Here is a 57,671-nt window from a genome sequence, read left to right on the forward strand (position 1 = left end):
AGCGTTTTCAGAGCTGACAGATCAGGTTCTACTTCTTTCGCAGGAGCCGAGTTATCTGAACTTGACGTCGAAGAAGCTGTAGTATTTGAAGTTGAGCCACCAGCAGAATCAGAAGGCGCAGCGCTCGCTGTTTCTTCTGTATTACCTAGGCCTAAGAACTCATCTAAATCGATGTTCGGGCTATGAAGAGAAAAACGAACCTTTGGTATTTCAGATAAAGTGATGTCCGCTTTACCGTCTAGTGCGATAGCGTTAGCTTGCAGCTTCTCTAGCACAAAGCTCAAGTGACTCTTCGTTAGATCAAAGCTTAAGTCAGACAGCATATCCACTTTCATTGGTGATTGAGGAAGCGTTTCACCTTTGAATGTTGAGTCTAATGTTAACTTGTTCAGTGTAACTTTTGAGATCGCGCTATCGACAGTTAAGTCACCGCCACCTTTAAGATCAAGGTCAAGACCAGCAGCATTACCAATCACCGCATAAGTCAGTTGGTTAACCTTATCGAACTCAAACGTATTTAAGCCAATCTTCGCTGACTCGATCGACGTTGCTGGATCATTGAACTTCGCATTAAGGTCAATATTTCGTAATGCGTAGCTTGCAAAGCCTTCCGCTAATTTGAATTCAGCACTGCCATTTGCAGAGAACTTCTGTTGGTTGTTTTCACCAGAAGCCGCAAATGTCGCGGTCGTCCATGTATCAACGGCAAACTCAGAAAGACTCAAAGACACATCGTATAGCTTAGTGAATGAACCTGCTTGCTTGTCGTCCATCTCAAACAATGCGTTTGAGACTGTTACACCTGCAAGATTGATCGTCCAGCCAGATGTGTCTGTAGAAGTTTGCTCTTGAGGCGCCGGTGTTGCTTCAGAACTTGTATCCGCTGCAGGTTCAGACTCCTTAGGAGCAGACGCTTGTGTGAGCGCATCGATGTTCTTGCGACCATCTTTAAGCGTTTCTAAATAAAATTCTGCACCATCTAGAGTGATATTGCCGATCTCTAGTTGATTGCTAAATAGCGGAGTAACCGAAACATCAACGCCAACCGTATCAACCTTAAACAGGTTTGGTTGAGTGAACCCTTCAGGGTTACGTAATTCAGTTTGACCAAGTTCGAAGCCAATAGATGGGAAGAATTGCCAACTGATATCACCCTCGATCACGAGCTCTAGGCCTGTGTGTTTTTGGGCTTGTTCGACAATTAATGGCTTAAATTGGTTGGGATTCACTAACAGCACTAGTGCCAGAATTGCTGCAACGACAACAAACACTGGTACAGCTATGAAAATGAGTAGTTTCTTCATCCGCATATTCCTTGCTTAGATTCCAAAAGAAAGTGGCACTATAAAAGTGCCACTGATTCGGTAAAAAATAAAGCTAAGTGAGTCACTTAGGCAACATTTTATTCGATTAAGACTTCAACAACTTCGCAATATGCGCTTTTAGCACATCAATCGCAATACGGTTTTTACCACCACGAGGAACGATGATGTCTGCATGTTGTTTTGAAGGCTCGATAAACTGCATGAACATTGGGCGTACTGTTTCTTGGTATTGTTTAAGTACCGTATCCATTGTTCGACCACGCTCTTCTACATCACGCTTAACACGACGTAGTAGACAGATGTCCAACGGTGTATCCATAAATACGCTTGCGTGCATTAGTTTACGAAGACGCGGGTCTGTCAGAAGCAGAATACCTTCTAAAATGATCACTTTCTTAGGAGTAAGTGTAGTCGTTTCAGAAGTGCGTGTATGTTCTGTGTAGCTGTATTCTGGAACTTCTACGGCATTGCCACTCATTAGCTGCTGTAGATGTTCGCATAAAAGGTCATGATCTAGTGCATTTGGGTGGTCGTAGTTAGTTTTAACTCGCTCTTCCATACTCAAGTGACTTTGGTCGCTGTAATAGCAATCTTCCGTGATAACACCAATTTGATGGTCGCCTACTTTTTCGCGCAGCTCATTATAAATCGTACTCGCGATCAGGCTTTTTCCTGAAGCTGAAGCGCCAGCGATACCTACGATGACACATTGATTATTATCAGACATTAATTTGCACCCGATATGGTTTGGTGGTGGGAAGAGATAAACCGCCTGATTATAGGGGCTAAAGCATATAGATTCTAGTCGCGATGTTAGCTAATTGCAGTCAAATTGATGATCTCAATACATTTACTTAAAACAATCGTTTGCTTTCAAATAACTTAAATACAACTATATGCACACCCCCTATGGCTATCCACCTAATCCAACCGTTGTTTATCTCACCCAAACATGATTTACACACCTTTGTGATCAGCCATTGCTATTCAACCATCGAGAAGTTAATCGCCTCTGGTCTCGCCTTACCAGTCCAGAACATCTTCGCAGCCACGTTCTCAGCAAGCTCTAAGTAATGACGCGTGTGTTCACTGTCTGGACGACGTATAACGGTTGGGCAACCTGCATCAATATCTTCCCGTACATCAATGTGCAGCGGAATTTGCGCTAAGATATCGAGGTAAAACTCTTCTGACATGGCTTCCGCGCCACCAGCGCCAAAGATATGCTCTTTCTCGCCACAGTGGCTACAGATATGGTAGCTCATGTTTTCCACTAAGCCTGCCACTGGCACGCTCACTTTATCAAACATCGCCACACCTTTACGCGCATCGGCTAATGCCAAATCTTGAGGGGTGGTCACCACAACCGCGCCCGTCACTGGGATCTGCTGCGAAAGCGTTAGCTGAATATCACCCGTACCCGGTGGCATGTCGATAACAAGGTAATCCAATTCTGGCCATACGGTTTCATTCACGAGCTGACCTAAAGCCTTCGCTGCCATTGGGCCACGCCAGATTGCAGCATCATCTTTCGACACAAGATAGCCAATAGAATGCGTAAAAATGCCGTGCGCCTCGATTGGCATCATCCATTTGTTGTTCTGCACTTCTGGCTTTGCATCCAGTTGACCGAGCATCATCGGCACAGATGGACCATAGATATCCGCATCCAACAAGCCCACTTTTGAACCTGACTTAGATAACGCAAGCGCAAGGTTTACCGAAGTTGTCGATTTACCCACCCCACCCTTTGCCGACGTCACGGCGATAATGTTCTTAACGCCCTTCAAAGGTGTCGCGACTGTTGTTTCTAGCGCAGACGGCTTCACTTTTACTTCAAACTGAAAAGCGCTAACAAGTTGCTGTTCAATCTGGGAGTGGATCCACTGTTCCAGTTCAACCGCGAGCTGATTGGCAGCAAAAGGCAAGGTAATAACAAATGACCCACGCGGATCAACCGATACAATATTTTGGTGTAGCGCCCACTCTGGGATGAGGATTGGTGACTCGAACTCATTCAACCATGAACAGAAATCTTGCTTAGAAGTAAAGTTACGCATTGGGGCTCCTTTTTTTATTTATGCTATCACCCACGAGATGAAGACTGAACCCCTAAAAAACTAGGGGAATCCTTTGTCTGATACCTTGGCGTATCACACGTTATAAAGTAGTATTACCTCTCAAAATTTATACCTATCAAAAAAGCGAATTATTAAGTATGGCAACTGATCCAAGACAACTTTTGGTAACTTGTGCGCTTCCGTACGCTAACGGCTCTATTCACCTTGGCCATATGCTTGAGCATATCCAAGCTGATATCTGGGTTCGATACCAGCGTCTACGTGGCAACACTGTAAACTTCATCTGTGCTGACGATGCTCACGGCACGCCAATTATGCTTAAAGCTCAACAGATGGGTATCACGCCAGAAGAGATGATCGCTGCTGTTAGTGAAGAGCACCAAAAAGACTTCGCTGGCTTTGATATCAGCTTTGATAACTACCACAGCACACATAGCGAAGAGAACCGTGAACTGGCTTCTCACATCTATCTAGAACTTAAAAAGAACGGCTTCATTTCTAGCCGTACTATTTCTCAGCTTTTCGACCCTGAGAAAGAGATGTTCCTACCAGACCGCTTCGTAAAAGGTACTTGCCCTAAGTGTAAGTCAGAAGACCAGTATGGTGATAACTGTGATAACTGTGGTGAGACATACAGCCCAACTGAGCTAATTAACCCTAAATCAGCGGTTTCTGGCGCAACTCCAGTAATGAAAGATTCTGAGCACTTCTTCTTCGACCTACCTCAGTTCGAAAGCATGCTTAAAGAGTGGACTCGTTCTGGTTCTCTACAGAATGAAACTGCAAACAAAATGCAGGAATGGTTCGAGTCTGGCCTGCAACAGTGGGATATCTCACGTGATGCACCTTACTTCGGTTTCGAAATCCCAGGCGAGAAAAACAAATTTTTCTACGTTTGGCTAGACGCTCCTGTTGGCTACATGGCTTCTTTCAAGAACCTATGTGACAAGCGCGACGATCTCAACTTTGACGAATACTGGAAGAAAGACAGCACAACTGAGCTTTACCACTTCATCGGTAAAGACATCGTTTACTTCCACAGCCTATTCTGGCCTGCAATGCTAGAAGGCGCTGGTTTCCGTAAGCCAAACAACGTATTCGTACACGGCTACGTAACGGTGAACGGTGCGAAAATGTCTAAGTCGAAAGGCACATTCATCAAAGCAAGTACGTACTTAAATCACCTAGACCCTGAGTGTCTTCGCTACTACTACGCTGCTAAGCTAAACAGCCGTATCGATGACCTTGACCTTAACCTTGAAGACTTCACTCAACGTGTAAACGCTGACGTGGTAAACAAGATTGTTAACTTAGCGTCTCGTAACGCTGGCTTCATCACTAAGCGTTTCGAAGGCAAGCTTTCTGCTGAATTTGCAGAACCAGAGCTTTACAACGAATTCGTTGCTGCTGCAGAGCGTATCGGTCAGCTGTACGAAACTCGTGAGTTCAGCCGCGCTATCCGTGAAATTACTGCACTAGCTGATAAAGCTAACCAGTACATCGACGAAAAAGCACCTTGGGTTCTTGCAAAAGAAGAAGGTAAAGAGAAAGAGCTTCAAGAAGTTTCTTCTGTGGGTATTAACCTATTCCGCGTGCTAATGGCTTACCTGAAACCCGTTATGCCAGAGCTTGCGGCTCGCACTGAAGCTTTCCTAAACGAAGAGCTAACGTGGGAAGCGATTGCTACACCGCTAACTGATCACGAAATCACTAAGTTCAAAGCGCTGTTTAGCCGTATTGATCCGAAGAAAGTGGAAGCAATGATCGAGTCTTCTAAAGAAGATGCAGCCGCTGAAGCAGCAGCAAAAGAAAAAGCAGAAGCTGAAAAAGAGCAAGCAAGCCAAACTGAGCTAGACAAAGAGCCAATCGCAGACGAGATTGAATTCGATGCCTTTGCAGCAGTCGATATGCGTATTGCTCGTATTATCTCATGTGAAGAAGTACCAAAAGCGAACAAGCTACTGAAGTTCCAACTGGACATCGGTGGTGAAACTCGCCAAGTATTCTCTGGTATCAAGTCAGCGTACAAACCTGAAGAGTTAGAAGGCAAACTAACTGTCATGGTAGCAAACCTTAAACCTCGTAAGATGAAGTTTGGTATGTCTGAAGGCATGATCCTAGCTGCTGGTCCTGGTGGCAGTGACTTGTGGATCCTTGAACCACACGAAGGTGCTCAACCTGGCATGCGTGTAATGTAGCTCTGGCTTCAGTCAGATAACAAGCACTCATAGCGAAATCCCTAATGCACTTTTAACTTGAATGAGTTGATAAGCATTGGGGATTTTTTATATCTACCGAAAATAAGCGTTCTCTGTTAGAGTCGCCGTCAACTATGCTATGTAGAGTAGAAATTTGTTTGCCGACAATAACGGGCTAACCAACACCTCTTTACTCTTCAAACCCTTTTTAGGAATCCCCAGTGACTAACAACGAAATCTTGCGTCGTATTCAACACGCGCTAAACCTTAAAAATGCACAGATCATTAAAGCTATCGAGCAAGCTGATGTGACCGTTGCTCATGACCAAGTGATTAATTGGCTAAAAGACGACAACGACAAGTCATGCTCTAAGATGAAAGATAAAGAGTTAGCGGTATTCCTAAATGGTTTTATCAATCTTAAGCGTGGCAAAAAAGAAGGTGTTCAACCTAAACCTGAAGTAGCTCTGACTAACAACATGATTTTCATGAAGCTGCGTATTGCGTTGAACATGAAAGCAGAAGATGTATTAGATATATTAGAAGTGGTAGGCATCAGCCTAAGTAAGTACGAGATTGGTGCCTACTTCCGTAAGCCAGAGAACAAGAACTACAAAGTATGTGAAGACCAACTACTTTGCGATTTTCTAAATGGCGTGCAATTTACTAACCGTCCAGACTCAGAAGAGTTTGCAGGGTAAGTTACTGCCTATTGATACGTTCTCACCAACTATCAATAAATAAAAAGCGGCGAGATAATTTGATTATCTCGCCGCTTTTTCGTTTTCTTTACGTCGTTTACTCAATAAGTAAAACAACCGAACAGTAGTTTAATGAAAAGACTTAGCTGTCGTCTTCAGTAAAGTTTGTCGGTAACGTTGTCTTCATCTCGTTCCAAATCTGTGCGCTTGCGATACCGTAGTTACGAATCACAAGTGGCAAATTCTCACGCTCACCGCTTTCACAAATAACAAACAAGTTTTTGTAGAACTCCATGGCTAAACGACGAGCTTCTGGGTTAGAGAAGTAGTAGCTACCAACACGGTCGTACAATTTTCGAACACCATTAAAGATCAGGCCATAAATTTGGTTACCTGAATGGAATGCTAAACGTTGGAAAAGCATGTAATCGTAGAAGTTAAAAGTTTTAGCAATTAAGATCGTTTGACGCTTCGCTTCATCTTTTTCTACGTCTTCTTTCACCGATTGTTTGATCTTGTCAGCATATGGCGACGATTCTAAGAATTCATCCCAAGTAGGTGCCGCAAGTAAAGATTCACAAGATTCAATTACGTTAGTAATCGTACGCTCTGAAGCCTCTTTATTTGCTTTGAATGCATAACGCATAAAGATAGGGCTGATATTAGTACGAGCAGCAAGCAGGTCTTCTACCATTTTACTTGCGTTATCAACGTCCAACGTCATTAATGTATCAAGGATATGAAGACCTGACGTTTCCATAAACTGATTAACTTTAGTTGGCTTACCGTGTTGGATTGTCAACCAACCATCACGAGCAAGACGCTGAAGTACTTCACGAAGCGTAGTACGTGTAACACCAATCAGCTCAGAAAGCTCACGCTCTGCGGGCAAGATAGAACCTGGAGCGAAACGGCCATTCCAAATACTTTCAATGATATACTTTTCTGCAAATCCTGCCGGGCTCTTTGCCTTAATGACCATCTACACTTCAATCCAATTTAATTATTTTGTTCTAATTTACTCATCATACCACTAGTTAACACCCTGCGGAAATACCCCCAAAAAATTTTACGCACTCAAAACCCAAGTAGAGTTAAAACTCTAAAGTTCAGCACACGTTTGCACTCAAGGTTTGGATAGCAAGCGACTACAAATCATCATTTAAACAAACCATTAACACAACAAATTCTTTTTAAAATCAATGAGATTGGTCATATTTTTAAATCTATTAATTTGCAATGTTAAGTTGTAATAATCATATATAAGCCGTCGTTATTCTGTAAATTTTAATCATTTCGCTGAAATATTGATTCTAGTCGGTTTTTATCACATTTTAAGTGGTATGCTTGCGCTACTTTGATCGCGTTTCTCAACAAAAAAGAGGTATTTTTAGTGCTACAGGGGTTTTCCTGTTGACTAAATGTTATCTAAGAGTAGAGTTGCGCTCAAAAATAAGCAGTGCTTGAGTTTCTAAGGGAGTGACTTGGCAAGACCACAGAACATTACATGGAATGTAGTTTTTCTAAGTCACTGTTAGTTATAGGTTTTAACTAAACCTACAGCTCGATTCTCAAAATGTTGTATTGCTTGTCTATTCATAATCAACATAAAAGAGTATTAACATGCCGATGTCTCTCGGAAACGCTTTTATCAAAAACTTCCTTGGTAAAGCTCCTGATTGGTATAAACTTGCCATCATTTCCTTTTTAATCATCAACCCGTTTGTTTTTTTCCTAGTTGACCCATTTGTTGCGGGCTGGCTATTAGTGGTTGAGTTTATTTTCACTCTAGCTATGGCTCTAAAGTGCTACCCTCTCCAACCCGGTGGCTTATTGGCAATTCAAGCCGTCGCCATTGGCATGACTAAACCAGAAATGGTTTATCATGAGCTACAAGCAAACCTACCAGTATTACTCTTACTCGTATTCATGGTTGCTGGCATCTACTTCATGAAAGAACTACTTCTGTTCATTTTTACGAAGATCCTGCTCGGTATCCAATCCAAAATTCTACTCTCTGTCGCTTTCTGTGTCGCCGCAGCATTCTTGTCTGCCTTCCTAGATGCGCTGACAGTAATCGCCGTAGTCATTAGCGTTGCAGTGGGCTTCTACTCTATCTACCACAAGGTTGCATCAGGTAAGGGCACAACGTCTGCGCACGATCATACTCATGATGAAGAGATCTCTGAGCTAACACGTGATGACCTTGAAAACTACCGCGCATTCTTACGTTCACTACTTATGCACGCCGGTGTTGGTACTGCTCTGGGTGGTGTAATGACCATGGTAGGTGAACCACAAAACTTAGTAATTGCTAAGCAAGCGGGTTGGGAGTTCGGTGAATTTATCATCCGCATGCTGCCAGTAACACTGCCTGTTTTCTTCTGTGGTATTTTAACTTGTGCACTTGTCGAGAAATTCAAAGTGTTTGGCTACGGTGCAGAGCTGCCAAATAACGTTCGCCAAATCTTAGTTGAATTTGACAACAAAGAACGCGCAAATCGTACAAAACAAGATGTAGCTAAACTATGGGTTCAGAGTGCAATCGCAGTTTGGCTTATTGTTGGTCTTGCGCTTCACGTCGCTGAAGTCGGTTTGATTGGTCTTTCAGTGATCATCTTAGCTACAGCGTTTACAGGTGTAATTGAAGAACACTCGATGGGTAAAGCCTTTGAAGAAGCACTGCCATTTACTGCACTTCTTGCCGTCTTTTTCGCGGTTGTTGCTGTAATCATCGACCAGGCTCTATTTAAGCCAGTAATCGATGCCGTACTTCACGTTGAAGATAAAGGCGCACAGCTCGCACTCTTCTACGTAGCCAACGGTATTTTGTCGATGGTTTCAGACAACGTATTCGTCGGTACGGTTTACATCAACGAAGTTAAAACAGCTCTGGTTGAAGGCGTCATCACTCGTGACCAATTTGATCTGCTTGCTGTTGCTATCAACACAGGTACCAACCTACCTTCTGTTGCTACGCCAAACGGCCAAGCTGCATTCCTATTCCTATTAACGTCAGCACTTGCTCCGTTAATTCGACTGTCTTACGGCCGCATGGTAATCATGGCTTTGCCATATACTCTCGTATTAGCACTTGTTGGCCTTGCCGGTATTGTGTTCTTCGTAGAACCGATGACAGCATGGTTCTATGATGCAGGTTGGATCATTCACCGTACGGGTGAAGTGGTAGCTCCAGTTATCTCCGGTGGCCACTAACCCGGATTTCTATCGCTAAACACAATAGGTGCATCTAACTAATCAAAAATATTAGTTGATTAGGAAACTTATCCAAGATAAAAAGCTCTGAGTAATCAGGGCTTTTTTATTTTATTGACAGGATTAAATTCGTGAACTTTTTTGCAATGCTCAAAGACTTCTCTAAGGGACGTTTATCTTGGCTTTTACTGCTGGCTTTTATTGTCTTTTTTGAAGCATGTGCTCTTTTCTTTCAGCACGTGATGATGCTTGGCCCTTGCGTAATGTGTATCTACGAGCGCGTTGCTATGCTCGCTATCGGCATCGCAGCAATGATTGGTGCTATTGCCCCGCATAATCCGATATCACGTTGGCTAGGTCTAGTTGGTTGGGGGTTAGGTGCGTATAAAGGGTTGATGCTTGCTTTAGAGCACGTTGACTACCAGTTTAACCCGTCTCCTTTCGCTACCTGTGACCTGTTCGTGACCTTCCCTAGCTGGGCACCTCTAAACCAATGGGCTCCGTGGATGTTTGAGGCCTACGGCGACTGCAGCAAGGTAGTATGGCAGTTCTTAGAACTTTCAATGCCTCAATGGCTAGTGATTATCTTCGCGGGTAACTTGGTTGCTTTCGGTTTTGTAGTGATTTCTCAATTCGTTAAATCGAAGAATGACTAACAATTAGCACATAATGTTCAGAAACGAAAAAGTCGACCACGAGGTCGACTTTTTATTATCTATTAACAATGCAATTAAGCTTTTTTACCACAGCACTGTTTAAACTTTTTACCACTTTCACACGGGCAAACATCATTTCGGCCGATGCCCTTAAACGGATTCACACTTTGAGATTTATTTCCGAGCATCGCTTCATCCGCTGCTAGCGCAACTTCTGTCACCATCAAATCGACTTGCCCGACGAGATCATTCAAAGTTGGCGGGGTTTCTAATCCAGCCGCTTTCATTTGCTCGATTGTCTGTTCTTCATCAATCGCCAGCATGAATGTTGTTAACATTGCTTGTAGCATGCGTAATGTGCCATCTGCGATTGACGTTTCCTGCCACTGTTCTTCAATCGTCGGCCAGACCATCATAAAACCTTCAGAAAAATCGGCTAGCTGTTCAGCAAAATTATCTGCATCAAGCACTTCTGTAAGCAAATATTCACTTCGCTGAATGAGGTTATGTTGGCGATTAATTTGCTCGGTGACTTGAGGAACGAAGTCCTGACCAGTTTCAGGAATAGCTATAGGTAACCAAGCCTCTGGATCAAGAGGTTTAGTTGCAAGGTTAGATGCAAATATAGCACCTTCTACAAACTGGGCTGTTACGTCGTTAATTGAGTCAGGAAGACTCAATAATTGATACTTCATATTACTTCACTAGTCGGTCAATTCTGTTGTCTCCATTATACCCACAAGGCTAACAATTAGTAATTATTCGTATAGCTCTATGATTAATTACACCTACCAGTAGCCACGCAAACATTATCTTTAGTTCCATTCAGCAAACTAAACTTATTTCATTTTGAAAATTTAAGTTTGAAGTGTAAAAGAGTCACTGAAATATTTAGTTACATATAGAATACATTATGAAACAACACCAAAATGGTTTTACTTTGATAGAGCTGGTCTCTGTCGTCGTTATTTTAGGCATACTTGCCGTTACCGCAGCTCCTCGCTTTCTAAATTACCAACGCGATAGCCATGAAGCTATAGCTCAAGGTGCTTTTTCTTCTTTTCGAACTGCGGTTAACCTTTACCACTCACAGTGGCTTGTTGATGGAGAGCCTGATTTTAATCAAGATGTCGATTATGGTGAAGGCAGCGTTTATCCTTCATCGACTGGTTTTCCAATCGCTGTTGATCAACTACCGATTAATTCGGGGACTGCAATTAGAGGGAGTGACTGCGCAAGGCTTTGGCGGGCGCTCATGAATACTGACCTCACCGTTAGAGATCACGGTAGCTCAGTATTCCCTTCAGAAGAACCGATCGTTGCTTGGTATACATCAGATCCAAGCTGCTATTACTACTACACTGATGGTTACTCGCTAGGCGAAGATTTACCAAGGCTCAACTACTTCCCTCTAACCGGTGAAATAACTGTTACGTCAGATTCACCTAGCTCATAGTGACAAGCTTTTAACTTGCCCGTACAATCACGCGTCTTAATTTTCGATCCATTCAGTTTCGGTAAAGCAAATGCGAGTAATACTTGGCCCTATGGAGGGCGTTTTAGACCATCTAATGCGTGAAATTCTCACAGAGATCAATGATTACGATCTCTGTGTGACGGAATTTGTGCGCGTAGTTGATCAACTTCTTCCTCCGCATGTTTTTCACCGTATTTGCCCTGAATTGCATCAAGGCTCTCAAACCATGGCTGGTGTTCCAATCCATCTCCAGCTTCTAGGACAACACCCAAATTGGATGGCCGAGAATGCTTTTCAAGCTGCTAGTTTAGGCGCTAAAGGCATTGATCTTAATTTTGGTTGCCCTGCAAAAGCGGTAAACAAAAGTAATGGCGGTGCGTCACTGCTAAAAGAACCTGAACTCATCTATCAAGTGGTGAAGTCTTGTCGAGATGCGGTGCCAGCACACATTCCCGTATCTGCGAAAATTCGATTGGGTTGGGAACGCCCGGAAGAGTGCTTTGAAATTGTCGACGCTATCGAACAAGCAAAGGCAGACGAACTCACTGTGCATGCAAGAACCAAAGCTGGCGGCTATAAAGCCAGCGAAATTAAATGGGATTACATCAATCAAATAAGAGAAAAAACGTCTCTACCTTTGATTGCTAATGGGGAAATCTGGAACTATCAAGATGGTCAAGATTGCATAGAAGCCACTGGCGTCGATTCATTGATGGTCTGCCGTGGAGCTTTCAACATTCCAAATCTTGGCAACGTCGTTAAGCACAACCACCCAAAAATGCCGTGGAATAAAGTCATCGAACTTTTGCTACGCTATTCAGAGTTTCAAATAAAAGGGGACAAAGGCATGTACTACCCCAATAGAGTGAAGCAGTGGTTTGTTTATCTAAGTAAAGGCTACCCTGAAGCGAACGAACTTTTTAAAGAAATTCGTACTTTCAAGAAAGCGCCACCTATTGTGGAGCGCCTTCAGCGTTATCAAGAAGAACATCGCCAAACTGTGTGAACTAGTTTCTCTTCTTCTCTAGCATAGAAGTTCAATAGCGTGGTTAAAATACGATGCGGTCTTTACCTGTCGTCTTAGCCACGTACAACTTTTCATCCGCGTGTTTGAATATCTCTTCAAAGCTTAGGTTGTTATGCTCAGCTTCAGTAATACAAACACCACCAGAGACAGTAAAACCATTAGGTACAATGTTAGCTGAGTTCGCACAGACAGCATTTTTAACACGCTCTAATGTCCTCATTAACGTTTCACGATCATCACCTTTTAGATAAACGACAAACTCTTCACCACCAAACCTTGCTGCGACATCACTACTTCGAATGCTATTACTTATCTGGCGGGACATGTAGCGAATAACATCATCCCCTTTGTCATGCCCAAAGGTATCATTAATCAACTTGAAATTATCAATGTCAAATACAGTCAAGGCGAATAACTGGTCATGCTCCACACTGCGCCAAAAAGCTTCCAGTCCCCTACGATTTAGCAGCCCGGTCATCGGATCTTTAGCTGCTAGCTCTTTGAAGTAACCACGTTCAATATTGGAGTTAACGAAGAAAAAGAGCGTTACAGAGAATAGATATACGATGATAGCGACAATCAGACTGTCTTTCTCGTAGACAAAAAAGTGCTCCACCTCTTTGGCAAAATCTAATTCGTAGTACATCGCGTGATGAGAGGTGACTCCTTCCAGTTGTATCGCGTGATAGAAAGTAGCGCTATCAACCGGATTAACCAAGGTGGTATCAATAATATCGATTCTACCGGCTAAGTGCTCATTCGAACTCGCAAGCAATTTACTGGCGTCAATCTCAACAGAAAGCATTCCTTGATGTATCCCCTTATGAAACACCGGAATCGTCATGCTTATCATACGGTCAAGAGAGTCAAATCGATACGCAGGACCCGTTAAAGTCAATTGTTCTGGATTGTTGGCGGTTCTTTGCCAATACGGGCGGCTTTTTATGGTCGAAAGTAGTTCTTTCCCTAGCTCTTTAGCAAAGTCTTCTGGCGAAGAGATCACATACCCACGAGTATCAATAAAGTGTACGCCGTTGTGATATTCATCAAGTTGGGACAAAAATGAAAGAATTGGCGCGAGAGCAATTTTTTCTGACGCACTTTTATAACTATCACTGGTTTCATTACAAAGGGATTCTTGACCAACCAACATATAGTCGATATCGACAGAGGGGATATCTGCGGTTTTTCCGTCAGCAAGAAGTAATACGTCAATGGGCCAAATTCGGCAAAGACCATCAACCACTTGCTTATTGTGATCAAGGAAAAGAGGGTTTCCTGATTTGTAGTAATTAGAGAAGCTGTAATCTAGAGCGGTAACAATTTTGGTCGTTCGTTTAAACACTTCTTCAATACGCTGAAACTCACTGCTGATGTCTTTTTCAACCGCATCAAAATGATTTTTTCCTATCAGCCCAAGTAACATGGTCGCGATCACAGCGGGAAAGCCGAAGACAAAGGTAAGGCTAAAGTGCCTATTTACTTTCATAGAATGTGCTCTTAGCGCTCAGTTATTTTCATTAGTTCCATTAATATTATGACATTAATCGACAGCCCTCTCGATGTAAAATAATGTAAGTTGGTATTAACGATGCACCTATCGGGGAAATAACTACTTAAAAATGAATAAAATAGATCGCAGCTAATGGTGAGAGTCGACTAATGTTGTTCATTATGATGGTTTAAATTCCTGTTAACAAAATGACTTATTGAGCATTGTTTTTTTGATGTCAATACCAATCAACGGCTGACTATCGCACGATCAACCACAGACTTAGGTAGCGTCAAACCAAGCTCACGAGCGGCATCTAGGTTAACTACCAACTGTGAGCTTTGAGCCGTTTTAACACTCAACTTCCCTGGTTTTTGTCCGTTCAAAATAGCGGCCACATAATCAGCGGTCTGCACCCCGACGTCATAGTAATCTAGACCTAATCCAGCGATTGCTCCCTTGCCAACATAAGACGTTGCTCCTGCAACCACGGGTGTGCCAGCTTGGTTTGCAGCATTTATAAGTCCTTTGATACCGCTTGCCACCGTGTTATCAGTTAGTGCGTAGATAACATCAGATTTCTTAGCCACAGATGCTGTTTTTTCTTCTACATCATCGATGGTCAACGCTTTTTCAGTATGCAAAGTAAAGCCAAAGTCTCGTGTTGCCTGCTTTAACAGCCCTACTAAAGCAACAGCATTTGCCTCTGCTGGGTTATAAACCACACCGACTGAAACTGCATTGGGGAGTAGCTCTTTAATAAGAGATACATGTTGGGAAATAGGTGATAAGTCAGAAAGGCCCGTGACATTTCGTCCCGGCTGCTCCAATTGTTTAACAAGTCTTGCTCCGATAGGGTCTGTCACCGCGGTGAACACAATCGGGATCGTTCGAGTCGCTGAAACCAACGCTTGAGAGGTCGGTGTCGCGATGCCAACTAATACATGAGGGTTCTCACTAACTAACTCTCTGGCTATTTTTGCTGCCTGAACGGGATTGCCACCAGCCATTTCATAAGAAAACTCTAAATTTTTACCCGGTTCGTAACCTTTTGCTCTCAATCCTTCAAGAAGTCCTAGACGTGTTGCATTCAGATCTGGATGGTCAACAACTTGTGAAACCGAAACTTTGGCAACGTTCGCCATTACATTGCTTGTCCATAGCAACAGCAGACAACTTACGACCGCTGCCAATACCTTTTTTACAGAACTCATTATCGCTCCCTGAATCAAGCTCTACTAATTATTGCTCGCTCAAAGAGAACAACATCACTATTGATATTATTACCAGTAACCATTGATGACTTGTAGTTATATTTAACAAAAACACAACAAGGCTCGGAAAATGCGTGAAATAGTGAAAGGCAGAATTTGAAAAGTAAGAAACTACATGAGTAGTAAGAGAAAAAAGGAATGAGGGGGAGATAGGTGAATAAAAGCGAAGCGAAAATAATAAAAATCAAACCTGAGAACAAACCATCAATGATGAATAGTTGCTCTCAGACAAGAGGGAGAGTTGAAACTCATTAGAACCAACGTTCCATTGAGGATTTATCTAGCTGACGAAATGCGCGATTTAAAATGATCGCCAATTCTTTATAACGAGGGCGCGACTTCATTGGCTCTAACGCAAAACCCGTTTCAGTGATCTTCTCATGAAGTTCGCGATACCACGAGACAAGTGCAGGTGGAAGTTGTGTGTTTGAGCGATTACCTAACCACCACATGCCTTGAAGCGGTAAGCTGATTGCAAACAAAGCCATGACCACAGCTTGTGGCATCGCTTGATAATTATTAAAGACCATTTGTGTAAGAACACTAATAGCAGCTATCGCTGGCATCACTTTCACGCCAAAACGCGTCGCTTTGATAATGCGCTGCTCAGGGAAGATCGAGTTTAACTCTTTGCGGACGGGCCAGAGATCCATGTACTTTTGGCCATCTTTTAAACTACTCGCTAAACCAACTCTATTGCTCATATGAGTCTCCCATTAAAAAAAAGTTGAAACCATCAACTAAAAACACAAAAATTTGACGAAAAATAATATTCTTTCAAATTTTTTTGTTATATTTGCACAATATCGCTATTATTTGCAGACCTCAATCTCATTGTTGCCCTTATTTACAATTTAAGCAACTTTGAGAAGACTTCTGCAAGGAATGCACAAGCCTCTTTTTGATAAAGAGTGCTTTCACTTTATACGGAAATTAACGTTTTTTTGACCAAGGTTAGTACGCAAGCCCATGTGCTTCGACTATTCTTGAGATTAATTTTCATCCTTAACTGATTTCGATCAGAAAAATAAACAGGTAGTCATTAATGTCTAAGCTAGTTTTAGTTTTAAACTGTGGTAGTTCTTCTCTTAAATTCGCTGTTGTTGATGCAGAATCAGGTGCAGAGCACCTAACTGGTCTTGCTGAGTGTCTAGGTCTTCCAGAAGCACGTATGAAATGGAAACTTGATGGCAAGCATGAAGCACAACTTGGCGCGGGCGCAGCTCACGTAGAAGCACTGTCTTTCATGGTAGAAACTATTCTTGCTTCTAAGCCTGAGCTTAAAGCTAACCTTGGCGCTATCGGTCACCGTATCGTACACGGCGGCGAGCAGTTCACTTCTTCTGCTCTTATCACTGATGAAGTTCTTAAGGGTATTCAAGACGCTGCGACTTTTGCACCTCTTCACAACCCTGCTCACCTTATCGGTATCGAAGCGGCTCAAAAGAACTTCCCTGGTCTACAAAACGTTGCTGTATTTGACACTGCGTTCCACCAAACAATGCCTTCTGAGTCTTACCTATACGCTCTACCGTACAACCTGTACAAAGAGCACGGCATCCGTCGTTACGGCATGCACGGTACTTCTCACCTATTCATCACTCGTGAAGTTGCAGGCCTACTAAACAAGCCAGTTGAAGAAGTTAACATCATCAACTGTCACCTAGGTAACGGCGCTTCTGTATGTGCAATCAAGAACGGTCAATCTGTAGATACTTCTATGGGTCTTACTCCTCTTGAAGGTCTTGTAATGGGTACACGTTGTGGTGACCTAGATCCTGCAATCATCTTCCACCTACACGACGCTCTTGGTTACTCTGTTGAAGAAATCAACAACATGCTAACTAAAGAATCTGGTCTTGCTGGTCTAACTGAAGTGACTTCTGACTGTCGTTTCGTTGAAGACAACTACGGCGAGAAAGAAGAAGCAACTCGTGCAATGGACGTGTTCTGTCACCGTCTAGCTAAGTACGTTGCTGGTTACACTGCAACTCTAGAAGGTCGTCTAGACGCAATCACTTTCACTGGCGGCATCGGCGAGAACTCTGGCCCAATCCGTGAAATGGTTCTTAACCGCCTAGGCATCTTCGGCATCGAAGTTGACGGTGAAGCTAACCTTAAAGCTCGTTTCGGCGGCGAAGGTACTATCACTACAGCTAACAGCCGTATCCCTGCAATGGTTATCTCGACTAACGAAGAGCTAGTAATTGCTGAAGACACTGCGAAACTAGCAGGTCTTTAATTGATTTTCCTGACTAGCTTCACTCGAAGCTAGTCAGTTTTTCATATCAAGAAAATGGGGCTCAACTTCTATTCCTACCCCAATATGTTTATCGGTGGGAATAGCGGTTGAGCTTTTTTATTTCCAATAGTCAAAGGTGTTCGTCAATGTCACGTACTATTATGCTTATCCCTACAAGCGCTGGTGTTGGTCTTACTAGTGTTAGCATGGGTGTTCTTCGCGCTATGGAGCGTAAGGGCGTAAGTGTTTCTTTCTACAAGCCAATCGCTCAACCTCGTAGCGGTGGTAACCAGCCAGATTTAACCTCTACTATCATCAGCGCGAACAGCGACATTAAGATTGGTGAGCCAATCGCAATGACAAAAGCTGAAGCTTTGATCGGTAGCGAGAAAACGGATGAGCTTCTTGAATCTGTTGTTGAGCAATACAACAAAATCAACAAAGACGCTGAAGTAACGCTAATCGAAGGCCTAGTCCCTACTCGTAAGCACCCGTTTGCAAACCAAGTGAACGCAGAAATCGCGAAAACGCTTGGGGCAGAGATCGTATTCGTTGCGACTCCTGGTACTGACAACCCTACGCAACTTAAAGAGCGTATCGAAGTAGCATGTTCTAACTTCGGCGGTACTAAGAACAAGAATATCAAAGGCGTAATCATCAACAAGCTTAACGCTCCTGTTGATGAAGCTGGTCGTACTCGCCCTGACCTATCTGAAATCTTTGATGATGCAGACAGCGCTCAGCAAGCGAACCTTGAAGTAATGCAAATCTTCAATTCTAGCCCTATCCGTGTTCTTGGCTGTGTGCCATGGAGCATCGACCTAATCGCAACTCGTGCGGTTGATATGGCTAAGCACCTTAACGCTGAAATCGTTAACGAAGGTGAAATCTCAACTCGTCGTATTAAGAGCATCACTTTCTGTGCACGTTCTCTACCGCACATGATTGAGCACTTCAAGCCAGGTTCACTGCTAGTAACTTCTGCAGACCGTCCTGACGTTATCGTTGCTGCGGCTCTTGCTGCGAAAAACGGTGTTGAGATTGGCGCAATCCTACTGACTGGCGGTTACGACATTCCAGAAAGTATTGCTAACCTTTGTGCACCAGCATTCGCTTCAGGTCTACCGATCTTCAAAGCTCAAGGTAACACTTGGCAGACGTCTCTAAACCTACAGAGCTTCAACCTAGAAGTTCCTGCTGACGATAAAGAGCGTATCGAGTTCGTTAACGATCACGTTGCAAGCCACATTGATGGCCCTTGGATTGATTCTCTATCTGAAGGCACTCAAGGTATTCGCCGTCTAAGCCCACCAGCATTCCGTTACCAGTTAACAGAATTCGCTCGTAAAGCGGCTAAGCGCATCGTTCTTCCTGAAGGTGATGAGCCACGTACTGTTAAAGCTGCATCTATCTGTGCTGAACGCGGTATCGCAACATGTGTACTTCTTGGTAACCCTGAAGAAATCCGTCGCGTTGCTGCACAGCAAGGTGTTGAGCTAGGCGCTGGCGTTGAGATCATCGATTCTGCTTCAGTTCGCGAAAACTACGTAGCTCGTCTAGTAGAACTTCGTGGCGCTAAGGGTATGACTGAAGTTGTTGCTCGTGAGAAGCTAGAAGATTCAGTATTCCTAGGCACTATGATGCTTGAAGCTGGTGAAGTTGACGGCCTAGTTTCTGGTGCTGTTCACACAACGGCGAACACAATCGTTCCTCCGTTCCAGATCATCAAGACTGCTCCTGATGCTTCTATCGTATCTTCAATCTTCTTCATGCTTCTGCCTGATCAAGTGCTTGTATACGGTGACTGTGCGATCAACCCAGATCCAACAGCTGAACAGCTTGCTGAAATCGCTATCCAATCTGCAGATTCTGCTGCGGCATTCGGTATCGACCCACGTGTTGCTATGATCTCTTACTCTACTGGTGAATCTGGTAAAGGTGCAGACGTAGATAAAGTACGTGAAGCAACCAAACTTGCTCAAGCGAAACGTCCTGATCTTGTGATCGACGGTCCTCTTCAGTACGACGCTGCAATCATGGAAAACGTAGCCGCTTCTAAAGCGCCAAACTCTCCAGTTGCAGGTAAAGCGACAGTATTCGTATTCCCAGACCTAAACACAGGTAACACGACTTACAAAGCGGTACAGCGTTCAGCAGATCTAGTGTCTATCGGTCCAATGCTTCAAGGTATGCGCAAGCCAGTAAATGACTTGTCACGTGGCGCTCTAGTAGACGATATCGTTTACACTGTTGCTCTAACGGCTATCCAAGCAGACCAAGCAGCTCAAGCAGCTCAAGCTGAAGAAAAAGTAATTAACTAATTACATTTTCTCGTTCTTAAATGCTTTAAAAGTATCAAAGCCTATGCAATTGCATGGGCTTTTTATCATTGAAAATTGGTCGAAATGACAAACCTCGCTCTATTCGTACGCCACCCAATAGCTTTATTTTCACTTTTAGCTAAACCACTGATTTATCAAGTTGTCTTTTTCTTTCCTTTCTATTATTAACCTACCGTACGTTTATCTGAAAAGTGCGATCTTTGACGTTTTTATTCTTCGCAATGATGATTTGTTTTGTTATATTATTTTACATAATAAATAAACTTCTTTGTATTTCATAACACTATGACGTCAGATACTCGGCTGATCACGTTGATCAAATGGCTCCCAGTTAGCTTTATCGCACTTTTTTCACTCGTACTAATTTCTTCATTTCTGTACAACTCACACCTGTCTAACCAAAAACAATTAGTTAGAGCTGAGCAACTATTTAAAGATCAGCACAAACAATTGCTTAAAAGCCAAGTCGACGTAGCAAAAAGCCAAGTTCTCTATTTAAAATCAACCACCGAGTCAGAACTAAAACAAGTCGTAAAAGAACGATTAGAAGAAGCACATCGAATCTCTACTCGTCTCTACGAAGACAACAGATCACAGCCAAGAGAAATAATCGAATCCATCATTAAAAGTGCGTTAAAAGACATTCGCTTCAATAGTGATCGTGGTTACCTTTTTATTGTTGATCGCCAAGCTAAAGGCATCATGCACCCATTCTGGCCCCACCTCGAAGGACAGGACCTTTCCACGCTTAAAGATACGCGAGGCACTCCCATAGTCACAGAAATGGTCAAACTGTCACTAGAGAAGAAAACAAGCTTTTATAGGTGGTGGTTTCACAAACCAGGTGACAACAAGACAGAGTACGAAAAAATTGGATATTCTGTCTACTTTGAACCACTAGACTGGGTTATAAGCTCCGGTGATTATGTCGTTGATGTTGAAAGTGACCTAAAACAACAATCATTAAATTGGCTGAAAAACTTAACGCTTCCTGGTTCTGATCAGCTTTTCGTACTCGACAAGCAAGGCGTATTTTTGGCGCACGAGTCGCAAGAACTCATTGGGTCAAAACATCCTACATTTCAGTTAATTATTCAAAGTCAAAACTCAACTAATTCACTCCAAGAACGATTTATCAGCCTCGATAACGGGTTGGCTAACAATCGTTCGCAAGACACCATTAACTATGTAGCAAAAATTCCAGACTGGGAGTGGTATATCGTTGGTAGTGCTTATACCCAAGCCATTGAACAATACTCTATCGCACACAAACTGGTCACCGAAGAATCACTAAAGCACGATACGATTGAACTCATCATTTATAGTGCAGCAAGCTTCCTAACTTTGCTGGTCATTAGTTTCTATATGGGTAATGCCATCGCACGACGTTTTACTACCTTCCAAAACAGAATTAAACATGACTTCCATAAACTAGAGCAGAACCGTAAAGAACTCTCTTACTTGGCTCACCACGACTCACTCACCGGTCTTTACAACCGAACAGCATTAAAAGAGAACTTTGAGGCGATCCAAATAAAAAATACGCAAAATGGTACTAAAATCGCCATACTTTTCATTGATCTTGATGATTTTAAAAATATCAATGACGCTCATGGTCATGGCTATGGGGATCAACTGCTCAAAAACATTGCTCAAACTCTACAACATTTAACTGAGCCGAATGAAATGTATTTCCGTTTTGGCGGTGATGAGTTTATTGCGATTATAGACAATCTACCGACAGCTGAATCTTTGACACCAATTCTTAACAAGATTAAGCAGGCAATCGAACGCTCATACAATATTAAAGGGGAAAGCCTATCAATTAAGACAAGCATCGGCGTATCCTTATCCCCCGATCATGCTGACAATATAGAAATGTTAATCTCTAAAGCTGATATGGCACTCTATTTCGCGAAACGTACAAGCAAAGGCATTATTCAATTATTTAACGAGTCTATTTCTGATGATATCCACAGTAAACTCGAGATTGAGAACGCGCTTAATTCTGCTTTAAATAACGAAGAACTGTACGTTCACTATCAACCTCAAGTCGACGTACATTCAGGTGTAGTGTTAGGGGTAGAAGCGCTCTGTCGTTGGCAAAACAAAAAGTTAGGATTTATTCCACCTGACGTATTTATCAGCATGGCGGAAAAAACGAATCTAATTAATGACATTACGTTCTTTGTCGCTGAAACTAGCATGCGCCATATTAGCAATATCAATAGTAAGCAGGGGGTCTCTCTATCGTTGTCTATCAACCTATCTCCAGCAGTGTTTACTCAGCATAACTTGGTTGAACGCTTCTCAGAGCTTGCTGCCAAATACGCATTTACACCAGCCAAGATCAAAATTGAGATTACAGAAAGTGTACTAGTTGAAGATTTGCAAGCCGTCACGCGGGTAATGAACCGCTTCCAAGCACTAGGTATGCAAGTTTCCATCGACGATTTCGGTACGGGTTATTCATCATTAAGCTATATTGCCTCCCTGCCTATCAATGAGATCAAGATAGATAAATCATTTATAGATACTATTGATACCGATGAGAGGCAATTTGCACTGGTTGAAGCGATTACTTCTCTAGCAAGTATTTTCAATTTCGACTTGGTCGTGGAAGGTATTGAGACTCAAGCACAGTTGCAGTCTATTAAGCAATTGTACTGTAGCGCAGTTCAGGGCTACTACTACTCACGTCCGGTAAGCGCAACAGACCTCGTTAAGTATCTAGAGCTACAAAATCAAAGAGAAGCCTTTGAAGTGTAATTCGATATCAGCCTGACCCTATGTTCCGGTAAGTTAAATTAAATAACTGCGTTTATGGGGTGACTCTAAATCAAGGTAAGGCCCTTTGGGGACAACTTGAGTCGGATTAATGCCTGTATGGCTGTAATAATAGTGGCGCTTGATGTGATAAAAATCGGTCGTCTCTTTAATGCCTTCGACCTGGTAGAGCTCTTTTAAGTAGCCCTGAATATGGACGTAGTCTGAAATTCGCTGCTTATTACACTTAAAGTGCCCAACATAAACGGCATCAAATCGAACCAGAGTGGTAAACAAGCGCCAATCCGCTTCTGTAATCTCGTTACCCGCTAAATAGCGATGTTCGCTAAGGTGAGCGTCTACTTTGTCTAAGGCTTCAAATAACGCATCATACGCTTCTTCGTAGGCTTCTTGTGTCGTTGCAAAGCCCGTTCGGTACACACCGTTGTTAATGTTTGGGTAGATATAGTCATTCCACTCATCAATCTTCTTTGCCAGTTCCCACGGATAGTAATCATCGGTGTTGCCTGTCAGTTCATTAAACTCTGAGTTAAACATACGGATAATCTCAGACGACTCGTTACTCACAATGGTGTTAGTCTTTTTATCCCACAACACAGGCACCGTCACTCTACCCGAGTAGTCAGGTTTGGCTTGAGTGTAGATTTGATGCATGCGCGTATGGCCGAACAGAGGTTCAGGTAACCCCATTTGCCAACCATCACTCATCATGTCTGGGCAAACCACCGTCACGTCAATGTGATCGGTTAGGTCTTTAAGCTCTCGGAAGATAAGGGTGCGGTGCGCCCAAGGGCAAGCCAATGATACGTACAAGTGATAACGGCCGCTTTCAGGCTGAAACTGCGCGGACGCTTTATTCTCTACCCAGTGACGAAAGCCTGCATCTTCACGAACAAACTTGCCACCGCTTTCTTTGGTGTCGTACCAAACATCATGCCAAACACCTTCAACTAACTTGCCCATATCCAAACCTCTGTCATCCATACTTTTCTCTAGTATAAAAAAAGCCAACTTTTTCTAAACTAGAAGAAGTTGGCTTAGTTGTTCAAATTATTTGATGAAGCTTATTTAATATGGAACTTTAGACACAAAAAAAGCGCGACTCTAATAACTAGTCGCGCTTAAGCCTGTCACAGGCTGAACCGTTTTAAATAGGCTCTAGACTTGTACGTGCAAGCAAGATACTGCGTGTACGTCATCGCCTTGAATGGTTGGCTTGGTTTTCGCACAGGCCTCAGTTGCTTCAGGGCAACGAGTACGGAACACACAACCTGATGGTGGGTTGATTGGCGATGGTAAATCACCTTCCAGCATCTGAATCGTTTTGCTGCGCTCTAAGCGTGGGTCTGGAATCGGAACTGCAGACATCAATGCTTTGGTATATGGGTGTTTTGGGTCTGAGAACAAGGCATCTGATTCACCTAGTTCAACAGCATTACCTAAGTACATCACCAATACACGGTCAGAGATGTGTTTCACCACTGACAAATCGTGCGCGATGAATACCAAAGACAAACCTAACTCTTTCTGTAGTTCCATAAGAAGGTTTACTACTTGAGCTTGGATAGATACATCCAGAGCAGAAACAGGTTCATCACAGATGATCATCTTAGGCTTCAAGATAAGTGCACGTGCGATACCGATACGTTGACACTGACCACCAGAGAATTCATGTGGGTAACGGTTGATTACGTTGGGTAGTAGACCAACTTTTGCCATCATCTCTTTAACTCGATCTTTCACTTCCTGTTTAGAAAGCTCAGGATAAAAAGTCTCTAGAGGCTCAGCAATGATGTCGCCTACTGACATACGCGGGTTGAGTGATGCTAGCGGATCTTGGAAGATCATCTGAATCTCTTTACGAGTCTCACGACGCTTCACTTCCTGCATCTTAGTCAGGTCTTGACCTAACCACATAACTTCGCCTTCAGTTGCCTCAACTAAACCAATAATTGCGCGCGCAAATGTTGATTTACCACAGCCAGACTCACCTACTACACCTAGCGTTTCGCCTTCGTAAAGATGAACATCCACACCATCAACGGCTTTAAGGTTTGATGGTTTCGCCCAAGGCCAAGCAGACTTAGCCGCAATGCTAAAGTGAACTTTTAGGTCTTTAATATCTAATAGTAATTCTTTACTCATTTTGTCCAAGTCTCCCAATCTGAAAAACAAGCACGCTGACGGTCTTTAGCAAATGGCTGTAGAATCGGTGCTTCTTGCTTACAACGGTCCATTACACGGTGACAGCGGTCTTGGTAAGGACAACCTGTTGGTAGGCGAAGTAAGTTAGGTGGGTTACCTGGAATCGTCGGTAGAATTTCACCTTCGGTATCCAAACGAGGAATCGCTTTAAGCAGGCCTTCCGCATAAGGGTGGCTTGGCTCGTAGAAGATTTCATCAACCGTGCCATATTCCATTGTACGACCTGCATACATCACAAGTACTTTGTCACACGAACCAGCAACCACACCTAAGTCATGAGTGATCATGATGATTGCTGTATTGAACTCATCTTTAAGTTCGTTCAGCAATTCCATGATTTGCGCTTGAATGGTTACATCCAACGCCGTTGTCGGCTCATCAGCGATAAGCAATTTAGGGCGACACAGTAGTGCCATTGCGATCATCACACGTTGACGCATACCGCCAGAAAATTCATGTGGGTACATGGTTATACGCTTGCGTGCTTCAGGGATTTTCACCGCTTCCAGCATACGAACTGATTCTTCGAACGCTTCTGCTTTACCCATGCCTTTATGCAGCATAAGTACTTCCATCAGCTGATCACATACTTTCATGTAAGGATTCAGTGACGTCATTGGATCTTGGAAGATCATCGCGATCTGTTCAGCTCGTACTTTGTTCAGCTCTTTTTCAGGCAGGTTAAGAATTTCATTGCCTTCAAACTTTGCGCTACCTGAGATGATGCCGTTCTTAGCTAGCAGCCCCATCAGTGCAAATACCGTTTGTGATTTACCTGAACCCGACTCACCAACAATACCCAGCGTTTCGCCTTGGTTAAGTGAGAAGTTCAAGTCGTTTACTGCGGTTACGATACCATCTTGCGTGGTAAATTCGACGCGCAGATCTTTGACATCTAATAAGCTCATCATTGCTTCCTTCAATCTTTTATAGCTTTTGTATTTTTATTTGCTATTTCTTTATCTGTCTTTTGGATCAAGCGCGTCGCGCAGACCATCACCTACGTAGTTAAAGCAGAACAGCGTAACTACCATGAATGCCGCTGGGAATGCCAATTGCCAAATAGCAACTTCCATTGTTTGCGAGCCTTCTTGTAATAGCGCGCCCCAACTTGTCATAGGCTCTTGAACACCAAGACCAAGGAAAGATAAGAATGATTCAGTAAGGATCATGCTCGGAATAAGTAGCGTCGAGTAAACCGCAACAATACCCAATACATTCGGTACGATATGACGTGTAATGATCTTCCATTTACTTACACCACATACGTGAGCAGCCTCGATGAATTCTTTGCTACGTAGACTCAACGTTTGACCACGTACGATTCGTGCCATATCGAGCCAAGCAATAGCACCGATAGCAACAAAGATAAGTACAATATTACGACCAAAGAATGTTACCAGTACGATCACAAGGAACATGAATGGTACTGCGTACAAGATCTCTAGGATACGCATCATCACTCGGTCAGTACGACCGCCAATGAAACCTGAAGCTGCACCGTAAAGCGTACCAATCAGTACCGCTACAAATGCGCCCATCACACCAACCATCAGAGAAATACGGCCGCCGATCATCGTACGGACGTATAAGTCACGACCTAAACTGTCGGTACCAAACCAATGATCCGCATTTGGACCAACGTGCATTGCGTACCAATCAGTATCATCGTAAGCATGCTGCGCCAACATAGGTAAGAAGATTACCGATAGCACCATGATAATTAGAATGAACAGGCTTATCATTGCCGCTTTGTTGCGCATAAAACGAATACGCGCATCCTGCCACAAACTACGACCTTCAATTTCCAGATTCTCAGAGAATTTTTCGATCGCTTCTAAGTTTTCTTTTTTCTTCAACATAACCATGCGTCCCTGTTAGTAGCGAATTTTCGGGTCAATAAGCGCTAGTAAAATATCAACGATAGCGTTGAACAAGATGAATAGGAAACCAATCAAAATGGTTACACCCATTACTAACGAGTAGTCACGGTTAAACGCGGCGTTAACAAACAGCTTACCGATACCCGGTAGGCCGAAGATGGTTTCAACAACAACTGAACCTGTGATGATACCTACGAAAGCAGGCCCCATATATGAAACAACAGGTAGCATTGCTGGCTTAAGCGCATGTTTAAGAACGATATAACGGTAACTTAGGCCTTTAGCACGAGCAGTACGGATAAAGTTACTGTTTAGAGTTTCAATCATGCTACCGCGAGTGATACGAGCAAAGGTAGCTACATATAGAAGAGACATCGCAATAACAGGTAGCACAATGTACGCGAAGGTGCCGCCATGCCAACCACCTGCTGGGAATATATTCCAGTGCAGGGAGAAAAGGTAAATAAGCGCTGGTGCCAATACGAAGGATGGCATCACCACCCCGAGCATGGCTGTCGACATTATGGTGTAGTCGACCCAGGTATTGTGCTTCAACGCGGCTATAGTACCGACGGTGACCCCCATAATTAGCGTAAAGATAAAGGCAACGAAGCCTACCTTCGCAGATACTGGAAGCGCAACAGCAATCAGCTCATTTACTGTGTAATCTTGATATTTGAAAGATGGACCAAAATCACCCTGAAGGATGTTGGTTAAGTACGTGGTGTACTGTTCAAATACTGGTTTATCTAAGCCGTATTTAGCTTCGATGTTAGCCATAACTTCTGGCGGTAATGGACGCTCGCTTGAAAACGGGTTACCCGGTGCGAAACGCATGAGAAAGAAAGATATAGTGATCAACACCAACATCGTTGGAATCGCTTCAAATATCCTTTTCATAATGAATTTAAGCATAAACTCACTCTTTCAGTCTGTGACAATTAAAATTAGAAAGACGCTACATGCGCGTATTACGCATGTAGTGTCTGTATCGTTATAGTTATATTAACTTTTAGAATCGAAGCTTATTGAGCCTTGATGTATAAGTCTTTCGAGAAGATCTTATCTTCCGCGTTATTAGTAGGGAAGCCACCAACGTGCGGATTTAGTAGACGTGATTTCACGTATTGGTAGATAGGTGCGATAGGCATATCGTTAGCCATTAGCGCCTCAGCTTCAAGGTAAAGTGCTTTACGCTCTTCTTCTGAAGTCGAGTTCAGTGCTTTATCAATGATTTGATCGTAAGCCGCGCTGTCGTAGTGAACACCACCGGTAGTGTTGTTACTCTTCATTAGCGTTAGGAATGACGACGCTTCATTGTAGTCACCACACCAACCAGCACGAGCTACTTCGAAGTCACCAGAATCTTTAGAAGATAGGTAAGTTTTCCACTCTTGGTTTTCAAGTGTAACTTTAAGACCCAGTGTTTTCTTCCACATAGAACCTAGTGCTACAGCAATCTTCTTGTGGTTTTCAGAAGTGTTGTAAAGTAGGTTGAAGTTTAGTGGATTGTCTTTACCGTAACCCGCTTCTTCAAGAAGACGTGCCGCTTCTACGTTACGTTCTTTTTGAGACATTGTACCGTACTGAGGAAGCTCAGGATCGAAGCCCGCTGTGATTTCAGGCGTCAGGAAATATGCTGGTTTTTGACCTTGCGCTAAGATAGCGCCAGTCACGATGTCACGGTCAATTGCGTAAGAGATAGCCTTACGTACGCGAACGTCATCAAATGGAGCTTTCTTCGTGTTGAAGATGTAGTAGTAAGTACACAAGTTACCTGCTACAGATACGTCTTCTGCGTGCTCTTTCTTAAGACGCTTGAAGTGCTCAGTTGGAAGTTCATTTGTGAAGTCGATTTCACCAGATAGGAAACGGTTCATTTCCGCAACTTGGTTTTCGATTGGTAGGAAGGTTACTTTGTTTAGAACAGTTTTATCGTTGTTCCAGTATTGGTCGTTACGCTTTAGAACTAGACGTTCGTTAACAACCCACTTATCAACAGAAAATGCGCCGTTACCTACGAAGTTACCCGGCTTAGTCCATTGGTCACCGAATTTTTCAACAGTTGCCTTGTGTACTGGCTTCACTGTTGTGTGGCCCATCATCATGACGAAGTATGGTACCGCTGTTTCTAATTCAACAACAAGTGTGTTTGCATCTACAGCTTTAACGCCTAGCTCACTCTTGTCTTTCTTACCCGCTACGATGTCTTTCGCATTCACCATCTTGGTATATTCCATGTACCAAGCGTATGGAGAAGCAGTGGCAGGATCAACTGCACGTTTCCAGCTGTAAACGAAATCTTCAGCTGTTACAGGATCGCCGTTAGACCATTTTGCATCTTTGCGTAGGTGGAAAGTGAATGTTTTGTTGTCTGTCGTTTCCCAGCTCTCAGCAACGCCAGGGATAGTATTACCTTCACCGTCCTGGTTCACTAGACCTTCTAGAAGATCACGAATTACGTGAGATTCTGGTACACCTTGAGATTTGTGTGGATCGATAGTCGCAACTTCAGTACCGTTACCGCGAACAAGTTCCTGAACTTTTTCTAGTTCTGTACCTGCTGGAACTTCAGCAGCGATAGAAAGAGTAGAAGTGGCAGCCACTGCCAAACCAGCACCTAGAAGAAGGGCCTGAGTGATTTTATTCTTGTACATTTAATAAACTCCAAGTTTTTCGTATTGCATCCATGACTTCTTTGCTAAGTTCACTGAACGGCAGTGATTTAGATTTATTTAGCTTAAAATATAAGCATAAAAATCTAAAACCTTACAAAGATTGAGGCACACACTATCAACCATTGAAGTAATTTGCCATAAACAAGTCGCAAAAAATCGGATAATTCTCCGAAATACTCAAGGTATCAGTGTAAATATCTAATAAAATCCTAATGAATAGTGAGTTACACATAGGGATTTATTAAATAACAGCCTTTAGTGTTGATGTATCTGTGTTGATACTTTTTTTTAGCATCTTATGCTAGAACACCTTTGATAAGTTAACATTAATGCCACATTAAATCTAAGTGCACATCACATATCCCCTAAATAGACTGTACTATTTGTGAGGGTTATCACTTTATACAAAACAGCATAATGCACTGCACCAAAACAGATGCAGAGCTGCACCAGTACAGAAAAAATAAGTCAAAGCATTTATATGCAACTTGAATGACTAATCATTTAATAAATACCCTATTTTTTATAAATGACTTTGTTGCACGCACAAAAAAACCGACGTTCAACGTCGGCCTTATTACCTAAGTCCTAACCTGAAATGCGTTATCACGTTAAGGACGAAACATTATGTGGGATAATTTACTTTTCCCAGCGCTCTGCAGCTTTGGTATCAGAATCGCGAGAATCAACCCAGCGAGTTGTTTCAGTGGTACGTTCTTTTTTCCAAAACGGCGCTTTAGTTTTGAGGAAGTCCATAACAAACTCACACGCTTCGAAGGCAGCCCCTCGGTGCGCACTGGATACACCAACGTAAACAATCTGGTCACCGATATCTAGATCACCAACACGGTGAATCACTCGCATCTTCTGAATAGGCCAGCGCGCTTCAGCTTGATCACAGATCTCGCTCAGCGACTTCTCTGTCATTCCGGGATAATGCTCTAGAGACAAACCAATCACGTTGTCGCCAAGGTTCATGTCGCGAACTTTACCAACAAACGTCACTACCGCTCCTGCAGCTGTGCCTTGAGCTAGATAATCATATTCGTCACCCACAGAAAAATCTTCTGCCGTAACTACTACTCTTGGATCAATAACTCGAGAGTCGTTCATGGCTAACCTCCAGTAACAGGTGGGAAGAAAGCCACTTCATCGCCGTCTTTCACTTCAGTTGTCAAAGGTACGATTGATTGGTTAAGCGCAGCCAGAAGTTTGCCCTCCTCCAATGCGATATCCCATTTGCCTTCTTGTGTTACAAGGTGGCTGCGAATCGCTTCAATAGTATTGAATTGTGCATCGACTTCTAGGCTATCGACACCGACAAGTTCACGAGTTTGAGCAAAGAACAGTACAGTAATCATGATTCCACCTTGAAGTGACCAGATTTACCACCCGTCTTCTCTAACAGGCGTACATTTTCGATAACAATGTCTTTTTGAACAGCTTTACACATATCGTAAATCGTTAGCGCAGCAACGGAAGCAGCCGTAAGCGCTTCCATCTCAACGCCCGTCTTACCCGCAAGTTTACAAACAGATTCAATGCGAACCTTGTTTTCAGACTCGATAGCTTCTAGCTGCACTTCTACTTTAGTTAGTAGTAGAGGGTGACACAGTGGAATCAAGTCCCACGTTTTCTTTGCCGCTTGAATGCCAGCAATACGTGCCGTTGCGAAAACATCACCTTTATGGTGGCTGCCAGAAACAATCAGTTCTAGCGTTTCTGCTGACATTTGAACAAAAGCTTCTGCTCTCGCTTCACGTACAGTTTCCGCTTTAGCCGACACATCGACCATGTTCGCTTCACCAGACGCGTTAATGTGGGTAAATTGGCTCATGCTCAAACCACCTTATACAGAAAGATGTGGCATGAAGTTACAAGGACGGTGGCTAGCATCCATCTGTTGCTTGATGATCTTAGTCCAACCGGTGCGACAAGCACCTGTAGAACCTGGCATCGCAAAGATTACTGTGTGGTTAGCAAAGCCCGCAATCGCACGAGATTGAATCGTCGATGTACCAATCTCTTCGTAAGACACTTGGCGGAATAGCTCACCAAAACCTTCTACTTCTTTGTCGAACAGTGGCTTAAGTGCTTCTGGGGTGCAGTCACGAGAAGTGAAACCCGTACCGCCCGTGATCATGATCGCTTGAACGCTGTCATCAGCAATCCACTGAGATACGATCGCACGGATCTTGTACATGTCATCGATAACAATTTGCTTATCAACCACGTTGTGACCAGCTTCCTTAGCATGCTCAGCTAGGTAACCACCTGACGTGTCATTTTCTTCTGTACGAGTATCTGAAACCGTTAGTACTGCAATGTTCGCTGCTTGAAATTTGCTTTCTGCGTGACCCATTTGTTCACCTATATAAATTTTTCATTAGACTGATTCGCCCAGCTTAAAGAAGCTGAGCGATAAAATGCTTTAGAGTATATAGCGGGTTAACCGCCGATTGACGCCAAATTTGGAGTCATGCCGCTGTTGCCATCATGTAAGAAGTGGCTAACGGACTTGGTTTGAAGCTGAGCCTGAATTCGATCAATGAGCTCTTGCTCTTGTTGATCTTCTTGAATCAGATCTCTCAGTTCAACACCATGGTCGCCAAACAGACATAAGTGAAGTTTACCGGTCGCAGAAACACGCAGTCGGTTACAACTCTCACAAAAGTCTTTCTCGTAAGGCATGATCAAACCGATTTCACCCTGGTAATCTGGGTGGACAAACACTTGCGCAGGGCCATCATTAACGGCTTTGACTTTTAACAGCCAACCATTAGCAATAAGCTGGTTGCGAATCGCAACGCCGGACACATGGTGTTTATCGAACAACTCGTCCATCTCGCCGGTTTTCATCAGCTCGATAAAACGTAATTGAATAGGTTTGTCTTTGATCCAATTAAGGAAGGCTGGTAATTCCTGACTGTTGAGGTCTTTCATTAATACAACGTTGACTTTGACTTGTTCAAAGCCAACCTCAAACGCTTTATCAATACCTCGCATAACCTCAGTAAACTTGTTCTCACCAGTGATCTGATGGAACATGCGCGAATCTAAGCTATCCACGCTCACGTTTATATGGGTTAAACCAGCATCACGCCATTGCCCTACTTGTTTCTCCATGCGGTAGCCATTGGTTGTGGTGGCTACTTTTTCGATGCCTGGAGTAGAAGCAACGGTATGTATGATTTCAGGAAAGTCTTTACGCAGACTCGGCTCTCCGCCAGTAATGCGGATCTTTGAGGTACCACAATCAGCAAACGCTTTAACAACGCGTTTGATCTCAGGAACACTTAAAAAAGACGAGTTTTTTTGCCCTGACGGTTTATAACCATCTGGCAAGCAGTAAGTACATTTAAAGTTACAGACGTCTGTAACCGACAAGCGCAAGTAATAAAACTTGCGATGGAATCTATCTTCGAATTGTTGCGCCACGGAACACCTTTCCAAACACGGGAGGCATAATCATTTCCAATTAAGCCCTTGTGACAACATGTCACTGGCTCTTGATGCGTATCGGTACAGCAAATACCACTGTGCGACTTAGCATGCGAGAGCTCGGAGTTATGGCAACTGCGCTTTATATTCACACGCGCAGTAGCTGAGTAATAAAATACTTAATATTTGTACGTGAATCTAGCTTTGATGACAAAAAACGAGTCACATCGGCAAAAAAAACGTATCAAACCCTCAAAATAACTCTTGTTGAGTATCTGACGAGAAGCATTTAACCTAAATTATAGTTGGTAATAATCTAACAAGAACAAAAAATGAATATTTACTCTTCAAAAAAAGTGGTCGCAATTGGTGGTGGTCACGGCTTAGGTCGTATGCTTGCGGCATTAAAAGACTTTGGTAGCAATGCGACAGGCATTGTTGCAACCACAGATAACGGTGGATCAACCGGGCGTATTCGAGATTGCCAAGGTGGCATCGCTTGGGGTGATACTCGTAACTGTATCAACCAGCTAATCACCGAGCCTTCGATCAGTTCGATGATGTTCGAATACCGATTTCGCGGTCAAGGTGAACTCGATGGTCACAACCTCGGAAACCTGATGCTTACTGCGCTAGACAACCTTTCTGTTCGCCCATTGGAAGCAATCAACCTGATTCGTAACATGCTTAAGGTCGATGTAAATATTGTACCAATGACGGAACACCCTTCCGATCTCACCGCTTTATCAATGGACGGCCGTTGGGTAACCGGCGAAACCAACGTTGATGACATGACAGAAAAACTGCGCATGATGGACTTGTCTCCAGAAGTGCCTGCGACCAGAGAAGCCGTTGCAGCTGTCGAACAAGCAGACTGTATCGTGCTTGGTCCGGGAAGTTTTCTAACCAGTGTTATGCCGCCCCTTCTACTGCCAGAGATTGGTAAAGCGATCGCAGGTAATACTAAAGCCAAGGTGATCTTCGTTGAAAACCTGTCGCCAGAGCATGGACCTGCAGGGAAAATGACGCTACAAGAGCAATTGGAGTGGTGTGAACGTACCTGCAAGACAAGAAAGATCGACATTGTTTTGGGTAACGCGCCCCATCCGGAACTTGAAGGGCTATGGAATTGCGTGACTACTGACCTTGCCTCTCCAAATAGAGATTGGAGACACGACCGCGTAAAACTCCAACAAGCAATTAGGGATCAGTTGGTTTAAGTCAGTTTTCTGAATCTATTTACCAAACAAAAACAAAAAGGAGCACGATGCTCCTTTTTAAATTCATTGATGACAGACCACTTTAGAGCGTTAAAGCTCTGTCATTAACTGCTGGTACTCTTGGTAGGTGGATAACAAAATATCCTGCATACCTTGAAAGTCGACCTCTGTCATTGGCAGCGCTTGTTTCACTTTTGCATCTAGGCTAATCGCAAAACTACACAAAGAGTCCGCTCCAAAGCTCGCAGCACTACTCTTAAGTGCATGGCTAATATCCGCTAAATACTTAGATGTGTCTGACTCTTTATTTAGCTCTAAATGTTCGTAGTATCCCTTCAGTTCACCTAAAAATATTTCCAGTAACACTGGGACATTCTCTTGCCCTATTTCACCGGCAAGCTCATCAACTTTTTGCTGATTTAATATTATCATCATTGCTCTTTTCTTATTATTTGGTGATTACTGCTTCGCATTCCATGTTTGCAATTTTCGGTATATCGTCGATGGACTGACATCCAAGAAACCTGCCGCACGAGGAACGTTACCGTCACACGCTTTGATGGCCTGTTCGATAGCCGTTTTCTCAGTGATCCACAATGGGAAAATATCTTTTACCGTGATGTCTTCGTTCTGCTTCTCTTTTAAACGGAGACTGTTTTCAATTGGTTGGTTCAATGGCGGTGGAAGCATATTGAGAGTAATCTCTTTACCATTATTCAGTACCACTACATTTCGCAACACATTTTGTAACTGACGAACGTTCCCCGGCCACTCATATTGATTAAAGCGATCGAGTACTTCTTCAGCAAAACGTACGAACGCCTTGCCTTCTTCGACAGACATATAACCCAGCAATGAATATGCAATTTCGATGACATCGTCACCACGCTCACGCAATGGCGGCAAATGCAATGGAATCACATATAAACGGTAGTATAAATCTTCTCTAAAGCGACCTTCTTGAACTTCCTTCCAAGGGTCGCGGTTCGTTGCACATACGAAACGAACATCCACACTCTTCATCTTCGAAGAGCCGACTTTTTGAAAGGTACCAGTTTGAATGAAGCGGAGTAGCTTAGTTTGCAGCTCTAAGTCCATTTCGCACAATTCATCGAGGAACAGGGTTCCACCATCTGCAAGTTCAGCTGCGCCTTGTCGATCCGTTGCCGCTCCAGTAAAGGCCCCTTTAACGTGACCAAACAATTCACTCTCAATCAAATCTTTAGGAATCGCTGCACAGTTAATTGCGATAAATGGCTTATCGCCACGCTTACTCGCAGCGTGAATGGCTTCAGCACATACCTCTTTACCGGTACCACTTTCACCTGTGATGAAAATACTGGCTTTGCTCGATGCGGCAGAATCGATCGTTCGGTAAACCTGCTGCATGGTTTGACTACTGCCAATAAAGCCTTGATAGTTCTGATTTCCTGGATTTTCCGAGCTATTTTTAAGTTTAGTGGCTTTGCGGATCGCGTTGTTCACCGTAATACGAAGTCGGTCGGCTTCACACGGCTTGATAAGGAAATCTTGGGAACCATGTCGCATGGCTTCTACTGCGGTATCAATAGAGCCGTGAGCAGTCATGAAGATAACGGGAACTTCCGGATATTTTTGTTTTACAGCAAACAGTACATCCATACCCGTCATATCGGGCAGGCGTAGATCTAATAAAATGAGGTCTGGGATTCGATGGTTCAAACTCTCGATTGCATCGCGGCCAGTACCAACAATGTTAATATCAATTTCGAGCGGTGTAAGATACGATCGATATAACGCTGCTACCGACGCGGTATCTTCTACCATTAACAAATACTTCGATTTGTTATCTAACGTTTTTGATTGCATATCCTAGCCATTTATAATTTGCATTTCTTATTATAATCGCATTCCGCTTTGCATTATGCAAATTAACCACACTATTTATACTGTGTTCGTTTGCTTGCTTCAAACAATCAATGTGTTATCTATTTGGCACGAACGATGCAGTTATCTAAGTGACCTTCGGGTCACCTAGCCAACTGACGTTGTTAGTGGACAGAGTGTCCACAAACGTAAGCCAGTAGAACGTTTCCTACTGGCTGTTTTTTTGTCTGAAGCACTCTCAATTCTTATTATATGGGTATAAACGCCTTAAGTAAGAAGTAAGGTTAGCTATTAGAAATAAACTGCTTTCTCAATTGTTCAATTTCATCACGCTTCTGTGCCGCCAATTCAAATTCCAAGTTCTGAGCATGCTGATACATCGCCGCTTCCAGTTTACTGATCTCTTTATCGAGCTGTTGTGGCGTCAGCACTGCATAGTTTTCAGAAGGTTCTGCCACCTTAGATAGTGGAACTTGCTTAGATTGTCGCTGTTGTTTCGACTTGGTCAGGTCACCCAACTCCATAATGTCTTTGATATTACGTTTAAGCGCTTGCGGCGTGATACCTTGCTCTTCGTTATAGGCCTGCTGTTTCTCTCTACGGCGGTCGGTTTCATCAATCGCCTTTCTCATCGACTTGGTAATCGAGTCACCATATAGAATTGCTCGACCTTCCAAATTACGAGCTGCACGGCCAATGGTCTGTATCAAAGAACGTTCAGAACGTAAGAAGCCCTCTTTATCAGCATCAAGAATCGCCACCAGCGATACTTCCGGCATATCTAAACCTTCTCGAAGTAAGTTAATGCCCACTAACACGTCAAACTCGCCCAAACGTAGGTCTCTGATAATTTCTACGCGTTCAACGGTATCGATATCAGAGTGCAAGTAACGAACTTTAACGCCATGCTCACTCAGGTATTCAGTTAAGTCCTCTGCCATTCGCTTAGTTAGCGTCGTGACAAGTACACGCTCTTCTTTCACTGAACGTATTCTGATTTCAGACAATAGGTCATCAACCTGAGTCGCGACAGGCCTTACTTCAATAATTGGGTCTAACAAACCAGTAGGACGCACCACTTGATCAGCAATCTCACCATCTGATTTCTCGATTTCGTAATTGCCTGGCGTGGCCGACACAAAAATCGTTTGCGGGGCAATAGACTCAAACTCTTCAAACTTCATCGGACGGTTATCCAGTGCCGAAGGCAGACGGAAACCAAATTCAACCAAGGTTTCTTTACGAGAGCGGTCACCTTTATACATCGCACCAATTTGCGGCACGGTCACGTGTGACTCATCGATAATCAACAGACCATCATCAGGCAAGTAATCAAATAACGTCGGAGGCGCTTCCCCTTCAGCACGGCCACTCAAGTATCGTGAATAGTTTTCGATACCAGAACAGAAGCCAAGCTCGGTCATCATCTCGATATCAAACTGAGTTCTTTGAGAGATACGCTGTTCTTCTAGAAGCTTATTATTGTCTTTTAAATATTGAGCTCTATCACGCAACTCATCCTTAATCTTCTCAATCGCTTCAAGGATTTTCTCTCGTGGAGTTACATAGTGCGTTTTTGGATAAACCGTAAAGCGAGGCAGGTCTCTTTGCTTAACCGCACCAGTTAGTGGGTCAAAGATGCTGATGCAATCGACTTCATCATCGAACATTTCAATTCGCACGGCATCTTGGTCAGATTCAGCCGGGAAGATATCAATCACTTCACCACGCACGCGGAATTGACCTCGTTCAAATGCGACGTCGTTTCTTGAATATTGTAGCTCCGCCAAACGGCGCAAAATATCACGCTGATCCATAACCTCACCACGACTCAAGTGAAGCATCATTTTCAAATACGACTTAGGATCACCAAGACCATAAATAGCCGATACAGAAGCCACAATGATGGCGTCTTTTCGCTCCAATAAGGCCTTGGTCGCCGAAAGTCTCATCTGCTCGATATGAGCATTCACCGACGCATCTTTCTCAATGAACGTATCCGTGGTTGGTACGTAGGCTTCGGGCTGGTAATAATCGTAGTAAGATACGAAGTACTCAACGGCATTATTTGGGAAGAATGACTTCATCTCACCATAAAGTTGAGCTGCCAGAGTCTTATTAGGCGCTAACAATATTGCAGGTCTTTGAGATTGGGAAATGACGTTAGCCAGGGTAAAGGTTTTACCAGAGCCCGTTACCCCTAATAGAGTTTGATGCGCCAAACCAGAATCTAGTCCATCTAATAATTTGGTAATTGCCGTCGGCTGGTCACCGGACGGACTGTAGTCCGATACCAAGTCAAAGAGTTTACTCATAGGTCGCCATTTCCATACTGTTTATTTAATCAGGTCATTGTCACTCTAGGAGGAGTGTCGTTGCAACTATTATCTAGAGAAATGCATCTTAAGATTAGATATCAGTTATAGCTTTTATTTTTGGAACTTGGTATTATCCGTGCCCCTGCAAGATCTATTCAGCTAAATTACTCGATTTTTAATCCACTACTTTTCCCCAAAAAATCTTAAAATAGCACTTGTTTTACTGTTTATTTTATAATCTTAAAAAGTTATACAATCGTAATGTTTCGATATAAAACTTTTAAATACATCACGTTACCGCAGATTTTAACATTTTCAGATTTATCCCAATTATTGTTGTTAAAGTTTCACGCACATACTTATCCACAATTTTGGTGGATAACTAAAGCAAAGCTAAATCTGATAAGGCGTTCAAGAAAGTAAAGTTTTTTATCTTATTTTTTTCTGTGATTTTTTATTGACAGAAAATAGGAGTCTTATTAGAATTCGCGTCGCTAACAAGCAATTCCCCTTTAGTTCAGTTGGTAGAACGGCGGACTGTTAATCCGTATGTCGCAAGTTCAAGTCTTGCAAGGGGAGCCAAATTCAGAAAAAAGCTCAATCGAAAGATTGGGCTTTTTTCGTATATAACTGCGACTAACTTGTTCCAAGTTAATGTCACACCCGAATCGTCGGACCGTGCTACCCGCCCGCGTTTAAGTCTCGACAAGGGGGCCAAATTTAAAGAAGCAGCATCACTCGATGCGGCTTCTTGCGTTTTAGCGTACTCACTTTCCTAAAAGCCCTCTAAGCAACCGAGCAACAGCCCTGAGTTAGCAACAATCAATTGACTCAAAAGTTCGCTATTTACTTCAACCAATTTCGACCTTTTGGCCGAAGACAAAAGTGAAATCACTGAGTACTCAAATGATCTGACAAAGATCATTGTGATATACCGCTGCACGCTCACACCATCAAAATCTATGTCTATACTTACTGCAGCTTTGGTAATCAATCGATTACCTGATGTTTTTTTCACCAAGTGTCTAAATCCCTAGTGATCCTTGGTTGTTATTAGGTGAGCAAAACAGGATAATATCGGGATCGGAATCTCAAGAATTAATCCATTATGACCGAATACCTTTTGTTGTTGGTTGGCACAGTGCTAGTCAATAACTTTGTGCTAGTGAAGTTTTTAGGGCTATGTCCATTTATGGGCGTCTCCAAGAAGTTGGAGACTGCTATTGGCATGGGCCTCGCGACGACTTTCGTTCTAACGTTAGCGTCGGTATCTGCATACCTAGTAGAAACCTACATCCTTACCCCTCTGGGTATTGAATACCTGCGTACCATGAGTTTCATCTTGGTTATCGCGGTGGTTGTTCAATTTACGGAAATGGTCGTTCACAAAACCAGCCCAACTCTATATCGCCTGTTGGGTATCTTCCTGCCTCTTATCACCACCAACTGCGCGGTGTTAGGTGTGGCACTTTTGAACATCAATGAAAACCACAACTTCATTCAGTCGATCATCTATGGTTTCGGCGCGGCTGTTGGTTTCTCTCTTGTTCTGATCCTATTTGCTGCGATGCGTGAGCGTATTGCGGTTGCTGATGTTCCTATGCCATTCAAAGGTGCATCGATTGCGATGATCACAGCAGGCCTAATGTCTCTGGCATTTATGGGCTTTACTGGGTTGGTGAAATAAGCATGAGCACCATCTTAATTGCAATCATTGCACTCGCCGTTTTAGCCGCCGTTTTTGGCGCTATCTTAGGCTTTGCTTCTATCCGCTTTAAAGTAGAAGCCGATCCGATCGTTGATCAAATCGACACTATATTGCCGCAAACTCAGTGTGGCCAGTGTGGCTACCCAGGTTGTCGCCCATACGCAGAGGCGATCGCTAACGGAGATAAGATCAACAAATGTCCTCCCGGCGGCCAAGCAACCATTGAGAAGCTTGCAGATTTAATGGGCGTAGAAGTTGAAGACTCCGCTCATGACTTAGATAACAAAGTAAAAACCGTTGCCTTCATTCACGAAGATATGTGTATCGGCTGTACTAAATGTATTCAAGCCTGCCCTGTTGATGCCATTGTTGGTGGCACCAAGGCACTTCACACAGTAATCAAAGATGAATGTACAGGTTGTGATCTATGTGTCGCACCGTGCCCTACTGACTGTATCGAAATGATTCCAGTGGCAACAACGACTGAAAATTGGAAATGGCAGATGAACATCATTCCTGTTACTGATATCACTAACCAAGCAACTGATGCGACCGCGTCAGAGCCTAAGGCATAGGGTTAGTATGATCTCTTTAATTGAACAAATTCGCACGGGCTCTATTTGGAACTTCCCGGGCGGTGTGCACCCTGCTGAAAACAAGAAACAGTCGAATACTACTGATATCGTGCATGCAAGGCTCCCAGAAGAAATCGTTCTTCCAGTGAAACAGCACATCGGTAAGCCTGGTAACTTATTGGTTGCTGTCGGTGATGCCGTACTCAAAGGTCAACAACTGACGGCCTTAGAGACTGGTTTTACTTTGCCAGTACATGCACCAACATCGGGTGTGATTACCGCTATCGAACCAAGAACGACCGCTCACCCTTCTGGCTTGAGCGACGTGTGCGTGGTTATTAAACCTGATGGCTTAGACGCTTGGATTGAAAAAAATCCAGTTGAAGATTTCTCGACAAAGACTTCTGACGAACTGCTTGATGTGATTCGCCAAGCTGGTATTTCAGGCATGGGCGGCGCAGGCTTCCCTACGGCTAAGAAACTTCAATCAGGCTTAGGTCGTACCGACATTTTGATCGTCAATGCTGCGGAATGTGAACCTTACATCACCTCTGATGACAAGTTGCTTCAAGAACATGCCGACGAAGTATTGAAAGGCATCGAAGTGGTTGAACACATTCTTCAACCAAAGCTGACGGTTATCGGCATTGAAGACAACAAACCAGACGCGATAAAAGCACTTGAGATTGCAGCGAAAGACAAAGATATCGTCATTCGTGTTATCCCAACTAAATACCCTTCAGGTGGTGAGAAACAGCTGATAAAGATCCTTACTAATAAAGAGGTTCCAGCTGGCGGCATCCCTGCAGACATTGGTGTTTTGGTTCAGAACGTCGGCTCTCTTTACTCGATTAAGCGAGCGGTAATTGACGGCGAACCTGTGGTTAACCGCGTTGTGACATTAACCGGTAAAACCTTTAAGCAACCTCGTAATGTTTGGGCGCTATTAGGCACACCAGTACATGAGTTACTTGAAGAGTTTGGCTACAAAGCCGATAAAAAGCTTCCGCGTTTGATTTTGGGTGGCCCTATGATGGGCTTCACCTTGCCACATGCCAATGTGCCAATCACTAAAACGTCGAACTGTATTTTAGCGCCAACGCGTCGTGAGATCTCTCCAAGCACTTACGAGATGGAATGTATTCGTTGTAGCGCGTGTGCCGAGGCTTGCCCCGCATCACTTCTTCCTCAACAACTGCAATGGCATGCGAAAGCCAACGAGTTGGATAAGTGTGAAGAACTGAATATTAAAGACTGTATTGAATGCGGAGCTTGTGCATTTGTCTGCCCAAGTGAAATTCCTCTTGTTCAGTACTACCGCCAAGCAAAAGCTGAGATCAAAACTCGAAAAGATGAAGCCGCTGCAGCAGAGCGCGCCAAGATTCGTTTCGAAGAGAAAAACGCTCGTATGGAGCGCGACAAAGCAGAACGTGAAAACCGCTTTAAGAAAGCAGCTGACAACCGTCGTAAAGACATGAAATCAGCCGACGGTGACGATGCAATTGCTGCGGCGATTGCGCGTGTTAAGGCACAAAAAGCCGCGGCAGGCCAAGCTCCTGTTGCGGAACCAGCGGTGAAACCTGCGGTTGCTGCTGCGATTGCCAAGGCAAAAGCAAAACAAGCTGCGGCTCAGAAAGCGGATAGCGCTGAACCAGACAATTCTGAAATGTCGAAACTGCGTGAAGAACGTAAACGACAAGCTCGAGAGCGCAAGGCACAACAAGCAGCAACTGATGCTCCTGCTGAAAGCTCTGGTGATGGCAAAAAAGATGCCGTTGCTGCAGCTATTGCTCGCGCTAAAGCCAAGAAGGCTCTACAAGTGGAATCTTCTACTCAAACCGAAAGCGAGGCTCCAGTTGCAAGTACTGGCGACGCTAAGAAAGATGCTGTCGCTGCGGCCATTGCTCGCGCTAAAGCCAAGAAAGCTCAACAAGCGGAATCAGCTACTCAAACCGCAAGTGAGGCTCCGGCTGAAAGTACTGGCGACGCTAAGAAAGATGCTGTCGCTGCAGCTATCGCTCGCGCTAAAGCCAAGAAAGCACAACAAGCAGAATCGACTTCTGAGACTCCGGCTGAAAGTTCTGGCGATGCCAAGAAAGATGCTGTCGCTGCGGCTATTGCTCGCGCTAAAGCCAAGAAGGCTCAACAAGCGGAATCTTCTACTCCAACAGCAAGCGAAGCTCCGGTTAAAAGTTCTGGCGATGCTAAGAAAGATGCTGTCGCTGCAGCTATTGCTCGCGCTAAAGCCAAGAAAGCTCAACAAGCGGAGTTAGCGTCTGAAGCTTCAGCTGAAAGCTCTGGCGACGCCAAGAAAGATGCTGTCGCTGCAGCTATCGCGCGTGCTAAAGCGAAGAAAGCTCAACAAGCGGAATCAGCTACTCAAACAGAAAGCGAAGCTCCAGCTGAAAGCTCTGGTGATGCCAAGAAAAACGCTGTCGCTGCTGCTATCGCTCGTGCTAAAGCCAAGAAAGCACAACAAGCAGAATCGACTTCTGAGACTCCGGCTGAAAGTTCTGGCGATGCCAAGAAAGATGCTGTCGCTGCGGCTATTGCTCGCGCTAAAGCCAAGAAGGCTCAACAAGCGGAATCTTCTACTCCAACAGCAAGCGAAGCTCCGGTTAAAAGTTCTGGCGATGCTAAGAAAGATGCTGTCGCTGCGGCCATTGCTCGCGCTAAAGCAAAGAAAGCACAACAAGCTGAATCTTCTGCTCAAACCGAAAGTGAAGCTCCAGCTAAAAGCTCTGGCGATGCTAAGAAAGATGCCGTCGCTGCGGCCATTGCTCGTGCTAAAGCCAAGAAAGCACAGCAAGCTAAGCAGGCCGAAACTGAAGAAACCGCTTCTGAACCTGAGATTGAACCTTTAGTTGAAATAAAGGCTGAGACTCAACAAGAGCCTGTCGATCCTAAAAAAGCTGCTGTTGCCGCTGCAATAGCTCGCGCTAAAGCAAGAAAGGCACAACAAGCGAAACAGGAAGAGTCAGTAGAAACACCTGAATCTGTGGTTGAACCTGTAGTTGAATTAAAGGCTGAAACTCAACAAGAACCAGTCGATCCTAAAAAAGCAGCGGTTGCTGCAGCGATTGCTCGTGCTAAAGCAAGAAAGGCGCAGCAAGAGCAAGACAAAAAGAATAATGAGGAGAAAGAGTAGTGGCCTTCTTTATCGCCAGCTCACCGCACGCGCACAATCGTAGAAGCACCCCTGATCTCATGAAATGGGTCGCTATTTGTGCATTGCCAGGTCTACTAGCTCAAACCTACTTCTTTGGATGGGGTACGCTCATCCAGTTAGTATTTGCTATTGCACTTGCTGTTACCTTTGAAGCCGCTGTAATGCTGCTAAGAAAACGCCCGCCAGTGATGGCATTGCGTGATTACAGTGCGGTTGTGACCGCTTGGCTACTCAGTGTCGCTATTCCCCCACACTCTCCATGGTGGATTCTCGTCATCGGTATGTTCTTCGCTATCATCATCGCAAAACACCTTTATGGCGGCCTTGGGCAAAACCCATTTAACCCTGCGATGGTGGCTTACGTTGTTTTGCTGATCTCATTCCCAGTTCAAATGACCAGCTGGAATGCGCCGACCAGTTTAACTGCTGAAGCTACGAGCTTTGTTGACTCCTTCTTGATGATCTTTACTGGTTTCAATAATGAAGGCTTGTCTTTACAACAAGCACGCCTTGGTATTGATGGCACCACTATGGCGACGCCACTCGATGCCTTCAAAACCGCACTAACGGCAGGTAACACGGCTTCTGAAGCTCTGTCTCAACCTCAATTTAGTTGGTTAGCTGGCGTGGGTTGGGAATGGGTAAACCTTGCTTACCTTATTGGTGGCTTAGTGCTTATCAAGCAACGCGTGATTCAATGGCATATCCCAGTAGCGTTTCTGGGAAGCTTGACCCTATTTAGCCTAGTGTTCTTGATGTTCACTCCTGGCGAGACCGCATCACCGACCATTCATCTATTGTCTGGTGCGACTATGCTCGGCGCATTTTTCATTGCGACCGACCCAGTTTCAGCATCCACGACAGTCAAAGGTCGCTTGGTGTTTGGTGCTCTGATCGGCGGTTTAGTCTTTATCATCCGCAGTTGGGGTGGTTTCCCTGATGGCGTGGCGTTTGCTGTATTGTTAGCCAACATGTGTGTTCCACTGATTGACTACTACACCAAACCTCGTACATACGGCCACTAAAGGGAGCGGATACCATGCTAAATGCAATTAAGAAAAACGGCCTTGTACTCGCGATTTTTGCGTGTGCTTCGACGGGTTTGGTCGCGGTAACTCACTACCTGACCAAAGATCAGATCAAACAACAAGAACAGGCTCAGTTACTGTCTGTGCTTAACCAAGTGATCCCGCACGATCTACACGACAACGAGCTGTTTTCGTCTTGTACTTTGGTTCAAGCAGAAGAGCTTGGTACTGAACAAGCGATGCCGGCTTACATTGCTAAAATCAATGGTGAGCCGAGTGCGATTGCGATCGAGGCGATTGCCCCAGACGGCTACAACGGCGCGATTAAAGTGATTGTTGGAATGAAGATCGACGGTACTATTTTAGGTACTCGCGTGCTTTCTCACCAAGAAACGCCAGGTTTGGGTGATAAGATTGATTTGCGTGTAAGTGATTGGATTCTTTCGTTTGCAGGCAAACAAGTTACAGATTCTAATCTTGACCGTTGGAAGGTCCGTAAAGACGGTGGTGACTTTGACCAGTTTACTGGTGCAACCATCACACCAAGAGCGGTCGTGAAGTCAGTCAAACAAGCGGTTCAATACGTTAACCAAAACAACCAAGCATTGCTTGCTCAACCTCTAAATTGTGGTGGTGAATAATGAGTGACCATAAAACACTGATCAAAAATGGCATGTGGGCCAATAACCCTGCCCTAGTGCAACTTCTTGGGTTATGTCCGCTGCTGGCTGTATCGTCAACAGTCACTAACGCACTTGGGCTAGGTATTGCTACCTTGCTTGTACTGGTCGGCTCAAACGTTTCTGTTTCTTTGGTTCGTAACCATGTACCAAAAGAAGTGCGTATCCCAGTATTCGTAATGATCATTGCCTCGCTAGTAACCTGTGTTCAATTGCTGATGAACGCTTACGCCTATGGGCTTTACCTATCTTTAGGTATCTTCATCCCACTGATCGTAACCAACTGCATCATCATTGGCCGAGCGGAAGCCTTCGCGTCTAAAAACGAAGTTTTACCTGCTGCTCAAGATGGTTTCTGGATGGGGCTTGGCATGACATCGGTACTGGTTGTATTGGGTGCAATGCGTGAGGTTATTGGTAACGGAACTCTATTTGATGGCGCAGACCTACTCCTTGGTGATTGGGCTTCGGTGTTACGAATCCAGATATTCCAATTTGATAACAGCTTCTTGTTAGCCCTGCTACCACCCGGTGCCTTCATTGGTGTTGGTTTCTTGATTGCTTTGAAAAACATCATCGACAACCAAGCTAAATCTAGACAGCCAAAACAAGAAAAACCAGCTATTGAACGCGCTCGCGTTACCAATGCCTGATAAGTTACAGTAGCTTAAATCCTGCTGAGTAGCTCAACAGCTCAGCAGGTAAATAGATTGACCAAGTACACATAATAATGACGCTCATAAGAGCGCGTAACCGATGATAAAGCCTGAACCATTGCGAAACTTGTTATTTTAAAACGAGTAAGTTTGAAAGAACTTCGCCGGAACTCAAGCCCTAACTATTTGAAAGTAATGTCGCTATGAACAATGTAAAACGAGTAGAAATACTTGAGCGTTTGAGAGAAAACAATCCAAAGCCAGAGACTGAGCTTAACTGGAACAGTCCATTCGAGTTGCTCATCGCCGTGCTCTTATCTGCGCAGGCAACCGATGTCAGCGTCAACAAAGCCACTGATAAGCTTTACCCTGTGGCTAATACTCCACAGGCTATTTTCGATCTAGGTGTCGATGGCCTAAAAGAGTACATCAAGACCATTGGCCTGTTTAACTCAAAAGCAGAAAACACCATCAAAACATGTCGTATGCTGCTTGACCTACATAATGGTGAAGTACCGGAAGATCGCGCTGCATTAGAAGCCCTTCCAGGCGTTGGCCGCAAAACTGCAAACGTAGTGTTAAATACCGCCTTCGGTTGGCCAACGATTGCCGTTGATACTCACATCTATCGTGTATCAAACCGCACTAAGCTAGCAATGGGTAAAACGGTCGATGATGTTGAAGCTAAGCTACTTAAAGTCATCCCAAAAGAATTCAAACTGGATGTCCACCATTGGCTCATTCTTCATGGACGTTACACCTGTGTGGCGCGTAAACCACGCTGTGGCAGCTGTATCATTGAAGACTTGTGTGAGTTCAAGGAAAAAACCGACGTCTAGGCTAGCTCTAAGCGAATGAAGCTAAGAAGCTAAGAAGCTAAGAAGCTAAGAAGCTAAGAAGCTAAGAAGCTAAGAAGCTAAACAATGCCGCATTTTTCTAGCGGCATAAAACAGAATTACAAAAACGTATACATAATTAAAGCTAGGAGCAAATCATGTCAAACGGCCGTATTTTACACACCATGCTACGCGTTGGTGATCTAGACAAGTCTATCGAGTTCTACACCAATGTAATGGGCATGCAGCTGTTACGTAAGAACGAGAATAAAGAGTACGAATACACACTGGCTTTCGTTGGCTTTGGTGACGAATCTCAAGGCGCTGTGATTGAGCTGACTTACAACTGGGGCACGACTGAATATGACCTTGGCTCAGCTTTTGGTCACGTTGCTATCGGAGTTGATGACATCTACACAACGTGTGACGCGATTAAAGCAGCAGGCGGTAATGTGACACGTGAAGCGGGCCCTGTAAAAGGCGGCTCTACTCACATCGCATTCGTTAAAGATCCTGACGGCTACATGATTGAGCTTATTCAGAACAAACAAGCAAGTGCTGGTCTAGAAGGTTAACCCTTCGTAGCCTCTGCAATATTTGGCTATGGAATAAACACTATAAGCGAGCATAAAGCTCGCTTTTTTTGTAGCTCTATTAATAATCGATATTCTTTACTAATTATTACAACATTCTCACTGATGAAACTTTACATGATAATAATTATCATTTAAATTAAGTCCCCTATTGATTAGTGAGGTAACACAATGATTAGCGAATGGGAAAAACACACGTTACTTGCCGATACGGCATTGCAGCTCGACGATCCTGTACAAAGTATTCTTCACTATCAGCAAGCATTGAGTTTAAGCGAAAAAATTACTGAACGTACCGATATCCAAGCGGACGAGCGCTTACTTATCTCTGTGATTTCTTGTCACAACCTCGCTCAGTTTTGGCGATGGGCCGGCGATACTGAATATGAACTCAAGTATCTCCAATTGGCTTCAGAAAAAGTACTGACACTGATCCCGCAATGTCCCAATACGCAATGTTCAAGCTTCATTGACTCAATTGGTTGCTGTAAGAAAGCCCTTATCGATTTCATGAAACGCCATCCCAACCCTAAAATTGCTTCTATGGTGGAAAAGATCGATACCGCGACCAACTGTGAAATGATCGCCCGCTTCCGCTTGAACTAAACAAATTACGTTTAAACAACGACTCAAATTTAAAATATAAAAAAGCCCGTCATCAGTGAAGACGGGCTTTGTCATTTCAAAACGAGCTATTGTTCAGCTTAAACCTGTGTGCGACCTAAAGAGATAACAACACGTCGGTTTTTGTCTTTACCAATTGGCGAGTTGTTGTCAGCAATTGGACGACGCTTACCATAACCTTGTACTTGAATACGGTCTTCTGGCAAGCCTAGAGATTTAAAGTACTCTCTTAATGATTCCGCTCTGCGCTCTGAAAGATTCTGGCTAATACCTTTGCTATCGACGGAATCGGTGTATGTAGCCACCAGCACAAGGTCGATGTCTTGGTTATAGCGAACATAGTCGGCAATCTGGCTGAGTCTCTTACGTGAAGACTTATTCAACTGATCGCTGTTACGATCGTAGTGCAAGATAGTAAAAGAGATATCTTCGAAGCTGTAAGGCAATAAGTTGGCGATACAGTCACTGAACACATTATACTTTTCTTGGAATAATACCGATGATAGTGCAACTTCGATTCGCTGATCTCGGCTCTGCCACTCTTGATAGCTGAATGTCGGGTAACGCCCTTTCTCCAACTCACTCAAAATACCCCAAGCGGTTTGACCACCAACATAGCCATCAAATTGTTGGAAGAACTTAATGGTCGTCATGCGGTCAGCACTTTCGCCCGGACGCCAAGCTGGTGGCATAGAGATCAAGCTTACATTGCGTGTCGCCCCCATTGGGCGACGCATTTTAAGCTCAAAATCCAAAATGATTTTTTTACTCGCGCGAGATGAAAACTCAGCATCACCAAAGTTGGGGATAGGGTGAACCAAGCGACATTCTAGTGGCGTGTTAGCCACCATCTCCCACGTCGACTGTAGAGGAGATGCTCCGTAACGCTTTTCTTGTGCCAATACCGATGACGACATAAGTAGCGAAAATAGCATTGAACCTGTTATGAGTTGTTTCTTCATAAAGTGGAGTATCTCTTAAGCAATTCGTTTAACAATGCAGCCAATTGCCGCATTTTTCCATCACGTTTGAATATGCAATTATCAAGCCGAAATAGGTCGGCTAATTTATGATTTATTGCCCTTCCCTAGTTTTTATCACTGCTATTATCTGCAATAATGCTGCCTTAATCACACATATTTGGGCTAACATGACTGTAGAAAACGAAGCTCTGACCCTTAAAAAACGCTTTCGTGGCTATTTCCCAGTGGTCATCGACGTGGAAACCGCAGGGTTTAACGCTGAAACCGATGCATTATTAGAAATCTGTGCCATTACACTAAGAATGGATGAGAACGGAGATCTGCACCCTGCATCAACGCTTCATTTTCACATTGAGCCTTTTGAAGGCGCAAATATAGAGCAGGCAGCATTAGACTTTAACGGAATTAAAGACCCATTTAGCCCATTACGTGGTGCTGTGTCGGAACAAGAAGCCCTTAAAGAAATCTACAAGCTGGTGAGAAAAGAACAAAAAGCTTCAGATTGCAGTCGCGCAATCATGGTCGCTCACAATGCTACGTTCGATTTAAACTTCGTTAATGCAGCAAGTGAGCGTTGTAAGCTTAAACGCGTCCCTTTCCATCCATTTGCAACTTTTGACACTGCAGCCCTTAGTGGTCTTGCCTACGGTCAAACCGTTTTGGCTAAAGCTTGCCGCACTGCGGGGATGGAATTTGACAACAAAGAAGCACACTCTGCTTTGTATGATACGCAAAAAACCACAGAGTTATTTTGCGGCATAGTAAACAAATGGAAAGCCCTTGGTGGTTGGCCTCTTGTTGACGAAGAATAAAAAATAGAGTCGGTAAACGTTCACTCGTATTGCCTTCATAAAAAACACAACATCCCGAGAATAATATGAATCCTGTTGTAATTTCAGTTTGCATCATGCTTGTTTTAGCTTTGATGCGCGTAAACGTTGTCGTGGCTCTCACGTTCAGCGCAATTATCGGTGGCGTAGCCTCTGGTATGAGTGTGAACGATGCTGTAGCAGCGTTCGAAAGTGGATTAGGTGGCGGTGCAACTATCGCACTTAGCTACGCAATGCTTGGTACCTTTGCTGTTGCTATCTCTCGTTCTGGTATCACAGATCTACTTGCTCAAAGCGTCATTAAGCGCATTCACGGCAAAGAGAACAGTGCGGCATCTAATGGTCTAAAATATGGCATCCTTGCGTCTTTGATCTTAGTGACCATGTCTTCGCAAAACGTGATTCCTGTGCATATCGCCTTCATCCCAATTTTAATCCCACCTCTATTAGGCGTATTCGCAAAAATGAACCTAGACCGTCGTCTGGTTGCGTGTGTACTTACTTTTGGCCTGATTACTCCGTATATGGTTCTACCTATCGGTTTTGGTGGCATCTTCCTAAACAACATCCTGCTTAAAAACCTTCACGACAACGGTCTTGAAAACGTAGTAGCAAGCCAAGTACCAATGGCGATGTTGTTACCGGCAGCTGGTATGATCTTTGGTCTTCTTACGGCAGTATTCTTTACTTACCGTAAGCCACGTCAATACAAAGAAACGTCTCATACTGTTGTTTCAACCGAAGTGAAAGAGATCAACAAGAAGCACATCCTAGTGGCTGCTGCGGGTATTGTTGCTGCACTAACGGTTCAACTATCGACAGGTTCTATGATCATCGGTGCTTTGGCTGGTTTCATGGTATTCACCTTCGGTGGTGTAATCGCTTGGAAAGAGACACACGATGTCTTCACTAAGGGCGTTCACATGATGGCAATGATCGGTTTCATCATGATTGCAGCGGCAGGTTTTGCAGCGGTAATGAAGCAAACTGGTGGCGTTGAATCTTTGGTTGAAGCGCTTTCAACCAGCATCGGTGACAACAAGCCTCTAGCGGCACTGCTTATGCTAATTGTTGGTCTATTGGTAACTATGGGTATTGGTTCTTCGTTCTCTACGATTCCAATCCTTGCAACTATCTACGTTCCACTAGCAGCAGCATTTGGTTTCTCACCTATGGCAACGATCGCTCTAGTAGGTACAGCTGCAGCGCTTGGTGATGCTGGCTCTCCAGCTTCTGACTCAACCTTAGGTCCAACATCGGGTCTTAATGCTGATGGTCAACACGAGCACGTATGGGAAACCGTAGTACCGACGTTCCTACACTACAACATCCCACTGATCGTATTCGGTTGGATTGCAGCCATGGTTCTGTAATTAGGTTCTGTAGTTAAAGAGTCCTACGCTAACTTTTATAAAGACCGCCTCGTGCGGTCTTTTTTGTATATAGGGTCTGTTGACCTTTCGAGCTGATTTTTGCAGCGCTTTGTGGGAAATGGCTACAAGGCAGAGGCTTTGAAGTGTAGCTAGCCTACATGAGAAGCCGATAACGCAGTAGAAATGAACCACAAAGGCTGCCCGAAGGGTTCGGCTAGAATCGTTTTATGCTTTGTTAAGAAGTATTTACTTAGAGTGACTAGGCTACATACTCCTTGCCGCGCCTAAAACGATTCTAGCCGAACAAAATTTAACCGCGAAAGGTCAACAGATCCTAACCTCTTTCCCCTTTTATTTCTAACTTTAGAAACACGCTAACCTTCTGAACCAACATCACTCCCTATACATTATTCCGTACGTATTGATGTGCAACTTGTGGCTATTCATTGAATTCACTCCTACACTTAAGTGTTTAATAAATAAGCCGCTAATTCATAGACGACAAAGTGGCAAGGCTCAATACGTCAGAAGGCTACTATATGGATATACTCGCCCGATCGCGCTACCTCATCGTTGATGACAGCAGCGTCATTCAAAGTGCTACCCGCGCACTACTTATCAAGTTAGGCGTGCCTAACAACAATGTGATTAGCGCATCCAATGCACAAAACGCGATTGAGGCTTGTCGCGCACATCGATTCGACATCTTATTAATTGACCACGATTTAGGCTCAGGAAGCAATGGCTTGCAGTTGCTTGAGTTCTTGCAGCAAAAAGAATTAATCAGGCCACAAACGATCGTCTTTATCGTCACAGGCAATGACAGCCAAGATACCTTCTTTGGTTATGCTAACTTAGAACCTGATGGTTATTTGATTAAGCCAATACGTGCAGATGACATCATAAAAAGAGTCACATCCGCACTCTCTCGGCAGCAATACTTTTCGACATTAGAGCAGGCCTTTTTAAAGAATGGCCTCAATGCGGTAAAGCCACTCTTTGGCAAAGCCCCTGACCCGTCGACACTGAAAGATGCCATTATTTATATGGCGAATATTCTGATAAAAAACCAACAACTCGATGACGCACAAGCCATGTTGAATGGGCTATTGCAGCTCCATGATTACCTGCCTGCTAAAGTTAAGCTCATTGAAATACATATCCTCAAGCAGCACTATCACGACGCACTCCGTCAAATCGATGGCCTAATAGAAAGTAACCCTCGCAATATCAAACTTCAGCAACTTAAGGTCAAGATCTGTCTCAATACCAGTGATTTCGAATCCGCGAGCGAACTGATTGACCAAGTACTCACAGTGAACAGCAGTAATATTGAGTTAACCAACACCATGGTCTGGTTGCAGTTGCTAGATAAAAATGTCACACAAGCGACCCAACATCTCAAATCTCTCGCACAACTCATTCCTCACTCAATTTGGGATTCTACAGGTAAGCGAGCACTCATCTTATGGGCGGATAGTTTGGCGCTCACCCACGAAGAACTAACACTTTGGAAACCTGAAGCGACTTGGCAGAGGCTTTCTCACTCTGAAAAGTCTTACGCATTGAGCAAGCCGCTTCTAAAGCTTTGTCGTACCTTACAACTGATTCAACTCGATCAACATGAGGTTGCGACAGAGTGCATTGAGAGTATTTCGATAAACGAGTTTTCAGGCAATGATGTCGACGCGTTCTTCTTGTTGGCGCTGTGTTATCAAGCCTTAGGATTACAAGACAAAGTCGTTCAAATAAAGCGCCAAATTGACGTTCATTTAAAAGCGGATCACACGAACCTTGCTCTACTTCAACGTATGGCATTGCAGCAAGCTGATAATTTTTCACTCCCCACACTAACTAAAGCCCCTTTGGCTGCCGTTAGTTAAGCATGGCGATACTCTAAAATCAGCAAGCAAACGACAGGATGTCTTTATGCAAAACAGCGCTTCAAAAACGAAAACGTGGTGTGTCGCCTTTTTATTGAGTTGTCTTTCACTGTTGATGTGGCCACTGACCTTTGCCGAAAACACCCCACCAGGGAGCACATCACCCGCTAGCTCCTTAGCAATCAAAACCGAGAACTCATCGAAAGACCAAGTCATATTGCGGGTTGGTCTGCCTTCTTACGACATGGTCCCCTACAGCTATCAACATAAGACTCCCTCAGGCAACACTGTTTCTGAAGGGCTACTCATCAGTATGTTGGATCAGGTAGCAGTAAATGCAGGTTTCCAATATCAGATTAAGTTGTATTCAACATTTAGTGATGTACTGAGTGCATTCGAAAGAGGTGAATTAGATCTGCTAGTCGGTGTCTCTTCGACCAAGGAGCGCCATAATTACATGACTTTTAGTGAGCCGATGTTTTCCATAAGACGAGCGGTGATTACCCAAAATAGAAAAATAAACGATTTAGGTGCGTTGGCAACCGCCAACCTAGCATTGGAGAAAGGGTTTGCGCTCAATGATCTTCTTCCTAGTCTGCTTCCTGATAGTCAAATTACCACATTAGACAGTACGCAAGCGGCATTCACGGCAATTCAGGAGGATAGCGTGGATGCGTACATTGGCGATGCGCTTGCACTTTCTGCGTTATTACGAGAACAGCCTCGAGACTCACTAACATTATCTGTACTTCCTGACCTTCCCGCAGATCACTTGCATTTCGCGGTCAAAAAAGGAAAGCACAGATTGCTTAGCCGAATCAATTTCGCTTTACAGGACATTAAGGAAGGTTCACTGCAATCTATTTACAATCAATGGCTTGCTCCATCGCAACATTCGATGCTGCTGAACTATGGAACATTGAATTTAACCCAAGATGAAAAGAACTGGCTCGACAGCAACCCTTCCATCCCCGTAGGCACACACTCCAATTGGTACCCTTACGACTTTACCAATGAGCAACAGCAACACTCAGGCTTATCTGCTGACATCTTAAACCTAATAAGTAATGTGCTTGGCGTGTCATTCGAAAGTACCACTTACCTAACACCAGAAGCGGCCGAGGTCGCGTTCAATAATGGTGAGACAATGGTGCTAACCAACATCACACCAACCACAGATAAAGCCCGATACATGGACTTCACTCAAGCTTACAGTTTTGAACCTTGGGTGTTATTGAGTCGCTCTGATCGCTTAGGCAACTTTGCGCCAAGTGGCACCGAAGCTGTTGGTGTGATTGAAAATTCTGGAGGATCAACAGTTCTGCCTTCTCTCTGCCTTACTTGCCTAGCCGTCCCTTACATCAATCACGTCAGCGCTTTCCAAGCATTACAGAAAGACGACATCAGTTTCGCGCTTGCTTCACTTCATCATGCTGCACCTTTATTGCATCAAGACTATGTAGGGCAATTCAAAATCACTGGCACCATTAATGAGCAAAACAGCGCACCACTAGCTCTCGCAGTGAACTTCCGCCATCCCATGCTGTTGAGTATTCTCAACAAAACCATTGGAGCACTGCCTGCCAATGAATTAGAGCGCTTGGAAAACAAATGGTTAACCTATGAATACCAAGAAGGCTTATCACCACGCGAAGTCGCTAAATGGTCGGTGATCATCGGGCTTGGAATCTTTGTGGTCATTTTCGTGATCGTATTTTGGAACCGAAAAATGGCGGCTGAAATCGAGCAGCGAAAGATCGCCGAGCAGAGAGCAAAAGCAGCAGAAGCCCATTTGCAAACGCTGGCCGACAACATTGATGGGGTCGTGCTTAAACATATTCAAACGCACCCTCGACAGCCTTTAGATATCCGGTTTAGCTTTGTCAGTGCAGGTGTAAGCGATATGTTCGGCTTATCCGTGGATAACGTAAAAGAGCACCCTCAACGTCTGTTTGGCCTGATCGCAGAGGATGACTTGCCCCTGTTTGAAACCAGTATGCTGGAAGCTATTGAAACCGGGCATTGGGAAAATGAACAGCGAATGCAGTTAGAATCAGGTCAAACTAAATGGGTGAAATTTAATAGCCAAGTATCCAACAGCAAAACCATTGAGTGGAATACGGTGATAACAGACATCACCCTACTAAAAAAACAACAGCAAGCTTTAGACAACGCACGCCAAAAAGCAGAAAGTGCAACGGCTGCAAAGTCGCAATTCTTAGCGACCATTAGCCACGAGGTTCGCACCCCGATTAGTGGGATCTTAGGGCTGTTGGAATTAATGCAGGAACATCAGCTGAGTGAAGAGTTACTGAACTTACACGGTGGATTGAATCAGTCAGCTCGGAACTTACTGCACATCGTTAATGACGTACTCGATTACTCCAAGATTGAAGCAGGAAAACTGGATCTTAACCCGACCGAAATTGAGCTCGGCAAAGTACTCGCCCGTATCGTGCAACCGCAATCCATTCATGCACAGCAAAAAGGCTTAGCCTTCCACTATTGGCAAGACCCAAACCTCGCTCAGTGGTTGTTTGCAGACGATATACGACTCCATCAGATTCTAAACAATTTCCTTAACAATGCGATTAAGTTCACCGAACATGGCACTATTTCATTGCATATTGATGTGATTGAGCAGAACGAACATCAGCAGAAAATTAGCCTAACGGTTTCCGACACGGGCATCGGCATCCCGAAAGACAGACAACAAAGCTTGTTCCAACCTTTTGAACAAGTCGACAAAACCACTAGCCGCCGTTTTGGTGGCACAGGGCTTGGACTGTCTATCGCTTTGAAATTGATAGAACAGATGGATGGCAACATAGAACTGTCGAGTGAAGAAGGAAAAGGCAGCCACTTTACGGTTACCGTTACCCTCCCAACTTGTACTCCTGAACATGCAGTAAGCAACGCTTTGGTTCTACGACAAACGCTGATTTTTCCTTCAGAGGGTGAGAATTCTATTGAGCTAGATGTCGGTAATCACTCAAGCGAGGTATACGTTGTTGGCTACGTTCTGCAACAAGAAGAGCTGTGTCGATATTTGAAACACTTCGATCTTGAACCCAAGGTTCTGCACATTAATCAAAAGCACTTGCTCAAAGAGGTAGTCGTTAAACATCAGCCAAAACATATCTTTGTAGCGATGTCGGTTTGGCAGCAACTGGCGATTACCGACGCATGGATTCAGCAGCATACGGGTTCAACACGCTTCACCGTAATCAACCAAAACCCAATGCTCTCACCAGAGCCTTTAGGTAACTCTTGGTGCTTGTCGGTAAATCCGCTGCTGCCCGATAACCTTGTTCATGTTTTAACGAAACCCGTCAGTCACAACAATCTACTCTCATCATTAGACAACGAAACCAAAGCGCCTATCGCCATCGAGACTCGCGAACAAGCCGAGAGTAATGGCCGACTGATTCTTGTTGCGGAAGACCACCCGATCAATCAGCAAGTCATCGCCAAGCAGCTTGAGAGTATTGGTGTCCACGCTGATATTTTCGATAACGGAGTGCTAGCGCTGAATGCTTTAAAAAATAAACGTTATGGTTTGCTTCTCACCGATTGCCATATGCCGGAGATGGACGGTTACACGCTTGCCTCAAGCATTCGTCAGATAGAACAACGCAATGAAGAACTAAATCAAGAAACTCAAAAGTTGCCTATCGTCGCGTTGACGGCGAATGCGGTTCAGGGTGAAGATGCCAACTGTTATGCACACGGCATGGATGATTTCCTAGTTAAACCTGTTTCCATTAAGCAAATGAAGCTGACCATTGAAAAATGGCTACCCGCAATCCACGATTTAGATCCGACGCTTGAAACCGATATTTCTGATGCAGAAAAGCCAGACTCGCAAAATCAGAACACAAGCTCTTCGTCAAACGCTTTACCTGCAGCTCAAGAAACCAATGAGTTTTCGATGCTGTTCCAAGGCATTGAACAGAGCTTTGCGGAATCGGCAGAAAATAACAACTCAGAGACAATCGAAGATGTTGACACCACTGTCCCTCAAGATTCACTCAACGAGACCAATAGCCCCATCATCGACTACACTGCGCTCTACGATCTATTTGAAGATCACGATGTGGTGATGACCTTACTCGACGAGTTTGCCGCAAGTTTTATTGCAGATAGTGAACAGATAAAAGCGCAGTGGGCTAATAAGGAATATAAGGGACTAAAAACCACATCACACCGACTCAAAGGTGCCGCTAAAATGGTGGCATGTGACGCGATTGCTTCTCCGCTCGCAATCATTGAAGCACAAGCAAACGGCCTAGTAGCCGAAGCCA

General features: G+C 44.0%; 46 protein-coding genes, 1 tRNA gene and 1 riboswitch (2 of these 48 only partly in view). Of the genes, 24 read left to right on the forward strand and 23 right to left on the reverse strand.

From position 1 onward, the window contains the following. From ACED25_RS00730 to apbC, 3 genes are all read right to left on the reverse strand, one after another. Positions 1-1,304, reverse strand: partial view of an AsmA family protein gene (locus tag ACED25_RS00730; protein WP_371694421.1) — the 5' portion only. Its footprint begins 859 nt before the window's first position; 1,304 of the gene's 2,163 nt are visible here — the first part of the coding sequence; the start codon lies at positions 1,302-1,304; its stop codon lies beyond the left edge, outside the window. 106 nt (positions 1,305-1,410) lie between these two features. Continuing rightward, positions 1,411-2,052: a uridine kinase gene (udk, locus tag ACED25_RS00735; RefSeq protein ID WP_004734002.1), complete on the reverse strand. Its 642-nt coding sequence runs from the start codon at positions 2,050-2,052 to the stop codon at positions 1,411-1,413. A gap of 256 nt (positions 2,053-2,308) precedes the next feature. Continuing rightward, positions 2,309-3,385, reverse strand: a complete 1,077-nt coding sequence (gene apbC, locus ACED25_RS00740) for an iron-sulfur cluster carrier protein ApbC (RefSeq protein ID WP_009848619.1) — start codon at positions 3,383-3,385, stop codon at positions 2,309-2,311. Positions 3,386-3,543: 158 nt separating this feature from the next. Here apbC and metG point away from each other — a divergent pair, with 158 nt between their 5' ends. Then, positions 3,544-5,604 (forward strand): methionine--tRNA ligase, encoded by a 2,061-nt coding sequence (gene metG / locus ACED25_RS00745; protein WP_009848620.1) that lies wholly within the window; start codon positions 3,544-3,546, stop codon positions 5,602-5,604. 221 nt (positions 5,605-5,825) lie between these two features. Next, a complete protein-coding gene (locus ACED25_RS00750; RefSeq protein ID WP_009848621.1) occupies positions 5,826-6,305 on the forward strand; it encodes a DUF1456 family protein in 480 nt (159 codons plus the stop codon). A gap of 142 nt (positions 6,306-6,447) precedes the next feature. Here ACED25_RS00750 and fadR read toward each other — a convergent pair whose 3' ends face one another. Beyond that, entirely contained in the window at positions 6,448-7,287 is an 840-nt protein-coding gene (gene fadR, locus ACED25_RS00755) for a fatty acid metabolism transcriptional regulator FadR (protein WP_009848622.1), read from the reverse strand. A 641-nt stretch (positions 7,288-7,928) separates the two neighbouring features. Between fadR and nhaB the strand changes: the two genes are divergently transcribed. Together nhaB and dsbB are read left to right on the forward strand one after the other, a co-directional pair. Next, positions 7,929-9,521: a Na(+)/H(+) antiporter NhaB gene (gene nhaB, locus ACED25_RS00760; protein WP_009848623.1), complete on the forward strand. Its 1,593-nt coding sequence runs from the start codon at positions 7,929-7,931 to the stop codon at positions 9,519-9,521. Positions 9,522-9,652: 131 nt separating this feature from the next. After that, positions 9,653-10,177 (forward strand): disulfide bond formation protein DsbB, encoded by a 525-nt coding sequence (dsbB, locus tag ACED25_RS00765; RefSeq protein WP_065677953.1) that lies wholly within the window; start codon positions 9,653-9,655, stop codon positions 10,175-10,177. 74 nt (positions 10,178-10,251) lie between these two features. On the opposite strand, the gene ACED25_RS00770 is transcribed toward dsbB, so the two are convergent. Next, positions 10,252-10,872 (reverse strand): SEC-C metal-binding domain-containing protein, encoded by a 621-nt coding sequence (locus ACED25_RS00770; protein WP_017101192.1) that lies wholly within the window; start codon positions 10,870-10,872, stop codon positions 10,252-10,254. A 218-nt stretch (positions 10,873-11,090) separates the two neighbouring features. On the opposite strand from ACED25_RS00770, the gene ACED25_RS00775 reads away from it, so the two are divergent. Together ACED25_RS00775 and dusC are read left to right on the forward strand one after the other, a co-directional pair. Further along, on the forward strand, positions 11,091-11,633 hold the full coding sequence (locus ACED25_RS00775) for a prepilin-type N-terminal cleavage/methylation domain-containing protein (RefSeq protein ID WP_009848626.1): 543 nt from the start codon (positions 11,091-11,093) through the stop codon (positions 11,631-11,633). A gap of 70 nt (positions 11,634-11,703) precedes the next feature. Further along, positions 11,704-12,660, forward strand: coding sequence for a tRNA dihydrouridine(16) synthase DusC (gene dusC / locus ACED25_RS00780; protein WP_371694422.1), 957 nt, complete (start codon positions 11,704-11,706; stop codon positions 12,658-12,660). Positions 12,661-12,703: 43 nt separating this feature from the next. Here the strand turns inward: dusC and ACED25_RS00785 are convergent, their stop codons facing one another. The 3 genes from ACED25_RS00785 to yfbV form a co-directional block, all read right to left on the reverse strand. Next, positions 12,704-14,170: a GGDEF domain-containing protein gene (locus tag ACED25_RS00785; RefSeq protein ID WP_371694423.1), complete on the reverse strand. Its 1,467-nt coding sequence runs from the start codon at positions 14,168-14,170 to the stop codon at positions 12,704-12,706. A 251-nt stretch (positions 14,171-14,421) separates the two neighbouring features. After that, a complete protein-coding gene (locus tag ACED25_RS00790) occupies positions 14,422-15,387 on the reverse strand; it encodes an ABC transporter substrate-binding protein (RefSeq protein ID WP_371694424.1) in 966 nt (321 codons plus the stop codon). A 311-nt stretch (positions 15,388-15,698) separates the two neighbouring features. After that, positions 15,699-16,151: a terminus macrodomain insulation protein YfbV gene (yfbV, locus tag ACED25_RS00795; protein ID WP_009848630.1), complete on the reverse strand. Its 453-nt coding sequence runs from the start codon at positions 16,149-16,151 to the stop codon at positions 15,699-15,701. 341 nt (positions 16,152-16,492) lie between these two features. Here yfbV and ACED25_RS00800 point away from each other — a divergent pair, with 341 nt between their 5' ends. The 3 genes from ACED25_RS00800 to ACED25_RS00810 all read left to right on the forward strand — a co-directional run bounded on the left by ACED25_RS00800 (position 16,493) and on the right by ACED25_RS00810 (position 22,800). After that, complete coding sequence (locus ACED25_RS00800; protein WP_009848631.1) at positions 16,493-17,689, forward strand: acetate kinase; 1,197 nt, start codon at positions 16,493-16,495, stop codon at positions 17,687-17,689. A gap of 146 nt (positions 17,690-17,835) precedes the next feature. Further along, positions 17,836-20,010, forward strand: a complete 2,175-nt coding sequence (pta, locus tag ACED25_RS00805; protein ID WP_371694425.1) for a phosphate acetyltransferase — start codon at positions 17,836-17,838, stop codon at positions 20,008-20,010. 306 nt (positions 20,011-20,316) lie between these two features. After that, entirely contained in the window at positions 20,317-22,800 is a 2,484-nt protein-coding gene (locus tag ACED25_RS00810; RefSeq protein WP_371694426.1) for an EAL domain-containing protein, read from the forward strand. 33 nt (positions 22,801-22,833) lie between these two features. Here the strand turns inward: ACED25_RS00810 and ACED25_RS00815 are convergent, their stop codons facing one another. From ACED25_RS00815 to moaA, 11 genes are all read right to left on the reverse strand, one after another. Next, positions 22,834-23,781 carry a glutathione S-transferase family protein gene (locus tag ACED25_RS00815; protein WP_017102833.1) on the reverse strand — a complete coding sequence of 316 codons (948 nt, stop codon included), beginning with the start codon at positions 23,779-23,781 and terminating at the stop codon, positions 22,834-22,836. A gap of 195 nt (positions 23,782-23,976) precedes the next feature. Continuing rightward, positions 23,977-24,963 (reverse strand): murein tripeptide/oligopeptide ABC transporter ATP binding protein OppF, encoded by a 987-nt coding sequence (gene oppF / locus ACED25_RS00820; RefSeq protein ID WP_269334945.1) that lies wholly within the window; start codon positions 24,961-24,963, stop codon positions 23,977-23,979. Further along, positions 24,960-25,931: an ABC transporter ATP-binding protein gene (locus ACED25_RS00825; protein WP_009848635.1), complete on the reverse strand. Its 972-nt coding sequence runs from the start codon at positions 25,929-25,931 to the stop codon at positions 24,960-24,962. The genes oppF and ACED25_RS00825 overlap by 4 nt, the downstream gene beginning before the upstream one ends. 51 nt (positions 25,932-25,982) lie before the next feature. Continuing rightward, on the reverse strand, positions 25,983-26,885 hold the full coding sequence (oppC, locus tag ACED25_RS00830; RefSeq protein ID WP_009848636.1) for an oligopeptide ABC transporter permease OppC: 903 nt from the start codon (positions 26,883-26,885) through the stop codon (positions 25,983-25,985). 15 nt (positions 26,886-26,900) lie between these two features. Continuing rightward, positions 26,901-27,821, reverse strand: coding sequence for an oligopeptide ABC transporter permease OppB (oppB, locus tag ACED25_RS00835; RefSeq protein WP_012603542.1), 921 nt, complete (start codon positions 27,819-27,821; stop codon positions 26,901-26,903). 110 nt (positions 27,822-27,931) lie between these two features. Continuing rightward, on the reverse strand, positions 27,932-29,563 hold the full coding sequence (locus ACED25_RS00840; RefSeq protein ID WP_371694427.1) for an ABC transporter substrate-binding protein: 1,632 nt from the start codon (positions 29,561-29,563) through the stop codon (positions 27,932-27,934). A gap of 660 nt (positions 29,564-30,223) precedes the next feature. After that, positions 30,224-30,697: a molybdopterin synthase catalytic subunit MoaE gene (gene moaE / locus ACED25_RS00845; RefSeq protein ID WP_371694428.1), complete on the reverse strand. Its 474-nt coding sequence runs from the start codon at positions 30,695-30,697 to the stop codon at positions 30,224-30,226. Positions 30,698-30,699: 2 nt separating this feature from the next. After that, positions 30,700-30,945, reverse strand: coding sequence for a molybdopterin synthase sulfur carrier subunit (gene moaD, locus ACED25_RS00850; RefSeq protein WP_009848640.1), 246 nt, complete (start codon positions 30,943-30,945; stop codon positions 30,700-30,702). Further along, entirely contained in the window at positions 30,942-31,421 is a 480-nt protein-coding gene (gene moaC, locus ACED25_RS00855; RefSeq protein WP_004734026.1) for a cyclic pyranopterin monophosphate synthase MoaC, read from the reverse strand. The genes moaD and moaC overlap by 4 nt, the downstream gene beginning before the upstream one ends. Before the next feature lie 12 nt (positions 31,422-31,433). Beyond that, positions 31,434-31,946 carry a molybdenum cofactor biosynthesis protein B gene (gene moaB / locus ACED25_RS00860; RefSeq protein WP_371694429.1) on the reverse strand — a complete coding sequence of 171 codons (513 nt, stop codon included), beginning with the start codon at positions 31,944-31,946 and terminating at the stop codon, positions 31,434-31,436. 86 nt (positions 31,947-32,032) lie between these two features. After that, the gene (gene moaA / locus ACED25_RS00865) at positions 32,033-33,022 is read right to left on the reverse strand and encodes a GTP 3',8-cyclase MoaA (protein WP_029223023.1); all 990 of its coding nucleotides are present in this window, start codon (positions 33,020-33,022) and stop codon (positions 32,033-32,035) included. Further along, a riboswitch (molybdenum cofactor riboswitch) is annotated at positions 33,011-33,163 on the reverse strand. It overlaps the preceding gene by 12 nt. A gap of 194 nt (positions 33,164-33,357) precedes the next feature. Between moaA and ACED25_RS00870 the strand changes: the two genes are divergently transcribed. Next, a complete protein-coding gene (locus ACED25_RS00870) occupies positions 33,358-34,245 on the forward strand; it encodes a YvcK family protein (RefSeq protein ID WP_371694430.1) in 888 nt (295 codons plus the stop codon). Positions 34,246-34,335: 90 nt separating this feature from the next. Here ACED25_RS00870 and luxU read toward each other — a convergent pair whose 3' ends face one another. The 3 genes from luxU to uvrB all read right to left on the reverse strand — a co-directional run bounded on the left by luxU (position 34,336) and on the right by uvrB (position 38,426). After that, positions 34,336-34,680 carry a quorum-sensing phosphorelay protein LuxU gene (gene luxU, locus ACED25_RS00875; RefSeq protein WP_009848644.1) on the reverse strand — a complete coding sequence of 115 codons (345 nt, stop codon included), beginning with the start codon at positions 34,678-34,680 and terminating at the stop codon, positions 34,336-34,338. A 24-nt stretch (positions 34,681-34,704) separates the two neighbouring features. Further along, positions 34,705-36,093 (reverse strand): quorum-sensing sigma-54 dependent transcriptional regulator LuxO, encoded by a 1,389-nt coding sequence (gene luxO / locus ACED25_RS00880; RefSeq protein ID WP_371694431.1) that lies wholly within the window; start codon positions 36,091-36,093, stop codon positions 34,705-34,707. Positions 36,094-36,395: 302 nt separating this feature from the next. Beyond that, positions 36,396-38,426, reverse strand: coding sequence for an excinuclease ABC subunit UvrB (gene uvrB / locus ACED25_RS00885; RefSeq protein WP_017103578.1), 2,031 nt, complete (start codon positions 38,424-38,426; stop codon positions 36,396-36,398). Between the two features lie 509 nt (positions 38,427-38,935). Between uvrB and ACED25_RS00890 the strand changes: the two genes are divergently transcribed. The 10 genes from ACED25_RS00890 (at position 38,936) to ACED25_RS00935 (ending at position 48,280) form a co-directional block, all read left to right on the forward strand. Next, positions 38,936-39,011, forward strand: a tRNA-Asn gene (locus ACED25_RS00890). A 526-nt stretch (positions 39,012-39,537) separates the two neighbouring features. Continuing rightward, the gene (gene rsxA / locus ACED25_RS00895; RefSeq protein WP_004734039.1) at positions 39,538-40,116 is read left to right on the forward strand and encodes an electron transport complex subunit RsxA; all 579 of its coding nucleotides are present in this window, start codon (positions 39,538-39,540) and stop codon (positions 40,114-40,116) included. Between the two features lie 2 nt (positions 40,117-40,118). Then, positions 40,119-40,712 carry an electron transport complex subunit RsxB gene (gene rsxB / locus ACED25_RS00900; RefSeq protein WP_004734040.1) on the forward strand — a complete coding sequence of 198 codons (594 nt, stop codon included), beginning with the start codon at positions 40,119-40,121 and terminating at the stop codon, positions 40,710-40,712. 7 nt (positions 40,713-40,719) lie between these two features. After that, entirely contained in the window at positions 40,720-43,860 is a 3,141-nt protein-coding gene (gene rsxC / locus ACED25_RS00905) for an electron transport complex subunit RsxC (protein WP_371694432.1), read from the forward strand. Next, on the forward strand, positions 43,860-44,906 hold the full coding sequence (gene rsxD, locus ACED25_RS00910; protein WP_371694433.1) for an electron transport complex subunit RsxD: 1,047 nt from the start codon (positions 43,860-43,862) through the stop codon (positions 44,904-44,906). The genes rsxC and rsxD overlap by 1 nt, the downstream gene beginning before the upstream one ends. Before the next feature lie 14 nt (positions 44,907-44,920). Continuing rightward, a complete protein-coding gene (gene rsxG / locus ACED25_RS00915) occupies positions 44,921-45,550 on the forward strand; it encodes an electron transport complex subunit RsxG (RefSeq protein ID WP_012603532.1) in 630 nt (209 codons plus the stop codon). Then, positions 45,550-46,242 carry an electron transport complex subunit E gene (locus ACED25_RS00920; RefSeq protein WP_017088559.1) on the forward strand — a complete coding sequence of 231 codons (693 nt, stop codon included), beginning with the start codon at positions 45,550-45,552 and terminating at the stop codon, positions 46,240-46,242. Before rsxG ends, ACED25_RS00920 begins: the two co-directional genes overlap by 1 nt. A 206-nt stretch (positions 46,243-46,448) precedes the next feature. Further along, entirely contained in the window at positions 46,449-47,084 is a 636-nt protein-coding gene (gene nth / locus ACED25_RS00925; RefSeq protein WP_010437137.1) for an endonuclease III, read from the forward strand. A 155-nt stretch (positions 47,085-47,239) separates the two neighbouring features. Beyond that, positions 47,240-47,656: a lactoylglutathione lyase gene (gene gloA / locus ACED25_RS00930; protein WP_004734046.1), complete on the forward strand. Its 417-nt coding sequence runs from the start codon at positions 47,240-47,242 to the stop codon at positions 47,654-47,656. 189 nt (positions 47,657-47,845) lie between these two features. Next, positions 47,846-48,280, forward strand: a complete 435-nt coding sequence (locus tag ACED25_RS00935; RefSeq protein WP_012603530.1) for a DUF2753 domain-containing protein — start codon at positions 47,846-47,848, stop codon at positions 48,278-48,280. 98 nt (positions 48,281-48,378) lie between these two features. On the opposite strand, the gene ACED25_RS00940 is transcribed toward ACED25_RS00935, so the two are convergent. After that, positions 48,379-49,260, reverse strand: coding sequence for an OmpA family protein (locus ACED25_RS00940; RefSeq protein ID WP_012603529.1), 882 nt, complete (start codon positions 49,258-49,260; stop codon positions 48,379-48,381). 188 nt (positions 49,261-49,448) lie between these two features. Here ACED25_RS00940 and rnt point away from each other — a divergent pair, with 188 nt between their 5' ends. The 4 genes from rnt to ACED25_RS00960 all read left to right on the forward strand — a co-directional run. Continuing rightward, positions 49,449-50,093: a ribonuclease T gene (gene rnt, locus ACED25_RS00945; protein WP_029222960.1), complete on the forward strand. Its 645-nt coding sequence runs from the start codon at positions 49,449-49,451 to the stop codon at positions 50,091-50,093. Between the two features lie 65 nt (positions 50,094-50,158). Next, the gene (locus ACED25_RS00950; RefSeq protein WP_012603527.1) at positions 50,159-51,484 is read left to right on the forward strand and encodes a Na+/H+ antiporter family protein; all 1,326 of its coding nucleotides are present in this window, start codon (positions 50,159-50,161) and stop codon (positions 51,482-51,484) included. A gap of 539 nt (positions 51,485-52,023) precedes the next feature. Then, entirely contained in the window at positions 52,024-53,367 is a 1,344-nt protein-coding gene (locus tag ACED25_RS00955; RefSeq protein ID WP_231847883.1) for a response regulator, read from the forward strand. Positions 53,368-53,413: 46 nt separating this feature from the next. Then, positions 53,414-57,671 carry the 5' portion of a transporter substrate-binding domain-containing protein gene (locus ACED25_RS00960; RefSeq protein WP_371694434.1) on the forward strand. Its footprint extends 128 nt past the window's final position, so 4,258 of the gene's 4,386 nt are visible here — the first part of the coding sequence; the start codon lies at positions 53,414-53,416; its stop codon lies beyond the right edge, outside the window.

This window comes from Vibrio sp. 1F263 (assembly GCF_041439035.1).
GTDB classification, from domain to species: domain Bacteria; phylum Pseudomonadota; class Gammaproteobacteria; order Enterobacterales; family Vibrionaceae; genus Vibrio; species Vibrio tasmaniensis_A.

What these genes read in the sequence shown, in the direction of transcription:
- ACED25_RS00935 (WP_012603530.1), top strand. Translation starts at nt 47,846, where the DNA reads ATGATTAGCGAATGGGAAAAACACACGTTACTTGCCGATACGGCATTG.
- ACED25_RS00870 (WP_371694430.1), top strand. Translation starts at nt 33,358, where the DNA reads ATGAATATTTACTCTTCAAAAAAAGTGGTCGCAATTGGTGGTGGTCAC.
- ACED25_RS00790 (WP_371694424.1), bottom strand. Translation starts at nt 15,387, where the DNA reads ATGAGTTCTGTAAAAAAGGTATTGGCAGCGGTCGTAAGTTGTCTGCTG.
- ACED25_RS00840 (WP_371694427.1), bottom strand. Translation starts at nt 29,563, where the DNA reads ATGTACAAGAATAAAATCACTCAGGCCCTTCTTCTAGGTGCTGGTTTG.
- udk (WP_004734002.1), bottom strand. Translation starts at nt 2,052, where the DNA reads ATGTCTGATAATAATCAATGTGTCATCGTAGGTATCGCTGGCGCTTCA.
- ACED25_RS00825 (WP_009848635.1), bottom strand. Translation starts at nt 25,931, where the DNA reads ATGAGCTTATTAGATGTCAAAGATCTGCGCGTCGAATTTACCACGCAA.
- metG (WP_009848620.1), top strand. Translation starts at nt 3,544, where the DNA reads ATGGCAACTGATCCAAGACAACTTTTGGTAACTTGTGCGCTTCCGTAC.
- oppF (WP_269334945.1), bottom strand. Translation starts at nt 24,963, where the DNA reads ATGAGTAAAGAATTACTATTAGATATTAAAGACCTAAAAGTTCACTTT.
- oppB (WP_012603542.1), bottom strand. Translation starts at nt 27,821, where the DNA reads ATGCTTAAATTCATTATGAAAAGGATATTTGAAGCGATTCCAACGATG.
- nhaB (WP_009848623.1), top strand. Translation starts at nt 7,929, where the DNA reads ATGCCGATGTCTCTCGGAAACGCTTTTATCAAAAACTTCCTTGGTAAA.
- ACED25_RS00950 (WP_012603527.1), top strand. Translation starts at nt 50,159, where the DNA reads ATGAATCCTGTTGTAATTTCAGTTTGCATCATGCTTGTTTTAGCTTTG.
- rsxC (WP_371694432.1), top strand. Translation starts at nt 40,720, where the DNA reads ATGATCTCTTTAATTGAACAAATTCGCACGGGCTCTATTTGGAACTTC.
- ACED25_RS00775 (WP_009848626.1), top strand. Translation starts at nt 11,091, where the DNA reads ATGAAACAACACCAAAATGGTTTTACTTTGATAGAGCTGGTCTCTGTC.
- moaC (WP_004734026.1), bottom strand. Translation starts at nt 31,421, where the DNA reads ATGAGCCAATTTACCCACATTAACGCGTCTGGTGAAGCGAACATGGTC.
- rsxA (WP_004734039.1), top strand. Translation starts at nt 39,538, where the DNA reads ATGACCGAATACCTTTTGTTGTTGGTTGGCACAGTGCTAGTCAATAAC.
- luxO (WP_371694431.1), bottom strand. Translation starts at nt 36,093, where the DNA reads ATGCAATCAAAAACGTTAGATAACAAATCGAAGTATTTGTTAATGGTA.
- oppC (WP_009848636.1), bottom strand. Translation starts at nt 26,885, where the DNA reads ATGTTGAAGAAAAAAGAAAACTTAGAAGCGATCGAAAAATTCTCTGAG.
- ACED25_RS00770 (WP_017101192.1), bottom strand. Translation starts at nt 10,872, where the DNA reads ATGAAGTATCAATTATTGAGTCTTCCTGACTCAATTAACGACGTAACA.
- ACED25_RS00810 (WP_371694426.1), top strand. Translation starts at nt 20,317, where the DNA reads ATGACGTCAGATACTCGGCTGATCACGTTGATCAAATGGCTCCCAGTT.
- ACED25_RS00920 (WP_017088559.1), top strand. Translation starts at nt 45,550, where the DNA reads ATGAGTGACCATAAAACACTGATCAAAAATGGCATGTGGGCCAATAAC.
- ACED25_RS00815 (WP_017102833.1), bottom strand. Translation starts at nt 23,781, where the DNA reads ATGGGCAAGTTAGTTGAAGGTGTTTGGCATGATGTTTGGTACGACACC.
- nth (WP_010437137.1), top strand. Translation starts at nt 46,449, where the DNA reads ATGAACAATGTAAAACGAGTAGAAATACTTGAGCGTTTGAGAGAAAAC.
- dusC (WP_371694422.1), top strand. Translation starts at nt 11,704, where the DNA reads ATGCGAGTAATACTTGGCCCTATGGAGGGCGTTTTAGACCATCTAATG.
- fadR (WP_009848622.1), bottom strand. Translation starts at nt 7,287, where the DNA reads ATGGTCATTAAGGCAAAGAGCCCGGCAGGATTTGCAGAAAAGTATATC.
- ACED25_RS00955 (WP_231847883.1), top strand. Translation starts at nt 52,024, where the DNA reads ATGGATATACTCGCCCGATCGCGCTACCTCATCGTTGATGACAGCAGC.
- moaE (WP_371694428.1), bottom strand. Translation starts at nt 30,697, where the DNA reads ATGAACGACTCTCGAGTTATTGATCCAAGAGTAGTAGTTACGGCAGAA.
- moaB (WP_371694429.1), bottom strand. Translation starts at nt 31,946, where the DNA reads ATGGGTCACGCAGAAAGCAAATTTCAAGCAGCGAACATTGCAGTACTA.
- ACED25_RS00785 (WP_371694423.1), bottom strand. Translation starts at nt 14,170, where the DNA reads ATGAAAGTAAATAGGCACTTTAGCCTTACCTTTGTCTTCGGCTTTCCC.
- luxU (WP_009848644.1), bottom strand. Translation starts at nt 34,680, where the DNA reads ATGATGATAATATTAAATCAGCAAAAAGTTGATGAGCTTGCCGGTGAA.
- moaD (WP_009848640.1), bottom strand. Translation starts at nt 30,945, where the DNA reads ATGATTACTGTACTGTTCTTTGCTCAAACTCGTGAACTTGTCGGTGTC.
- ACED25_RS00940 (WP_012603529.1), bottom strand. Translation starts at nt 49,260, where the DNA reads ATGAAGAAACAACTCATAACAGGTTCAATGCTATTTTCGCTACTTATG.
- gloA (WP_004734046.1), top strand. Translation starts at nt 47,240, where the DNA reads ATGTCAAACGGCCGTATTTTACACACCATGCTACGCGTTGGTGATCTA.
- uvrB (WP_017103578.1), bottom strand. Translation starts at nt 38,426, where the DNA reads ATGAGTAAACTCTTTGACTTGGTATCGGACTACAGTCCGTCCGGTGAC.
- apbC (WP_009848619.1), bottom strand. Translation starts at nt 3,385, where the DNA reads ATGCGTAACTTTACTTCTAAGCAAGATTTCTGTTCATGGTTGAATGAG.
- rnt (WP_029222960.1), top strand. Translation starts at nt 49,449, where the DNA reads ATGACTGTAGAAAACGAAGCTCTGACCCTTAAAAAACGCTTTCGTGGC.
- rsxG (WP_012603532.1), top strand. Translation starts at nt 44,921, where the DNA reads ATGCTAAATGCAATTAAGAAAAACGGCCTTGTACTCGCGATTTTTGCG.
- pta (WP_371694425.1), top strand. Translation starts at nt 17,836, where the DNA reads ATGTCACGTACTATTATGCTTATCCCTACAAGCGCTGGTGTTGGTCTT.
- rsxB (WP_004734040.1), top strand. Translation starts at nt 40,119, where the DNA reads ATGAGCACCATCTTAATTGCAATCATTGCACTCGCCGTTTTAGCCGCC.
- yfbV (WP_009848630.1), bottom strand. Translation starts at nt 16,151, where the DNA reads ATGAGCAATAGAGTTGGTTTAGCGAGTAGTTTAAAAGATGGCCAAAAG.
- ACED25_RS00800 (WP_009848631.1), top strand. Translation starts at nt 16,493, where the DNA reads ATGTCTAAGCTAGTTTTAGTTTTAAACTGTGGTAGTTCTTCTCTTAAA.